Source organism: Novosphingobium sp. CECT 9465 (genome assembly GCF_920987055.1).
In the GTDB taxonomy this organism is placed as follows: Bacteria; Pseudomonadota; Alphaproteobacteria; order Sphingomonadales; family Sphingomonadaceae; genus Novosphingobium.
On sequence record NZ_CAKLBX010000002.1, the window covers coordinates 112,748 to 168,583 of the forward strand.

Consider the following 55,836-nt stretch of genomic DNA (forward strand, 5'->3'; position numbering starts at 1 on the left):
TGCCGCAGGCACAGCCCATGCCCGCATCGCGGTGCCAGTTAAGGCGATGCTCCCGGGCCGGGGCGATGCTCTCGAGACAATTGCGCTACGAGGTGCAAAGCCTGCGCGTGCTCAGGGGCTGTTGGCGGCCGCCGAGAGCGCACCGCAATTCATGGCGATTGCCCATGGCATCTTGGATGACGGTCAGCCGGGTTCCGTGGGCGCTGAGGTTGCCATGGCGTCCAATCTTCCAAAGACCCCAGCGCCGATCCAGCAGGCCCCAGCCCAGCAAGCGGCTTCTCAGCCTGCCAACCCGATCGCTGAGATCGAGGCGAAGGTCTCCGAGCGCCTCGCATCACAGCAGCGATTGCCGAGGCGCGAGGCCGCCTCATTCCCTGCAACGCCCCCTGCAACGCCGGAGTAACGCGCCATGCTGCAGGCCTTCACCAACATCATCGATCTGGTAACCGGCGACGCTCGCAAGCCTGAGCAGAACGCCCGGCCTGCCAGCGTGCCAATGCTCTCCCATTTCCTCGGGTATCGCTCGTTCGATGAGGAGAAGCGTATCTTTCATCAGGTCCGCTCGAAGGGTTTCATCATCGAGCTCGCGCCGCTTGTCGGTGCAAACGACCGGGTCAATGATGTGATCGGGTCGCTGTTCTCCGACATTCTTCTGCCCGGCACCAAGTTCTCGGTCACGAACTATTCGAGCCCGCGCGTTGCTGAGAAACTGCAGACCTGGGCGTTGCCGCGCTACAAGGCTTCGGGGGTTTTCCAGACGCTCGCCCGTCACCGCGTCGACAAGTTGCGCAATGGAGCATGGTCCACTCTTGCGAGCGATGGCCCGTTCTTTGTGCGGAGCTTTCGCGTGCTGCTCGCGGTCGGGATAAGTGACGGTTCGGGCCTTTCGACCGATGACCTCCTGACCATGCGCGAGGGGATCATTTCCGCGCTCGATTCCATCGATGTCCCGGTCAAGGAATTCGCTCCGACCGACCTGATCCGCTTCTTCGACGAGATCCTCGCCCCGTCCACTGGCGCTGGCGATGAAGTGCCGGGATACAACCGGTTCGATCCCATCAATGAGCAATGCATCAGGCGCGATCTCGTCACCCATGTTGGGCGTGACCGCCTCGTACTTGAGGCACAGTCGTTGCGGCCAACGGGCTCATCAGTCGATGGCGTGCCCGAGTTAAAGGACTTCGTGCCTGAGCGCTTCGATGTGCGCACCATGGCGGTGCGCAATTTTCCGGATCGCTGGGCGCCCTGGGATAGCCAGAAGGTGATTGGGGACATCTTCAACCCCAAGCTCTCGCTGCCTTGTCCTGTCTTGCAGACGGCTTGTGGGGTGATCCCCAATCAGGAGTCTTCTGAAGCGAAGGCCGGCTACAAGTTCGTGCGCACCAGCTCGCTTGCGGAAGGCAAGGGCGTGAAGCTTGTGCCCAAGCTGCGCACCGAAGCGGCTGAGTGGCAGTTCGTGGCCGACCGGGTCAAGCAGGGCGAGAAGCTCGTGTCCTGCTACTATGCTGTCACAATCATCGCGCCGAAGGGCCGGGGCGAGCCGTGCGAGCGCACGCTGAAGGCTCTCTACAAGGCGAGCGGGTGGGATCTGATTGACGAGACCCATATCCAGCTTCCCGCCTTCATGGCGCACTTTCCGCTGCTGCTGGCTGACGGGCTCGACAGCGACCTCAAGCGGATGAAGCGCATGCGCACCATGCGCTCGGCGAACCTTGCTGCGATTGCGCCGATCCAGGGCGAATACATCGGCGGCAACATCCCGCACCTGCTCTTCATCGGACGCCGGGGTCAGCCGCAATTCTGGTCACCCTTCCAGAACAGTGCCGGCAACCACAATGTGGCAATCTCGGGCAAGTCCGGTTCAGGCAAGTCGGTGCTGCTGCAGGACCTCACGGCAAGCTTTGCAGGGGTTGGGGCCAAGACCATCGTGATCGATGACGGCCGCAGCTTCGAGCATATGGCCAAGGCGCTGGGCGGGACGTTCACCGAGTTCAAGCTGTCGTCGGGCATTTCGATCAACCCGTTTCGCATGATCGACGAGGCCCTTGCCGAAGGTGACGACGACTATTTGGTCGACTGCCTTGCGATGCTCAAATCCATCGTGTCGCAGATGGCGCGCAATGAGACCCGGCTCAATGACACCGAACGCGGGCTTATCGACCAGGCGGTCAATCTTGTTTGGGACACCCATGGGCGGGACGGCACAATCGATCACGTGATGCAGGCCCTCAAGGGCCACGAGCATCCCTTCGCTTATGATCTGGCGACCTCGCTGCTGCCGTTCGCCGCCAAGGGAACCTACGGGAAGTTCTTCCTTGGCGATGCCAACCTTGACCTGTCGGCCGATCTTACCGTGTTCGAGCTCTCGGACCTGGCGACCCGGGTGGAGCTGCGCGGCGTCGTGTTGACCTCGATCATGTTCATTGCCTCGCAGGTCATGCGCCGGATGGACCGCGCGATCCCGAAACCGCTGATCATCGATGAGGCCTGGCAGATGCTGAAGGGCGGGGCGATGGCCGACTTCGTCGAGACCTATTCGCGCACCTGCCGCAAATATGGCGGCGCGCTGATCACCGCGACGCAGTCGATCCACGATTACTACAAATCCGAAGGCTCACGGGCCGCCCTCGAAAACTCCGACTGGTTCCTCATCCTCCAGCAGAAGGGCGAGACTATCTCGGATTTCCGCAATTCGGATCGGTTCGAGATGGACAACATGACCGAGGCTTTGCTGCGGTCACTGAAGCGCAATGGCACCGACTATTCGGACATCTTCATCCGGGGTCCAGAGACCGAATGCGTCGCTCGGCTCGTCCTCGACCGGTTCTCAGGCACGCTCTATTCGTCGAGCCCGCATGTCTTCGCCCAGATCGAGGACTATGTGCATCGTGGCTACCGGATGCCCGAAGCGATCGAGGCAGTGGCTTTCCCTGAAGATCATCGAGAGCCTGAAGAAGTTCCGATGAGGGAGGCTGCGGAATGAGCACGCCTTCTCGTCCTTTGGTTCGTTCCTGGGCCCGTCGCTCGGCCGCAGCGCGCCGCAAGCAGGCCGCTCAAGACCTTCTCGCTATTGCCCTCCGGCTCATCGGATGGCTTGCCACCAGCGCGCTAGCGACCCTCGGTATCGCCACGCTGTTCTTCCTTGTCCTTGGCGGCTTCACTCTCGATGGCCTGATGCTTCATCTGGATAATCTCGCGTCGCGCTTCGTTGCAGCAGACGCTTCGAGACGCGGCCAGTTCGCGGCCATCAGCTTCGGCGTCATGCTCACGGGCTTTGTGCTGATCGCCTTCTTCCGCCGCGCGAGCCTGATTTCAGCCTTTTCTGTTGCCGGAGATGACCAATGACGGACCTTTTCGACCATATGGCGGCGCCTGCCACACCCGCGTCTGCAAAGGCCTCACAGGTCAGACCTCGCAGTCGCTTTGCCGCGCTGTCGGCTCGCGAAATCCTCCTGTTCGCGGGCGCGGCGACAACCTTTGTCTGGGGGGCCTGGGTGACCAAGAGCGTTGCCGCACAGGGGTCAGGGCAGCAAGAATTTGTCCAGCTTCAGCTGCAGGGCATCATTGGGGAGTATCTCCAGGCACAGGCACGCTCGAACGCTGACGAGCAGACCGCAGCACGGCAAACCGCTGTTTTCATGGCTGCGCTGGATGAGACGGTCTCCGGCCTGTCGAAGTCCGGGAAAGTCGTGCTCGTTCATGAGGCGATTGTGGGCGGCGAAGTTCCCGACGTCACGCAGAGCGTGAAGACTGCCGTTTACGCAAAGGTTCCGCGTCCCCAACCGGCGCAGGCGCTCGGCGCTGCTCCTCAGGGGCAGGCGGCCCGCGTTGAACAAGAGATGCAGGCCTTTATGGCTGCCAATCAGGGACGTCAGCGCGATGGCAAACCCTGATCCGCTCCTTCGTTCGGCTCAGCGCAAGGGGTTCGCTCGGCTTTTGTCGGACGGCGAGCCTCCGGTTACGACAGGTGGGACCAGACGCCTTTCGACCGGTGGCAGGCTTGTGGCGATCGCTGGTGTCTGTCTCGTTGCAGGCGCCCTCAGCGCAGCTTCGAAGTGGAGCGAGAACCACGCGCTGATGATCAACGTGACGGACTCGCTCCCGAACTGGGCGTTCGTGGTCGAGGCCAGGCGTTTTCCGGTGCGCGGGGACTATGTGGTTTTCCATCCCGGTCATGATCCCATTACGGTGAAGTATTTTGGGGCGAAGCCGGCGGCTTTCACCAAGATCGCTCTTGGTCTGCCAGGCGACACGGTGACGCGCATCGGCAATGATGTGCACGTCAACGGCAAGCGCGTGGCGACCATCAAACCGATGACAAAGCGCGGCGACCGTCTTGTCGCCGGCCCGCTCGGGGTTGTGCCGGAAGGCTGCATTTTTGCAGGAACTCCGCACAAGGACGGGTTCGACAGCCGCTATGCGCATATCGGCTTTGTGTGCCGCGACCGGCTTGTCGGCACCGGGCAGCCAATCCTGTGAGGGTCGCTTTCTCCTTCCTCGTTGCTGGCGGACTTGCGGTGTCAGCGACGGCTTCGAGCGGCGGGGCAGTGTCGGGGCAAAGCGTCGACCACGGGCAGATGGGCCAGACATGGTCCATTTCTGAGCCAGATCTCCTGAGCGTTATCAAGGCGCGGCTCGACCATGCGGCTGCGACCGGAAAACTCGATCAGATGAATCGCCAGTTCGCCGAGAAGGTGAAGGCGAGGGTGATGCGCCCGGTCCCGGTCTCCGGGATTTCGCTTGCGGAAGAGACCCGGAGTTGGGAGTTCGATCCGTCGATCCGGATCGACAAGGACATCCGTGATCACAAGGGCAACCTGATTGCTGTGGCGGGTCAGCGCGTCAATCCTCTTGCCGCCGCTGCGCTTAGCAAGAAACTTCTCTTTGTTGATGGTGATGACCCGGCAGAAGTCGAATGGGCGATGAAGCACGGGGGCGATGCGCGCGCCAAGATCATCTTCGTTGATGGCTCTCCCTTCGAGCTCATGAAGGTTCACCAGCGCCGGTTCTACTTTGATCAGGACGGCCGTCTTACCAGCTATTTCGGGATACGCCGGACCCCGGCGCTGGTCGAGCAGCGCGGCGACGTCCTCATAGTCACTGAGCAAGCCATTGCGCGCAAGGGGAGGGGGGCATGAACTCCTGGCGCAATCTGGTTCCGGCACCCCTTGCTGCCCCCGAAACGCGCGCGCTCAAGGCGGCACGTTTGCGCACGATGACAGGGCTCTTTCTGGTCGCTGCCCTCGTCGTCTCGTTCGGGGCACTTCGGGCGCTAACCGGCATCTTTGCTCTCGCATTGTTCGCAGGCGCTACGACCTTCGCTCTGGTTCAGGGGGTCCTTTGGGTCCGGGCCAAAAACGCGGCGGATGATGCCTGGCTGATGAGGGAGAGAGACGATGCGCTCTAGGCTCCTTGCGCTCCTCCTGGGCTTTGCGTCCCTGTTGATGGCGGCAACCGTGCTGGCCCCCCCGGTTCTGGCTCAGGGTCTTCCGAGCGGGCCTGGTCGGTGCTCAGGCAGTTTCGTCAATCCGGTGACCGATGTGTGCTGGGGCTGCATGTTCCCCTTGTCGCTGGGCTCGCTCAAGATTTGGCCATCATCGCGTGCTGACACCGACAATCCGGACCTTCCGATCTGCGCCTGCGGCACGCCTGTGCCGCGCATCGGCCTGGCGATCGGTTTCTGGGAGCCGGTCCGGCTGATTGATGTCTCGACCAAGCCGTGGTGCTTTCCGAACCTTGGCGGCATCAAGCTCGACCCCGGCTTTCCGATCGGTAACGGTTATGCCTCCGACGGCGCGCAGCTAGGGGGCCAGTCCCAGCGCACGGCCAAATACCACGTGCACTATTACATCTACCCGCTTCTATACTGGCTCGAAGTGGTGACCGATTTCCTGTGTCTCGAGGCGAGCTCGTTCGACGTTGCCTATATGAGCGAGATCGATCCGCTTTGGCAGGACGACGAGCTGGCATCTCTCCTCAATCCCGAGGCCGCCCTTTTCACCTCAGTCATCGCGCAGGCCGCCTGCTCAGCCGATTGCATCTCGGCCAGCGCAAGATTGCCAATGGACGAGCTGTTCTGGTGCTCTGGTTGCCAGGGTTCGATGTATCCGATGAACGGCAATGTTGGTGCCAATATCGGCATCAAGCAGTCAGCGCGGCTCGCGGCCGAGCGCATGGTCTACAAGCTCCACCGTCAGGGGCTCGCCTGGGGCACCAGTGGATCGAAAGCGCTGTGTTCCAAGTACATCATGCCGATTCTCAAGAAGAGCCAGTACCGGATGCAGCAGGTAAATCCGACGCCCATGGTGAGTGGCCGCGAAGCCTGTTCTCCGATTGGAGCGACCACGATCTTGCCCAAATCTGGGCAGGTCTATCCCGTCAAAGGCGAGGATGTCGGCTTCCTCCTCTGGCGCAAACGCAATTGTTGCATGCTGTGAGGTCGCGCCAATGAACCGCAGAGGACTCTTCCCCGCTCTCGCCGCCAGCCTGCTGCTTGGTGTGACCGCCGTCGTTGCTCAGAATTTGACCGACTTCGACCCGAAAGCGATCGAGGCGCGGGCCGATACATTCAAGGCCGACGCCCAAGCACTCTTCGACTACGCTACCGCCAACGCGCAAACCCAAGCCGAAGAGGCGCAGACGGTTGTCGCGCAAGGCTATGAGGCAGCCGGCGGCCTCGATGTGTCGCAGATCGCCGGGAAAGATGGCCCGGTCGACTTCGACGAGATGGTGGCTGGCGCCAGGGCCGGCATGGCCCGCCCCAAGGGTGCGCCGCTATTTGTGGCATTCGCCAGCCTGTCGATGCCCGAAGAGGCGCTTGCACAGATGATCGCCGACACGACCAGAGCAGGCGGCGTTGTCGTTTTCCGCGGCTTCTCCACCGGAAATCCGCAGACCTTCATCACCGGTATCCGCAAGGTTGTCGACCAGTCTGGCGCAAGCAATGTGGCAATCGATCCCCGGTTGTTTCGATCCTTCGGCGTCGACCGAGTTCCCACCTATGTGGCTCTCGCGACCGATTTCGAGCCCTGCGATCAGCTCGATTGTGTGACCGCGCCGCCGCCGCATGATCGCATCTCAGGCAATACCAGTGTGGCTTATGTGCTTGAGACCTTCGCCGGGGCGGGCGGGCCGGGCGCGCCGGTTGCCCGTCTCGCTCTTGCCAATCTGAGGGGGAAAAGGTGAATGGCCTGCGCATCCTTGCGGTCTCCCTTGCGCTTGCGGCTTGCGGTCATCTTGCGCACGCTCAGATGGCAGCCAGTGATGCGAGGGTAGAAGGCGAAGCAATCGCAAAGGGTGTCCGTGACACAACGTCATCGGGCATTCTTGGCAATGGTTCGGCGGCAAACGTGCCCGGCTTCCAGGGCACTGATGTTCCATCGCGCGACTATGTCGACGATCCTGTCGGGCTGACGGCGGCGGGAGAAGCGCAGCGGTATCGCGATGAGTACCGCGTGATCGTTGATCCCTACAGGACCCGGTTCGATTCCGACACTGTCGACCTGTCTGCCGGTCGCCTGATTGAAGCTGACCCCGACGCCTATCTAGGCGCTGGTGGTGGGCCCGGAGGAGCCGCGGGGGCCTGCAACCCCTTGCCTCCGGGAGGGACGGGCACCACGACTTATCTCGAAAGCTGCAATGCCGGCTCGCAGCCCTTTGCGGAGGCGCGCAGCTGTAATGCGTCGTTGCAGATCCAGACCGAGGGACGACGCACCTGGGAGTATTCTTGCGAAACCGAAGAGTTTGCTGATCGCAATGAGATGTGTCCGATACTTGCCCAAGCGCAGGGCTCCAGCTCATGCACGCTCGAGCGCAGCGTTCGGGTAGGGCAGAGATGCCTGCAGTGGGTGGAAGAGGAATTTGGTCGCAGGTGGTGTGCTGAGCCAGGCGAGCCAATCTTCCGCCAGGTCTGGCAATGCCCCTCTCGGCTAAGCGGCGTACCGGGCGGGATTGAACGCAACACCTCGCGGATCGTCGGCGAGACCGTCGACGAGGCCGCCTGCCAGAGCGCCACGAATGGTGCCACCTGCACGCTTGCAAGCGAGGTCTGCACTGCGCCCGGAGAGACGCGGGTCATCAATGGTCTTTCGGTGGCGCGCAGCTGCTGGGAGTGGCAGCGTACCTATCAGTGTGAAGGGGTGGCTCCAGCCAATGACTGTGGTGCCCTTGAGGCGCGTGGCGATTGCAGGTTCAGCCATGACGAGTGCCTGAGCTTTGACGCAGATGGTGTGACCTGCAACGTCCATGATCGCTGGTATCAGTGCGCCATTCCCGGCGCGGGATCGCAGCCGCCACCAGCCTATGTCTGTGCAGGGGATCTCTATTGCATCAATGGGGAATGCACTCAGGTCGAGCGCGAGGCATCACCTGAGTTCAAGGACGCCATGGTCGCCATGAACGTCATGGGCGAGCTACGGGACGGGTTTGATCCTGATCGGCTGAAGATCTTCAGCGGCGAGCATTTGCGCTGCACCCGCAAGGTCTTTGGCCTTTCGAACTGCTGCAGCGGCAAGGGCGTGCCGCTTCTCACGCCGTTCCTGTGTGACCGCGAGGACCGTGAGGTCGACAAGCGGGATGATGAGGGTCTGTGCCGCTTTATCGGGACCTATTGTTCAGCCCGCGTGCTCGGCGTCTGCGTGACCCGCAAGCAGTCATACTGCTGCTACGGCAGTAAGCTCGTCCGGATTCTGAATGAGCAAGGCAAGGCGCAGCTTGGGATGCGGTGGGGGACGCCGCAGCGCCCTGACTGCGAGGGCTTCCTGATCGCCCAGTTCCAGCAGCTTGACTTGAGCCGCATGGATTTCCGGGAAGTTTATGCCGAGTTCGTTGATGCGGCAAAGCTGCCTGACGAGATCGATATGTCGATCCAGATCCAGCAGAAAATCCAAAGCTACTACAACACGAACGGTGGGACCTGACCCATGAGCAGTGCTGAAATTCTTGCCTTCCCGCATAGCGAGCCGTTTCCGCCCGCGCAGGTGCTCGATCTCGCAGTCAGCGTCGCCATCGGTCGTGATCTGGCGCGCAGCGAGACCGAGATGTTCGCACTCATCAAAGACTGGTTCTTGCGGCCTGCGACGGTCGGTGAGCTCGCAGCATCGATCAAGCGTCTTCTTGATCGCGGCTCCATCACTCGGATGAGTGATGGTGATTTCGACTTTTGCCTCACGCCAGCAGGTGTGGAGGCGGCCACCACCCTGTCGGGGGGAATGATCCGGATGATCGACCGGGGCCGCGGTTATTTCAAGACTGCCTTCCTCTTGCAGATGCTCGACCTTGAAAAAGGAAAATGCCCATGACGAGATTAGCGCTCCTGAGCCTTGCATCAGCCCTCGGGGCGGCGGCTGTCCCCTTGCTCGCCCAGCCACCGGCAGATGCCAATCGCGATGTGTTCTACTGCGACGAGCGCAAGCTTGGGAGCTGGTTTTACTGCAACTCGGAGGAAGCCAAGCGCAAGGCACGCGAGCAGGCAAGGCCCGCATCGCCAGCCATTCCTGCGACCGAGCGCATGGCTCAGATTACGGCGAAGCTCGATGAGCTCAAAGCACGGGCCATTCTCGAGCCAACATCAGAAAACATCGTCAGCTATATCCGGTTCCAGCGCGAGCAGCTCGACCGCGCTTCGACATTCGCGGATGTGTGGGGGCGCTCGATCTGGCAGAACCCCGATCTCGACTATACGCTCGAACGGCCTGTTTCGACTCTCGCAAAGCAGACTTGGGCAGAGGATCGCAAGGCCCAGCGTGAAGGCTCGATGGCGGCGCTCACCGAGCGCTACGGGGTCTTCTATTTCTACTCCTCGTCCTGCTCGGCTTGCCGAACCTTTTCGCCGGTAATGCGGGCACTGTCCGACACATACGGGCTAGAGGTGCTCGCGGTCTCGATGGATGGCGGGCCCAACGAAGCGTTCCCCAATTATGTCGTCGATAGCGGCCAATACCAGCGCATGGGCCTTCAGGGCGGCGCTGTTCCAGCCCTGGTCCTTTTCGACACCCAGACACGCAAGCCGATTCCGATCGGCTACGGCGTGATGGCGGCCGACGATGTGATGCAGCGCATTTTCTACCTCACCCAGATTGAGCCCGGGAGTGACTACTGATGGCCCGCCAGACCAAACGCGGCGTTGCCGCCCGCCTCTTCCGCTCGTCGGGGACGGCACTTGCCGTATTTGCCGCAGCGAGTTTCGCTGCAGCCCCCGTCAGTGCCAACGTCGGCTCGGAGCTCAATAACTTCTTCGACGATATGGGCGCCGCTGCCAATGCCACCGGCCCCGTCGCCTATCAGGGCCAGTCGGCAGGCTATTACTCGGGCGGCAACATCTGGACCCGCTTTCCGCAAAAGAACGTGACCCCGGTCAATCTCCAGTTGCCCGGGGTCAAGGCCGGATGCGGGGGCATCGACGTCTTCTCTGGCAGCTTCTCCTTCATCAACACCGATGAGATCGTGGCGATGCTCAAAGCGACTGCCAACAACGCGCTGGGCTTTGCCTTCCAGCTCGCGATCAAGTCGATCAGCCCGCAGATCGCCTCGACCATCGAGGAGATGGCACAGAAGGTTCAGCAGATGAACCAATTCAACATGAACAGCTGCGAAGTGGCGCAGAACCTCGTCGGCGGCTTGTGGGGCAAGTCCGATCGGATGTCCTCGGAGATTTGCAAGTCGGTCGGCAACAGCCAGGGGTTGTTCTCCGATTGGGCCAAGAGCCGCCATGAATGCGGGACAGGGGGGCAGCGTGCCTCGACGATCGCGGCCAACAGCGATCCCGACATTCCTGCACAGAGTTACAACTTCACGTGGGAGATGCTCAAGCAAAGCTACCCCAGTTTCTCGACCGAGTTTCGTGAGTACCTCATGACTTTCGTCGGAACGGTGATCTTCTACCAGGATGGGGATGCCAGCGGCAAACGCGGGTTCCAGTTCGTGGGGCAGGGCGACCGCGCCCTTTTGACTGCGCTTCTGGACGGTACCAGCTCGGTCACGATGCTGAATTGCGATACCAACGACAAGTGCCTCAACCCGACCACGCAGGCCATGTCGATTTCGGCATCGCAGGCGTTGAAACCTAGGGTCCGGGCGATGATCGAGAGCATGAACGCGAAGGTTCGCAGCAATGCCGCGCTCACCAGTGACGAGATCGGCTTGCTCGGGGCGACCACGATTCCGCTCTACAAGATCATGACGGTCAACGCTGCCGCAACCCTCGGCGGCATGACCAGCAACGACATGAATGACCTCGCCGAAATCGTGGCTATGGATCTCCTCGATGCGCTTGCGCAGCAATACTATGGCTATGCCTCGCGCGGGGTAGGGACCTTCCAGAACGCCAATGAGGAAGCTCTTTCGCAGTGGCGCGATCAGATCAATTCGGTGCGTGAGGTCCTCGACACATACTCGCAAGGCATGAAGCTGCGCCTCGACCGGACTCAGCATGTAGTTCAGCGCGCGGTGTTCCTTGAGGGCACGCTCAGGAACAATCTGTCGCCGCAGATGTCGGCCGCGTTGTCATTCAGCACGTCGCTTTCGCGTCAGGGCATCCAGTAAGGACCGCGTGCCATGATGGAGATCTTCACGATCGGCGGGGGCGAATACATCGTCAATGTCTTCAACGCGGTATCCGCTTGGACAGGGGGAGGGGGTTTTCGCTCGCTGCTGCGCGTCGTGATGGTCATGGGCTTGATCTACACGCTGATGGTGGTGGCGTTCAGCCTCAACTGGCGTGCCTGGTTCAACTGGTTTCTGGGGGCGACGCTCATGTATGGCGCCCTCATCGTGCCCACGATGACGGTGAGGGTCACCGACCGCCTCAATCCATCCCTGGCACCCGCAACGGTCGCAAACGTCCCTCTGGGGCTGGCAATGATAGCCTCGGTCAGTTCGACTGCTGGTGATTGGCTCACGCGCACGGCTGAGACGGTTTTTGTGATGCCGGGTTCGCTGCAGATGTCGAGCAACGGCATGATCTACGGCGCGCGCCTATGGGACCGCACTCAGGACTTCCGGATCCGCGATCCCCGCATCAGCGCCAATCTTGAAGAGTACATGAAGCAGTGCCTTTTCTACGATATCCTGCTCGGCTTCAAATCCTTCGACACCATCGCTAATTCCAACGATATTCTGACGGAGATGGGGCCGGGCTCGCCTGCGCGAGGGATGAAGTTCATCCCCGAAAGCGGCTCTCCCACAATCGTCACGTGTCAGGCGGGTTATACGGCGATCGGCACCGGCGTTACGACCTATTCCGACACGGCACTCGAAGAGGAAGGTCGCAAGATTTTCCCAGGGTTAACCCCAGCGCTGGCGCGCTCGAAGCTGATTGCGGACCTTCCGATTGTCGCCAACCATTTCCATGGCAGTTCGCAGACCGCACAGCAGATTTTTCAACAGCGCTCGCTCGTCAACGCCTTTCTGCAGGCGCGCGCCAACCTTGGCGCGGCAGATGGTGACACCTTTGCTGTCCTGCGTGCAGAGGAGCAGGCGCGCAACACCTATACGTCGATAGCGGAGCAGGCCATGACTTGGGTCCCGCTCCTCAACATCGTGCTGACGGTCGTCTTCTACGCGATGTTCCCAGTGATTTTCCCGCTCTTCCTCATCCCGCGCAGTGGCACGCCTGCGTTGAAGGGATACTTTACCGGCTTCTTCTACCTGGCCGCCTGGGGACCGCTTTACGTGGTCCTGCACATGTTTATCATGGACCGGACGGCTGATGCGATGAACGCGACCTCGCCGGGCGGGGTGACGATGGCCGGGATGGCAGGCATCGATGCCGTCAACACGGATACGGCAACGATTGCAGGCTTCCTGATGATGTCGATCCCGTTTCTGGCGGCAGGCATGGCCAAGGGCGCGATGGCGGTTTCGTCTCAGGCAACGTCGATGTTGGCGCCTGCCCAGTCTGCGGCCGAGGCTGCAGCGGTGGAGCGCACGACCGGGAATTATGCCTACGGCAACGAGAGCTATATGAATCTCTCGAGCTCCAACCGGCAGTCTGACCAGTGGAACACGGCGCCGTCTTTCTCGGGAGGCGCGCCGATCATGTCGAGCGTAGGTGCGAATGCCGCGATCACCCGAACAACATCAGATGGGTCTACGGTTTACGATACCTCACCTGCGATCAGCCGCCTCGCGTTTGCATCTTCTGTCAGCCAATTCGCGAATGCTGAGCGCCAGCAGACGTTGTCCGAACTGGAAACTGCACGCAATACGCTGAGCGAAGAGCGTTCCCGCGCGCTATCATTGGCTGATCGAACGTCGAGCCGGCAAACAACCGGCACCCGCAATTCCAGCGGTTCCGAGAGTTCTGCAGGGTTCCGGTCGGGCGAGAACCTGCAGCGGTTTGACAACCAGTCGCTTGATGCACGCGACACGGTCTCGGAGAGCGACCGTGTGAACTCCTCGCAGGGAGCCCAGCAAAGCAATACGGATCGTCTCGAAACAACTAGGGGCGGCTCGCTGAGCGTTGGTGGTTCAGCAGGACGCGGCGGGAAGCGCGCTGCGAATGGTGAAGGCGGCAGTGGCGCCAATGGTGCGATTGGTGGTAGTGTTCAAGCTGGCATTACTGGCGCTCGTGCGCGGCTAGATACGGTCACCCGAGGAACTGAAGCCAATCAGAGCCAGGGCTTCGACTCATCGACATCTGACAATCGTTCGAATGGGTCCAACGCAACGCAGGACAGCGGCAGCTATGTGCAGAGTGGCAGCTTCAGCCGGAGTGAAGGCTATTCGGAGGCGGCCTTTTCTCGCGAACAGGCGCTTGAGGACGTTCGGCGGATTGATAAGCGCATTGCGGCGATCGACGAGGTCTCGAAATCCCTCAGTAGCAACACTTCGAGCAGGGATGGCTATGGGTCCAATCTCTCCTTTGACCTAAGCCAGATTATCGCAAGCCGGTATCAGGAAAAGGCGGCTGAACTGGGGCTGACGGCACCGAGTCTGGCACGCACAGATCTCAGCCCCCAGGAGCAGGCGACTGCTGAAGTGGTCGCGCGGGCCATCATCGCCGACTACTATGATCAGCGCGTGGCGCCATTCAATGATCTGATCCCGCAGCCTGGTTCGCTCGTTGGCAATGTCTCGGGCCCGGGCGCATTCACGGAGACAGACTTACGCGGACAGGGACCTCGCCGTTCAGTCGGATCGCCGCGCAATCTTGTCGAGGGGTCGTCAGACAGCGCGATCAGCGATCGAATCGATGAAGGCGGTCAGTCTCTCGGACAGCGTTATGAGACCAATGTCACTCGATCCGGCCAGCGCCGTCAGGATTTTCAGCAGGATCGAAAAGGTGAGGGTGCCGCCGACGATCGCTTCAATGAGCGCTTCTATGACAAGGATCAGCGTTGATTGTCTGAGCGCTCGATCATCCCAATAGGCTACCAGCTGAGAATAGCGACTACGAGAAAGGCAATCGACAGCACGAGGGCAAGGAGTGAGCCCGTACCCGTGTGTGTTCCGCTGTAGGTCAGATCTTTTGTGTCGTCCTCAAGACTGCCGTAGGTTCGTCCAAGGTCACTAACCGATGCTCCTCGGGAGGTATCGCCGGTCATCACAGCATAGGTAATCGGATCCATGCTCGATTTGTGGCTGAAATCGTCCATCGGCATTCTCCTAGCCTTTCCGTAGCGTTTTTACGCCAAAAAGACAATCATAGGTTCAGCGCTGCGAGGGGTTAGGAGGCGATTGCCGATTCGATTTGTATCAGCGATTGCGTGGGGTGCCGGAATCATACCAGAAGGGGAGCGGTTACGCTGAATTCAAGCGAGCCGTTGAGAGCATGTTATCGAAGACTGACGCGACATATCTCGATCTTCGAGAGCGCATTCTATTTGGCGAGCTCAAGGCTGGAGCGCCGTACTCTGCCCAAGACATGGCTGCGTACTACGGGCTTCATATCAATATGGCGCGCAGGCTGCTGGTCGCCTTGAAGGTCGGCGGCTATCTTACCCGCTCGGGCACTTCCTATGTCATCTCAACATTCTCGCAGAGCCAAGTTGAGGAATGGCGCCTTTCGCTAGGCGCAATCGTCGAGATCGGGGCAGTCCGGTTGGCGCAGTCTGGGGGCGGAACCCTGGGCCCACTCGCGGCATTCATCGACGAACGCATTCGAAACGTCCCTGTGAAACACGAGGACTTTTTTCTCGGTGCAATGGGGCTCACGCATATCGTCCTGGGTGGCAAGGAAAGCACCCTTGCCAACCTTGTCTCGCAGTTCATCCCCCAGGCGTTTTTCCGCCTCCTTTGGATGGCAGACTCTTATTCTGTCCGCACAGGATTTCTGGTGGAGGCTAGCGACCGGTTTCTGGATGCAGCCAGGACAGGCGACATTGCCGGCGTTCGCGCGGCTAGCCGGATCTTCTTCGATGGCATCGCCCCTTCGCTGCAAACGCTCATCGAAAAGATGGGCGAGGGCATCTATCCCGTCAACGACCGCCAGGATGGATTCCAGACTATCGAGGACAACATCGCGGGCTATCCAACCTATGCAGGCAGTTCCCGCACATTCACGCCGATTATAGAGCCTCTGGAAGAGGTCGGTCAGGTAACGCTGCCCCTTTGCTGAGTGAGGCGTCCTACGCGTTCACGGGCTCTCTCGGGTGGAGGCGCATGGCGACCGCTTCGGCTGCGCAGTCCCGCGGTTCGGTCGTCCCGATGAGGTCCACAATAACATTAGCTGAACGTTTCATGCCCTCGAGGTCGGCAGCCTCAAGTCGAGCCGCAACTGCATAGGCGACCGCCACACTGGCATGTTTGACGTAATCTTCCATGAGGCGAAGCTCGCCGGTGGCGCTGACGATCGCCAGCATCATCCTGTTGTGAGCCAGGCTCGTCGCAATCGTGTCCCCGCCATCCGCTTCTTCGAGGAAGTTCTCAACCAAGGCGCGGATAGCAGGTAGTGCCGGCGCGCAGTCCATGGACGACAGTCTGATGATTGCCGCGGCTTCGATTGCCGCTAGCTCGGCTATCTTATCATCGAGTTCCTTGCCGCTTGGCTGGTACCATTTGAAACGGGCCCAGTCCGTTTTGATGAAACCGGTGCTCCGCAGTTCCGCAAATGCGGCGGCACCCCAGTCTGCGTCCATTCCCACGATCGCGGCAAGTGCGGCTGGGTCAGTGCCCTCATATCCGAACTTGGAACTGATGCTGCAGCGCCGAATTTGCTCCATGCACGCGTCAGGGCTAATCGCCATACGCTTGGCAGCTTCCTGGTAGAGCTCAATCCGTTTCGCCATGCCGTAATAGTAGCATGACAGCAATTCTCATCAATCGGCCTTTGGCCAATCGCCGCCGTGTACCTCACGCTCGTATTTCGAAATACGCTTCCATGCGATGGCGACTTCGTCAAACCCGTCGTCCGAGAACAACCGCTCGCAGAGGCGGTCGATTTCGTGCGGGTCGTCGGGCAAACTCTCGTCCTCACGGTACTTGGCCACCGCGTCCATTACTTTCAGGGCGTCGTCGTAGTTTGCCATTTGGTTCTCGTTTCGACCGCTTGTTCGGTCGCATTGCTACAGGCCCAGTGTCAAGACCGTATCAATGGGTACCAAGCGTCTTTGAGCCTTTGAATTCAAGCGATTTTGCCACATCGGCTGATCGTCCTCTGGCGCGTAGAGGGAGGGTTATGAGACGTGAGACGACCCTTCTGGTTATCGCATTGAATCAAGCATTTGCGTCTGTGCGACATCGGCGAGGTTCGATCTCCCCGTACATCTCCGCGTATGCTTTGCCAAAAAGATCCAAACTGAGTTCGGAAGGAGGGCTCATAGAGCCGAAAGCCCTTCGATAATCGTATACACCAGCGTATCGAAAGCCGATGGCAGGCAGGTCGATGACCTGCAGTGCGATTGCTGATCGCCGCAAGCTTTGGCCGCTACAGACCTACGCCGGCCTGAACTGGACCCACAATGGCAATGACTATCGCCGAATTTTGTCGCACACCCTCGAACAGCGTGACGCGCGAGCGCATCTTCTTCCACAAGCTGTATTTCGACCTCAAGCTAGCCGCCGCGCGCCGCGGCTATGCGCTCACCCTGTTCGAGCGCGAGGTGGATCGAGATTCCTATGATGTGATGCTGGACGATGGCGACACCCAGCGGCGGGTCCAGCTCAAGACGGTGCTGAAGACGGCGAAGACCGCATCCTGGGCCAGCACCAAGCGGTTCATGCGCCTTGAGGAAGTCTATGGCGACAAGCTCGGCCTCGCGCCTGGTGATTGCGGCGTCGGCGGCGGCTTCGTGCTCATCGAGATCGACGACACCGATGACGAGGGAAACGTCAGCTATCTCTACACCGACTATTACGTGATCCAGGCGCTGGCCGATCACCTCGTCAAGGAGAAGGCCTCGCGCCGTGCCTACAAGGCGTTCGGCCAGCCCGCAAAGGACCGGGCCGACTTCGCGGGCGACATCATGAAGGACCTGCACGGCGGCAGCTCGCGCGATCCGGTCAGCCTGTGCCGCAAGCACTTCCTCCGCGCGCGGGGCCCGGACCAGCTTCTTGCCCTGCTCGGACTGCACGCGATCGGCGACGTGCATGTTCCCTGCGACCGCGTGATGATGGCCGTTCAGAAGGGTTTCGCGGTCGACGATGCTGGCGTGCCACTTTCCCATGTCACCGCCGAAGCCCGGGCACTCGCCGAGCTGGCCGGGGAAGAGCTGCTCTCGCTTGTCGACGAACCCCTGCTGGTCAACTTCACGCGCTGAAAGGCTAGGGCTACGCCCGCACGGCTTCGCGGACACGCGCCGTCCTCACATCAAGCCTTTTTTCGGGTGCCAGGTTCGAATACCCGTCAGCTTCTGCGGCGGTGACCAGGCCAGCAGGGCGAGACCGTCGCGGAACAGCGCATAGTCGTAGTCCTCGCGCGTGCGTCGGCCGACTGGTTCCGCGCCGCCAGCGGCAAAGCCCGCAAGATCGTTCACCGGCAGTTCCAGGATTTCCGGTCGTTTCCGCGGACCGAAGCGAATCATGCCGGTCAATGCGTCGAGAAACGCGGTGCCGGCTTTCTCCTCGATGACAAACATATAGAGCGGCGGCAGGCCGCTCGCCCAGCGCCGCTCCAAGCGGTGACGCCAGAACGGATGGTCATGGAGATCGTCGAACGACAGATAGGGGGATCGATACGGCGCCAGCGCGTCGGTCGAGGCAAGGAACGACCGGCCCGCATAATCGAACGTGAGGAAGGTCACCGGCTCGGCGTCTTCCGGGAAATCGCGGTCCCCATTGAGCCAGTCGATCCAGCCGGCGACCGGCAGCGCATCCATGAGGATGAAGTTCTAGCGGTGCGTCGCCAGTGCCATCGCCGCTGGCACGGGGTTCGACGCTCCTGACGCCGTCATCGGCGCGGCGATCTTTCCTGACTTGGGTTTGGATCGCAGCGTTTGCGACAGCCGCAGGAAGGCACCGGGCATCCCAGGACGCGCGCCGAACGCGATCGAGTAGCCGTGGATGACTTGGCCGTGAGGTGAGGCCGCGCCGATATAGGGGCGGACCTAACGCAGATATTTGCGCTGCGCCTCCGACGCCATCTTGGCGTCGCTGGCATTCGCGGCGAACGAACCGCGCGCCTCGGCCAGCACGACACCGTGACCGAGCGCGGTGCCACCATAATAGAGGAAATCGGCATGTGGCTCAAGCGATGACGAAAGACAGGCTGCATTGTCGCGCCAGCCATAGCCGAGCGCGTTCATATAGAGATCGATGATGCCTGCGCCCACCCGCGAGGCGAAATGGGTGCGTTCGTTATCGGCCAAGCAGGAAATCAGGTCCGACAGTTCGAAACCGGGGCCGTCGGCAAGCAGAACCTGCGCCTCGCTCAGCGCGCTGTCCTTCATGTGCGCGAGCAAGGCCGGTGGCGCGTTGCGAAGAGTCGCGGTGCGCGCGGTCGCTGCGGCCAGGGCGGTTGGTCCGAATCGGATCTGCGGTACCAGCACCGGCGCGGTGAAGGCCGGGGCCACCATTGCGCTCTTGTGGAGATGGCGGCGCTGACCGGTCAGCGCCACCGTCTTGTCGGCTGCCCAGAGTGCGAGCTTGCTCAAAGATCGTACCAGTCGAAGCACCCCGTTGCCGCGATGAAGCGCGCAAGGATACGATCCGAGGCGAACACTAGATCACGGTCACGGAAGCTCTGGGGCGACTTCTCGCCGTGGAAGAGATTGCATCGAACCTCGTAAATGGTCCGCAGCAGCTGCTCCCAGTTTGGATGGCTGCCGGCGACCCAGCCGGCGGGCTGTTGCTTGACATTCTCCGCAGCGCAGAGCGCCAGCAGCGCCGCGCGGTCGTGCTGGCGAAACGCGTCATAGCCGAGCTTCGCCCGTACGCTGCGCACGTTGAGCACAGGCCACAGGGCGGTGAACTCGGTGACCATCTGCCCGAAATCGGGATCGCCGGCCATGAGCTGATCGAAAGCGTCGATCAGCCGCGGCGCAGCCACGAACGCATCGATCATCTCCCGGTCGGTGCCTTTCAGGGTCACCGCAGACATCCAGCCGTTGAAGGCCATCCACCGGTACATAAATGCCATGAAGGAAGGGGGCTGCCTTTGCGCGTTGGCGAGCAGTTCAATTGCCACATCGCGTATTGCCGGATCGAGGCGGTGGAAGTTGCTGAAGTTGAGCATCTCTTATTCCTTCACTTCCACTTGCTAGCCGTACGACGAAGCTCCCTCTGGAGCGCAATCTCGGCCGAAACTGGTCGCCTGCTTGAGCGGCTCGATGATATTGTCGGTGCCATCGCATGGCTCGCCCGGCGCGGGACCGGAGCAAGGTGCTGCTGGTGTGAACGTGGCGCTTGCCACCACTGGTCTCACCGTCAATCGCGGGAGAGCGCCGATAGCCAATGCCAAGTGAAAATTTACTTCAGCCAATGGCCAAAATCGTCGGAGACGCCCGCCGCATGCCAAGGGCTTTTCCAGATCTCGTAGTATCGAATGTCGTTCGACGACGGCTTTGGCGAGCATTCGGTGATGTATACGACGCACGGCATTGCAACCGCATCGCCGATGAGTAGCGCCTCGCCCTGCTCGAGTGCGGGCAACCCTGCGGTCAAATTGCCGAGCGTGTCGGGCAACAAGCGCCTCACATAGGCTTGGTCTTCCGGGTTCGTCAGGCGCATCGCAAGGAAATTGCTGCACTGTGAAAAGATCGTCTCCGAGATCTCCGATGGGCGTTGGCTTGAGATCATGAGGCTGACCCCGTATTTTCGCCCCTCCTTGGCAATTCGCTCGATCGAGTTCAGCGAAGCTTTAAAACGCGCGAGATCGCTGCGCGGCGCATATTTGTGGGCCTCCTCGTAGACGAGCAGGAACGGCGTCTCGCATTGGCCGGTCTGGCGCCGCGCGTGGTACGAAAAATCGAATAGGAGCCGCGTCACCAGCGATACTGTTATGCTGAGGACCTCAAACGGTATGCCGCTCAAATCAAGGATGGTGACGTTGGAGTTTGTGGTCTTTTCATAGCCGGTTATCTGACGGATGACGTCTTCGAGCGTCGCGTCCGCAGCCTTTGGACCGAACATGAAATTGAGCCGCGAATTGTTAATCTTCGCTGATATCCGCCGGACGAACTTGTCGATCGTGCCATCGGCATAGGGACCGTTGTTAATCTTGCCTGTGGCTTTGAAAGCGAAGTCCACCGGTTGAGTACAATAGGCGGTCAAACGCTCGCGATCGTCGGCATAGGTTACCGAATTCCCGTCCTTGGTCTTGATCGTGAGCGGATCGTTTGCATCCTTGGTCTCCCGCGAGAGATTGGCGAAACAAGTTTGTAGTTGGGCAATGTCGTACTTCAGGGGACTATCGAAATTGACTTTGGCGACCCCCGGATTGGCCATCTCCTTGCAATGGGTGATGATCGTCCTGAGCAACGCTTCCTGATTGTAATTGTTGCTGTCGCCCGACTCGAGGAACATGTCGCCCATCTCGCCGTCGTTAAGCAGCCAATACGGGAGCACGATGTCGTCGGCGGATAGTAGCTTGGCCGCGGGAAAGGCGGATGCATATTCTCCGTGGATGTCGAAAATGACGATGTGCGAATTGTTGAGCCCGGCGTATCCGTGCGACTTCGCGGCCGTTGCCTCCTGCAGAATTCTGGACACGCTGGACGACTTTCCCGACCCTGTCGCGCCCACTACGGCGATGTGCTTATTGAAGAAACGGTCGCCGTGGACGGGAACCTTCACATCCCGTTGCCGTGTGAGCGAGGAGAAACAGCACCGTTGCTGTTCCTCGAAAGCATTGGCGTAGATCGCAGCAATTTCTTCGCGAGTCGCAGGTACGACCCGCTTGGGCGGAATTGCAAGTTCGTCGCCGCCGCGCCGGAAGATGTTTCCCTTGAGCGTTCCAAGTGGATAAGCATCGATCATGTAGACGCGCTCGTGGTCATCGCCCTTCGCCCGCATCTCGATTGAAAAGCTTTCGATGATGCAGATCAGCGATACATTATCGTTGTCGGAAATCTTTAGAAATGATCCGACGCGCAGCGACTGCCCGGCGATCTCGAAGGACATGAGGTTATTGACGGCAATACGCACCTTGTTCGGAAAAACCGAGACAACCTCGGCATTGATCTCGGTCTCTTCCATCCCAAGCGCTCCCTATACGATTTTCATGGCCATCGCAGCACTGCGCACGGGCACAGAAATCTGCCGAAACTTCGCATCGATCGCCTGCGGTTTGCCGGCATGAAGCTGGACAACGAGTTTGCGGCGCACTGATGCATCGAGCGCGGCGGCTAACTGGGCGCTGTCACCGACGATGCGGGCCGCGATTGGCTCAAGCGCCGTCTGAGCGAGCAGAAGCTGCTGTGTAGTGAATGGCGCCCCAAAAAAGGCATAGCCGTCTGTGATCCGGTAACTTTCGCCGATCAGCTGGCTCTTTAGCTCAACGAGATCTGCGGGGTCGATACCGGGAAAAAAGAAGAAAGGCGCGTAGCGTTCTTTCGCCGGTTTGGACTTCGAGCTGTGACTGCTCCATCCGTCGATGATGTGGCGCACTAGGGTGACCAGCATATCCAAGGTTTCGGTGTCGGGCAGGTCGATGATGAAGAAGCGGTCATGATTCTCGACGTTAAGACGGGCAAAATGTGCTTCGCGGATCAACTTGCAGTAGGCCGCTTCGCTTTCCCTTCGGAGCGCCCAGGCCGAATAAACTGCGACATTGGGCTGGATCTGCTGGAGGAAATCCTTGCGCGTCGTAGTCCGCGCGGCTTTCGACGAAGCGCTCGAGAGCGAAGCCATTGCTGAGAACGCCGACGGATAACTGTATAATTTGGCTTCGTCCTCAGCCACGTCGAGCGCGGCGCGCAGCGCTTCGATGACACGTCCTCGGTGCAGGTCGAACGGTTCGCTAAGAACGACCGTAAACCGGTCGCAAAACACGGTCAGATCCTCGTCCGACGCTCCCAGACTGGTTTGTAGATTGATCGTAGTTTTGACGCGATTCCTAGTCGTGGGATCGACGGTATACTGGGCGCGGACGAGCACGCGCTGCAAATCGGCAAGTTCATAGGATGTCGCTACGCCAGCCGAGTCTTTGAAGTAGCCGTAGAGGACATATTTTTTCCGGAGGCGAACGTCCGCGGGATAGCGGAGGAAACCCGTAATCATCGGCAAAATCGCGTCGCGCAAAGTCGAATCCGTGAGCTTTTGCGCTTCGTAGTACTTGACCTGTCCATGCGTCTGGGCCTCGTCCGCAAGAACGTCGAAGTCTTCGACCCCCTCCACGGTGATCGACTCGGACTCCGTCGCGCCAAGCACGGCGAGAATGCTCGCGTCGAACTGATACATGTAGCCGCGGATCGTTGCCGTCGCTTCGCGCTGCGCTTCCTGAACTTCCGCCTGGTCCATACCGCAGTCTCGGTTAGTGAGAGCCGTTTGGTCGGACCATGGCGGACTGCGCCTTAACCACGGGTCCCTGCTGAGCCTGCATAGACAGGCCTGCAACAACTGACGAAGCGACCAACACTACCCACATTTTTTCATCCGACCCTCTCGCTTGTTAGCCAAGGACGATCAATCATGACTCTAGAAAAATCAATAGTTTTCTAAAGTTAGTTGCAAGGCGGCGCCCAACTGGATGATGATGCAAGGCGGTGACCATAGCCAACACAAATCTGGCTGATCGCGCAGGGATATGGAAGGGGGCGAGAATTAACATGAGGCTTATTCATTCGGCGGATTGGCAATTGGGCAAGCCCTTCGGGCGGTTCGAACCCGATGTTCGCGCGGCACTTTACGAAGCTCGCTTCGACGCCATCGACACGCTCGGCCGGCTCGCCAGTGAGCATGGCGCCAGACATGTGCTGGTAGCGGGTGACGTCTTCGATACCGACGGGCCCGACGATCGCACAATGGTTCAGGCGGTTTCTCGAATGAGCCGCCATTCCTGCCGTTGGTGGTTGCTGCCGGGGAACCACGACTATGCGCGAAGTGGAGGGCTGTGGGACCGTGTCCGGAGCAGTGTCGGTCCCACCATCAATGTCCTAACGGAAGCAGAGCCCGTCGAGATGGAGGATGATATTTGGCTCCTGCCCGCGCCTTTGACATATCGGCACAATCTCGAGGACCCGACAGAAGCCTTTGGCGCTATGGAGACCCCCTGCGCACGGCTTCGGATTGGTCTTGCTCATGGCTCCATCCGGGATTTCGGATCGCGCGGGGAATCCAAGAACCAGATTGCTCCCGACCGTGCGACACGCTCGCGGCTCGATTACCTCGCCCTTGGGGACTGGCATGGCGCGTTGCAGGTCGATGCCCACACCTGGTACTCCGGCACTCCCGAAACAGACAGCTTCCAGCGCGACGAGCCCGGCCAAGCGCTTCTTGTCGAGCTTGACCAAGGCAGCACACCCGTCGTCAAGCCTATTCGTACCGGCCGGTTTCAGTGGCTCATGCGGTCCTGGACCGTAAACGATCATGCTTCATTTGAGGCGGAATGCAGCCAATTGCTTGAAACCATCGATGCGCCATCGACGTTGCTACAGCTCTCGCTTGCGGGGATTACGAGTCTGGGTGATCGGGTCGCGATGCTTCAGTCGTTGGAGACCGACATCATTCACCGCCTGCGCTTCCTCGATGTCCGGAGCGATGACCTTGTGGGCCGGCCCAGTGAGGAGGATCTCGCCGGACTGGCGGTCGAGGGCATTCTTGGTGTTGCGGCGGCCCGGCTCAATGAGCAGGCCGCGATTGGAGGAACCGAATCGGTTCTCGCCAAGCGCGCGCTCGAACGCCTCTTTGTCGAATACAGCCGGGGAGGGCAGCCATGAGCCTTGTGATCCGTCGCATCGCCATCGAGAACTTCAGGAAGTTCCGTGATCCGTTCACGATCGACAATCTGACCGATGGCCTCAACATCATCATCGAGCCGAACGAGACGGGCAAGTCGACCCTGATGGAGGCGCTGCGCGCGGCGTTTTTCGTGCGCCACAACACGCAGAACCAGCTCGCCAAGTCCTACGCACCGCGCGGAGATTCGGTTGCGCCACGGGTCGAGATCGATTTCCTCATCGACGGCGCAGAGTGGTCGCTCCGAAAGAGGTTTCTCAAATCAGCATCAATTGACGTTGAGGGGCCGCAGGGCAGGGCGCAGGGCGATGAAGCTGAAGCCCTGCTCAACACGCTGCTTGGCTCAGTGCGCGATACCAGCAGGGCAGGGGATGTTTCCACCTATGGAGCGCTCGGCCTTTTGTGGGTGGCGCAAATGGACGCGCTCGAGATCCGTGCGCCGGGTGCCATCGTGCGCGACACGATTACCGCTTCGCTTGAAGCGGAAGTCGGATCGATCATGGGCGGCGAGGCCTACCGCAAGGTGCGAGAGCGCGTCGATGCGCAATACGAGCTCTACTGGACCCCAACGGGTGTGAAGAAGGGTCGTCAGGTCGAGGCGCTCCGTCGCTTGGAGGTCGCTGTGGCGGCCTCTGCCGAGGCTGATGACAAAGTCGCGCAGCTTGAGAAGAGCTTCGGCGAACTTGATGTTTGCCGCCAGCGCTTGTCTGTTTTGCAGCGCGAAATGGCTGATCAGACCGATAGCCAGACACGCGCTGAACTTGTCTCATCGCTTGAGGTGGCGCGGATGGCTGCGCAGCTTCTGGCAACCCGGCAGGCAGAAAACGAGGTGGCAGCCGGGCGGCTCGCCAAACTCGAAGATATTCAGGGGCGGCATGAAGCCGCAGTGCTGGCGCGCGACAAGGCGGCGAGGGCTCTTCAGGATGCGCGTGACCTCCGAGCAACGTCTAGCGAGCGCGTTAAAGCCTCTCAGAGCAAGGTTGGCGATGCGCGTTTGGCGTTGCTTGAGGTGCAAGCGGCACATCAGCGGGCGGCTGATGCGTATGAAGAGGGGTTGGAGGCCCACAAAGAACAGCAGCTGCAGGATGCAACGGCAGAAGCGCGTCAGCGATATCGCGAGCTGATCGGCCTCGAAGCAGAACTCGAGGCGATGAAGCGCGTCGAGCTCGGTGCGATCCCCAACGACAAGCTGGCCGCACTCGAGGGCAATGAGCGTGCTGTCGTCGAAGCGCGCGCCCGGGTCGATGCCGGCGCCGCGCATGTCACGCTGAGCGGAGATGCCGAAGGCGTCATGATCGATGGCGAGCCCATGGCACTTGGCACCCGAGCGCTGACACAAATGACGCGTATTCAGCTTGGCAGCGCCGAGCTTGCTATCACACCGCCAGCGTCAGCCGCCAGCGCCGAAGAGCTGCTGGCCGAGGCAGTCAGCAAACAGGAGGGTGCGCTCTTCGCTCTCGGCGTTGCCGATCTCGCGGCTGCGCGCGAACGAACAATTGCCGCGCGCGAGGCATCAGCTGAGATACGGACGCTCACGGCCCAAATTGCGGCAGCTTCGCCTGCAGACGACCGCATTGGCCTTGCCGCCGGGGCAGACGCGCTGAAGCTCTTTGTCTCCTCGCTGCCGGAGCCCGCAGCCGGGGTTCATCATGTCGCCGTAGACCTCAACGTGCTTAAGCAGCAGCTTGAGATCGATGCCACGGCGCTGGCGCGGGCTGAAGGCGTGGTTCAGAGCGCAATCGAAGATTTGCGCAAATGCGAGGCGGAGGAAGCGCCTCACGCGACTGCCGAGGCGCTGGCCCAGAATGATCTGACTACCGCGCAGAGCGTCATTGCCAGCATTGAGGCCCATCCCGATTGGGAGGGGCTTGCCGAAGCGATATCCAGTGCGCGCCAGCGCGCCGCCGAAGCTGCAATCCAGCTTGATGCCGCGTCACGCAACGCAACCGCGCACGATGTGGCGGACATCAACCGCAAGATTGCGACGATTGATGCGCGCGCGAGCGCCGCTGCGGGTCAGAAGACAGACCTTGAGAAGGACATTGCCCGGCTCGAAGCTACAATCGAGAGTGAAGGAGGGCGCGGGCTTGCTGAGCAGGCTGCCGCAGCTCGTGACGAACTTGATGCCTCCCGGGCAGCGCTTCAGCGGGTGACCGATGATGCCAACACCGTCATGCTTCTGCGCAACACGCTAGAGGCTGCCCGCAACGAGACCTCAGCGCGATTTGTTGGACCTGTCGCCCGCCGCGCCAAGGGCTATATTGAGCGTCTTCTACCAGGCTGCGAGCTCGCCTTCTCTGACAGCATGGCGCTCGAGAGCGTTATACGCGCCGGAAAGGAGGAGCAGTCGGACAGCCTTTCCCGCGGTACGCAGGAACAGCTTGCGATCCTGACCCCGATTGCGTTTGCCGACATGCTCCGCGACCAGGGCAAGCCGATTTCTCTGATCCTCGACGATCCGCTCGTCTATTCCGATGACGCCAGGCTCGACACAATGATCGACATCCTGACCGAAGCAGCCTCGCAGATGCAGGTTATTCTCCTCACCTGCCGTGACCGGGCATTCCGACACGTGGACGGCAATCGTGTGCGGCTTGGGTGATTTGAGCTGCGAAGCGTTCGCCAATGGTCGAGGTCGGCGCACGCCGATCACCAGACAAACTTTTCTGACGGACAGCCTCCCATAGGGCCGTCGTTTCAATCCAGCACGTCCGCCTTATCCACCGCGTTAGGCTAGCGGAACAAATGCAACACCCAACGATAAAGTCCAGAGAGCGCATCAGTTAATGCCAAAGCCAGCGTGCCGAGTAGCATAGCGCCGAGCATGAACCCCTCGGCCAAAAGCCACCTATCTTGCTTCTCCTTTGGCCCCATCTTGTGTTCCATCACGGGCACCGATGGTCTTGCCAGAAGCGGTCCCAGCGCGCTGCCCAACCGCCTCGCACCATAGCGCAGCTGATATCGCCGGACCGTGGCGAGACGCACCAAGCGCCAGTACGATCCCCGCCAGCGCCGCCGGTAGAAGTGCAGCGCATGCTAGGCCCAGAAACCAGAATATGTCCATGAGGGCCAACGCCTGTTCTGGTGCCCAGCAAATTCACCAACGCATCGCGTGAAACGATGGGGTTGCTGTCAGGGCATGGGTGGCCGGGCGAGCAGGATCCGTCGAGCTCCCGGGCGGCGATCCCAGACAGCCGCAGCCTCGGGCCCTCCGCACACCAAACCGGGCCATCACCATCCCAGACGTGGGTGGGCGTGCAGGTGAAGGTTTGCTCTGCCGGGACAGCTGCCACCTGTAGGGCGAGGAGAAAAGAGCTCAACATTATTGGCGGGTCCTACCTCGCTGAGCGCAATGGGCTGAAAGCTGTTTTGTAACCATGGCTTAGTCACCCAAACAGCAGTCTACGATCATTGCCCGTCGGATCAACAAACCTCAATGCCAAACCGCACCGACTGATATTCCACCGACAGGACGCCAACAGAGAAAGAAAGGCCCCTGCGAGGGGCAGTTTCGGGATGGCGTGAGATGACACCCGGAGACGGGCCCGAGGTCATCAGAGGTAAAGATGGGGCCCTTTCCTCGGGCGTCGCGGCCGATGGTCAATAGGATCTAATTTTGCACGTCCTGGTCAGGCTCCGCCAGATCGGTTAGCTCTCACCTATGGCGGAAGGTTGGACCGAATTCGAAATTGACGCGGTTGTCGCCGACTATTTCGGAATGCTTGCCGACGAACTCGCAGGCCGTTCGTTCATTAAGCTTGCGCTCTATCGCAGCCTTGCTGAAAAAATCCCGAGAAACATCAAATCTATCGAGCGCAAGCACCAGAACATCAGCGCGATCATGATTGGTTTTGGTCAACCATGGGTCACAGGCCTCAAGCCGGCTAAGCATTATCAGAATGCGTTGGCAGACGGAGTCTTGCGGTGGCTGGACCAACGACCGGATTGGCTTGAGCCGAGAATTCAGGCGGATGAAGGCAATCCGGTTCGTAAAGTGTCGTCGCTACTGATTGGACCTCCACCCACGCATCAGAATGAACCGCCCTTGATAGATCCGGCTTTGATGGCCGCCATCGGCAAGAAATATGATGTGGCTGAACGCGATGCGAGAAACCGCCGACTGGGCAAGGCTGGTGAAGAGTTGGTCCTGCATCACGAGCGCCAATCGCTTTTGCGAGCCGGCCGAGAGGAGCTTGCCCATAAGGTGCGTTGGACATCCGTACAGGACGGCGATGGCTATGGCTTCGACATTGCCAGTTTCGAGCCCGATGGCCGCGAACGGCTCATTGAGGTGAAGACGACCAATGGCTGGGAACGCACACCTTTTCACATCAGCAAGAATGAAGTTACGGTTGCTGAAACCCGGGATGATGATTGGCACCTCGTCAGGGTCTGGAACTTCGCGCGCCAACCAAGAGCATTTACCCTTCGGCCCCCGCTTTCGGCGCACGTCGAACTGACACCGACGAGCTTTCTCGCGGCGCTAAGATAGTGCAAGGCTCGGCGATGACCCCATCTACGGTTATGCCCCGAGGCGTCCTCGCTCCTGAATCAACCAATCGAAGGTCTCTTCGGCATTCCAACTGGGAAGACTCCCAGATTGTGTCAAAGCTCTGATCGCATGCTGTCTGGCTTGGGCTACGGGCATGTTTCGACCGTCAGTGAAGTGCGCTAATTGGAGTGATGCTTCAACAGCGTGGCTCCGGTGCGCCCAGAAATCTTCAGCGCCGCTTGACCATGCGCGGCTCAAATCGATTGCATCCCGTAAATGCTCGTCGCTCACGTTGTGTCGCATATGCGGCTTTGCTTCTCCAACCAAGGACCGCAAAATCTCGGGCGATAGGCAGTGCTCGCCGCTTCGTCCGTCCGCTCGGAGCTTGGCGGCGTCGGTGAGCAAAAGTCGGCAATCCTGGCAAACGGTAGCCTTGGAGCACGACCGGAAGATCGGAATTTCGGTCCTATGGACCGAACGAAATGCCAAGGAGCGTTCATCTGTCTCTTCTTGGAAGTCGAATATCTCGTGAATCTGCCCCGTCCATTTTCCTTTGCCTGATAAACGCATGATCTCACGTTTCGAGCGCGCACAACAAGCGCAGCGCCAATCGAAAGAGGCTTTGCTCCAAGGACCCGGCTTTTGCATCGCACGATTATGGTCTTGGAACTCTTGATTGGTTGGAACTCGAATGTGTGCTGCCGCACCGTTTTTCTTTTTAGACTTGTGGCCATCACCCGCACAGGATCTTGCCCGAAACGCTTCCCATAAAGGCGGCAGTTGACCTCTCGCTCCAGCCTGTTGTTTCGCGAGACTTAGAAACATTCGTGCGTCTTGATCACCAGCGATTTTGTATGGATCGCTTTGCTGCTCGCGATCATGCAACCCTTGTCGCAATCGCGACCCGATCATTTCCACAAACTGAAGCCGGTTCTGAAAGTCTGCATCGGCCTTCGCCCAGACTTTAATGCCCCTGTCCAGACTACGTTCATGCGGTTCATTTGGCCGGGCAACAATGAAGGCGCCAATTTCGCTTGGGCTGAAACTGAAGTCGCGATGGACGCGGCCTCCAAGATCCTTCTTCATTGCTGCATCGGCCGCGTTGCAATCCATGCAAACTAAGGTCTCAGCAAAGCGCTCGGCAAGGGGCAGGACCGCACCACAGGCACGCTTTCGCTGAGCAGAGAGGGTGTCCGGAATGCCCTGAAACGCGGTTTCCCGCAGGATCTTGGATGCCCAGTCTCCTAGATGGTCGTGATGACGCTCAAGCTGGCAGAGTATAATCCCACTGTCGGTCTTCCTCGCAATATCGATCTTCTGCCTCTCACATGCCGGGCATCGCCATGCTAGGGAAGTCATGGCCCATGCCTCATTCAAATGCATGAGCTCCGTCTCAAAGCGCTGCTTCAAATAGCTTGATAACGCGCTCCAGCGGCCATCGCGAAATCTGGCCAATGGGTGCTCACGCACCTCGTAGTCATTCATCGTGGCGAAATCAGGAACGTGAACTGTGATCTCGGGCATGCCTCTTCGTGATCGGAATCGCCGTCCAGATCAATGGTCGGACGCCAACTATAGGAACGCCGTTCCCCGCAATCTCTTGCGCGCCCAAGCGCCTGAGAGAGAACTGCGTTCGACTGCTGTACCGCGGCCCTATCCTATTCGCCATGGCTCACGCCGCGTATCGCCCGTCGTTGAGCCGCCTTGCCATCCCGATGCCGGCGAGCGCGTCCAGCACCGGGCGGACGGTGGCGGCGCGTTTGCCCTTAAACGCTCGGGCGACGTCTTGCGGGGCGAGCGGAGTCGCGGCGGCGGTGAGGATGGATTGGACCGCGCTGACCTGTTCGGGGAGCGAGCCGGGCCAGGGGATGACGTTGTCGGGCAGCGCGCCGTCGGTTTCGCCGAGGTCGAGCGTCTGGGTGACGGGGGCCTTGTAGTCGGGTGCCTGATATTCGGGGCGCAGCCAGCGGATCAAGCCGCGGGCTTCCTCGGCGGCGCGCTCCTTGTTGAGGGCGACGAGGCGCGTGAGAATTTCCTCGTCGGGCAGGTCAGCGGGCCAGCCATAGGCTTCTGCGACCAGCGCATCGATGGCGTCATGGTGCTGGCGGATCAGGGTGACGAGCCCGCGATCATGCATATCGCGCTCGGCATCGGTCAGCGCGCGGCCTTCCCGCAGGGCTTCGAGTACATTGTAGAGCTTGGTGAGGGTCAGGTCCTCATGGCTTTCGAGCACCCGCTTGCGCAACGCGTCGAACGCCTCGGCCTCGATTCGGATCTTGCCCTTCACCACATCGGAAACATCTGCGGGAAATGGGAAAGGTTCGAAGCAAGTGGTATTGTTGTAAACCGGGTCGTTGCCTACGCCTTGTCGGCCACCTGCGGCGTCAGACCAAACGACATGTATGCGACTTGAAAGCACGCCGAGATAGAAGGCATCGTCGATTGCGACCCCACGGATCTTCTGATCGGGCAGAACGGTCGGCGATAGAAATGTGAACCACCGGTGTTTCGAGGTTTCAGTCGTCGCAATGTAGCGTGATTGCCCTTTCAGCGCAGCACGCATACCCGGCCGCGGCTTAGCGAAGAGCCACCATTCCGCTGCATATTGCTGGGAGTCTGCAGTGCCACCTGACCGTGCATCTCGACCATCTTTGACGCGATTCAGCACAAACTGAAAGAGTGGGGGTGAGGCCTCGCGGGCCTGAGCTTCATTTAGGCCGAAGTAGTCAACGATGAAACCGGGAGCCTTGTTGTCGGTCAGCTCATTGCCGACGAGATATGTACGAACGACCGACGGGAGATCGGAAAGATCGTGACCGCATTCCTTCAGCTCCTCAGCGGAAATCCGAAACCCGGTTCCCGACGGGATCACGCCCATAAACGAGACCGTATCGTTGCTCTTCAGCGGCCCACAATCAGTGATGTTGGCCCCGATGGTCAGGTTGCTGTGGATTTGACCGAGCTGTGAAACCAGCTCCACTACGTTCGGCTGACCCTTGACCTTTCGCTCCGATTGGATGGTTTCAAGGAAGCCCATCCGCCCGGTTTTCGCTGCTGCGGTCATCGAAATTCGTACTTGTGCGGTCGTTTCATCATCCATCCACGGATGATCGGGAATGGCAAAACTAAGCTTTAGAGCAGGCCGGGTCTTCAGCCATTTCTCGATGACGGCGCGATTGGTGACCTGCTTAATGCTATTGGTCGAGACCAGCCCAAATGCTCTCAATTGCCCCGACTGTGTTAGTTCTGCGCAGCGGTCCCACCAGTACATCACCAGATCGACACTTTTCGGCACCTTCGGCCAAGCGGCCCGCAAGGCCTTTGCGTAGTTTTCTCCAAGCCGCTTTCTCATCCGCTTATTGCCAATGAACGGCGGATTACCGACGATGAAATCCGCCTTGGGCCACTTCGCGGCGCGTGGCTTTATGTAGCGGAAGACTTCGACCCGCGCAGTCTCGTCAGGCACCTTCTTGCCCGTAACGGGATGCACTTTCATCGTCTCGCCGTCCCAGCGGGAGACGGGGTCCCCGTTCTCGTCCAGCTCCGCAAGCTTCTTGTCCCACTCGATCAGGGCGTCGCGGTTTTCGATGGTCTTGACGTCGCGCAGGATCGGCTCGGGCGGGGTGCGATCCGCGCCGTTCACGCGGAAGTGCCACTGCAGATAGCCGATCCACAGCACCAGCTGCGCAATTGCGGCCGCGCGTGGGTTGATCTCGATGCCGAGGAAGTTCTCGGGCGTAATGGTGTGGCCGGTGAGCTCTGCGACATACTGGTCGTCGCCCAGTTCGACCAGCAGATCGAGCACCTCGCCCTCCAGCTCCTTCATGCGCGCCATCGCGACATAGAGGAAGTTGCCGGTGCCACAGGCGGGATCGAGAACCTTGGTCTGGGCAAGCCGGGAATGGAACGCCTCGACGAAGGCCTTCGCCTCGTCCGCCTTGCCCTCTTCGATCAGGGTGGCAGCCGCGCCGCGCACACCGTCCCAATCGGCGCGCAGCGGTTCCATGATGGTCGGGCCGATCAGCCGCTCGACATAGGCGCGCGGCGTGTAATGGGCGCCGAGCTTGGCCCGCTCCTTGGGGTTGAGCGCGCGTTCGAGCAGGGTACCGAAGATCGCGGGTTCAACCTCGGTCCAGACATGTTCGGCGGCCTGGATCAGCACCTCAAGCTCCTCCGCATCTAGGGGCAGGGCGGTGCGCTCCTTGAAGAGGTAGCCGTTGAACTTCCTGAGCGGCACGCCGAGCGCAGGCGAGAACTCGCCCTTGTCCATCGCCACCCAAAGCGCGGAAAGCTGGTGTTCGAGATGCTCCGGATGGGCGCGCTGGTTCTTGAGGAGCTGGGTGAAGCTGCCCTCGGGGATCAGCTTGCTGTCCTCGGCGAACATCGTGAACAACACGCGCATGAGGAAGCCGCTGGTAGTCTCGGCATCATAGCCGCGCTTTTCGAGGCGGCGGGCGACGGTGGCGAGCAGATCGGCGATGTCGCGGGTAACGCGGGCGGCGCGGGCGGTGGGATCGAGGCTCTTGGGATCGGTCCAGATGGCGCGCAGGCGGTCGCGCACATCCTCGTCGCGCAGGTCCTCCAGCATGATCCGGTAGCGCGCGCGGTCGGGGAACTGGGCGTAGGCTTTGCCGGTACCGGTGAAGTCGGCGTAGACTTCGATGCAATATCCGATGTCGGCGACGAGCAGGAACGGCGGCCATCCATGATCGATGGGGAGCGCCTTGGCGTAGCGTTCGGCCTGACCCTTGGCCTGAACCATTGCCTTGGCCCACCCCGGCGTGCCGCGCCGGGCGGTGCCACGGGCGACGCGGGTTTTGGCGGTCTGGCCGAAGATGTCGAGATCGTCCTCGCCCTTGTCGGCCGCCGCCCGGTCAGCCTCGCTGCCCTGCTTGGCCTCGAGGATGAAGCAGCCACGCTTGTAGCAGTCGATCCGGCCGAAACTGGAGGTGCCGTCGCCATTGTCCTGAAAGACGCGCCGCTCGAAGACGTAGTCGTTGGCGGTGTCGTCAGCCTTCGCGCCGCGCGGGGGATCGACGCCGAGCAGCCGGGCCAGGCCGTTGATGAAGGACTGGGTATTTGCAAGTTCGCTACCGCCGGTCCCGCGCCATTCGGCTATAAAGGTCTCGATATCAGAAGGTTCGGCCATATGGCACGTTGTAGAGCACAGCTTATCCCTTTGGGCAATGAGTGTGGCTTGGCTTGGACCGCGTTCAGCGAGCGACGGTCGATCAGCTGGTTTACAAAATTGCCTCTGGTTGACAGATTCTATAAAATGCCCATAAAGTGGGATTGCATCTGCAAGTGGGGCACATCCGTGGCAAAAATCTATCCTTGGGAATACCATCCGGACCTTACAGACGACCGCCTTAAGGCGGTTGCTGCTATGCTCGTCGATGGGCGCCATGCCGCGCTCGACCGCTACGATGCAGAGGCTGGCGACAATGGTTGGACCCACGGGTGCCGGGCGTTCCAGTTTTGTCGCCATCGGGTAGTCCACGCGATCGATAGCGGCGATTATCCGTGGCTGACCGCGATCGATCGGTCGCTCCAACTCATCTTCAAGATCGGCGAGGTGCCGGTGCGGATCTACAAGGGTGAGGCGGAAGACCCGACTGATCGGACTTTGAAGCAAAGCTTCGGTGAGAAGAGCCAGCTTGAAATGCTTTTCCCGGAGCACGATGAGGGTCGCGATCTAGCATATCGGTTTGCGGTTGAGACCGACATCGACGGCAGCGTGCTCGCGGTGAAGTTTGTCGGTCTACGCGGTGACGCAGCAGTGCTGATCTGGGAGGTGCCTCTCGAGGGGGTTTCTACCTTTACAGGGACGGTCGGCCGTGCGGCGACGGAGAGTGTCGAGTTGGCCGCTCCAAGTGTTGGGTTGCGCACTGAAGATGGCAGCGCAGATGGCAGCACCGGCGTTTGACGCCGATAGGTTGAAACGGACTATTTCTATGGTCGAACCGCACGTTTTCGACGGTGACCGCTTACGGCTAGCGCGCGTAGCGAAGGGGTACACATTGGATGACCTCGGTGGGCGTGTCAGCGCGACCCGGCAGTATCTCAACCAACTAGAGCAAGGTACCAAGCTCCCAAGCGAAGAAATGATCGAGGCGCTTGCCGCCGCATTGGGAGTAACATCGCATTTTTTCTCCTTGAGTGCACGCGGCGGCGTTTCTGTTGAGCAGTGCCATTTCCGAAAGCAAAGGACTACGCCCGTGTCGGTTGTTAGTCAGGTGCTGGCGCGGGGGACGTTGCTGGATGGATTCGTCAGTCGCCTCGATCAAGCCCTCGAGCTGCCCGAAGTTTCGTTTCCCGACATACCAGTGACATGCACCAGTGACATCGAGATCGCGGCCAAACAGGCACGTGAACAATGGCAGCTCGGGACCGGCCCGATTTCGAGTATGATGCGGGTCGTGGAGAATGCCGGAGCCGTTGTGAGCTTTTTCGCGGGCGTGTCGGAACGTGTCGATGCTCTTTCTATAGATCGTCCCCGCCCGCTGATTATTCGGAGTGAAGCCAAGCCTGCCGCGTGTCGCTTACGCTTCGATTTAGCCCATGAATGCGGTCATTTGGTAATGCACAAGGGCATCGTGACCGGAGACAAGGCGACGGAAGATCAGGCCAATCGCTTTGCCAGTGCCTTCCTTTTACCGCGCTCTGCTTTCATCCACGAGTTCCCTCGCAGCCGCATGCTGAATTGGACTGCAATTTTCGAAATGAAACTTCGTTGGAAGGTGTCAGCATCGGCGATCCTTCGAAGGGCTTATGATCTGAAGATCTTGTCTGCCGATCAATATCGCACCGGATGCATTCACCTAAGCAAGACTGGCCAGCGCAAGTTCGAACGATTCGACGACGAAATTGCCCCTGAAATGCCTGAGCTATTGCCGTCGGCATTGGTCGCACTGGAGCAGGCATATCCAGGAGCCGTGCGACGTATTGCTGACGATGCTGGCATCGAAGGCGACATGTTTGAATGCGTTGCCGGGCTTGGATTGCCGGAAAGACCGGACCACGATTTAACGAATATTATTCCTATTTCGGGACGCTAAGCTCCGTCTGAGGTTTTGCGACAGGTCACGGCCTCAAGTCTCGCCGAGATCGACCACAGCATCAGTGTCCAACAGCACGGCAGATGATGCAGGGTGCGGCGAGCCGATGATAACGCTTATTGATTTGTTGGGATATTCGGCCTATTTCACCCTCAATCGAACCCGCCCGGCCTCTGTCCGCAAGGATATGCACACTGGGCGGGTCTTTTGTTTTCAGGCCCTTGTCGCTAAGCATTGGCGGGCATGACGCGCGTTTTCAGCAAGCCCTCGCTCAGTCTCGATCAGCAGATCGCCCACCTGCGCGACAATGGTATGGCCATCCCTGATGAGGGGCGGGCCCGGTATTGGCTGACCCACGTCAGCTACTATCGGCTGAGTGCCTATTGGCTCTATCTCGAGCGCCCGAAGGATGAACCGGGACCGCGCTTCAATCCGGGCACCGACTTCGAGACAGTGACTGCGCTCTATGATTTTGACCGGGTCCTTCGGCGCCTTGTCATGCGCGGAACCGAGCACGTCGAGGTAGCTCTGCGCGGCAGTTGGGCCTACCAACTTGCGTCGCTCGATCATGGGCACAGCTACCTCGACGCGGGGCTCTATTCCGAGCGCAAGCAGTTCCACGACAATCTTGCGAAGCTGGCAAAGGACGTGGGGGAGTCCAACGAAACCTACATCGATCACTATCGGAAGACTTATCGCGCCCCGGCGCTGCCGCCAGTGTGGATGGTCGCCGAGATGATGTCGTTCGGTCAGCTGTCTCGATGGTATTCGAGCCTCGCGGACCGATCGCTCCGCAACCGGATCGCAGTTCCCCTCGGGCTGACCGAGACGGTTCTGGTGCCTTTCGTCCGCCACCTCGTCGATGTCCGCAACATCTGCGCACATCATGGGCGGCTCTGGAACCGGGGTTTTTTGATTTGCCCGCGTCTGCCCAGCAAACCGAGAGATCTGCAGCTTTCGCTGGACCACTCGGCCGGTGAGCGACCGCCGGCGAAGCTCTACAACACGATCACCATGATCAATGGGGTGATGGGAACCGTAGCCCCTGAGTCTCAGTGGGCATGCGACGTGAAGGCGCACATCCTGACCCATCCGACCGGCGATCTGGCCGCAATGGGTTTCCCGGAAGATTGGGAAGAGAAGCCATTATGGCGATGATCAGTTTCGTCGGTTAGCCCACCCATCTGCTGCAAGCACGATCAGTCAACGGCTATGAAGCCGCTTCGCCCCGCCGGATCGTCCGATACACCGTCGGCCGAGAGACCTTGAACAGCTTGCCGAGGTCGCTGATCGAGTATTCGCCGGTGGCGTGCATCTTGAGCAGTTCGCGCTGCTGGAGGTCGGACAGCTTGGGCGGCTTGCCGCGCAGCTTGCCCTTGTCCCGGGCGATCTTCATCCCCTCGCGGGTGCGCAGGCGAATGAGGTCGCTTTCGAACTCGGCGAAGGTGGCAAGGATATTGAAGAACATCCGCCCCATCGGATCATTGGGATCGTAGACCTGCTTGCCAAGCGCAAGGCTGACGCCGCGCTTCTCCAGCTCATCGGCGATGGCCCGCGCGTCCGGCACAGAACGGGCGAGGCGATCCAGCTTCGGCACGACCAGCGTCTCGCCGGCGCGGACTGCGGCCAGTGCCTGAGCGAGACCGGGGCGATCGCGGTTGCGGCCGGTCAGGCCGTGGTCGGTGTAGATGCGGTCCTCGGGCACTCCGAGTTCGATCAGCGCGCGGCGCTGCGCGGTGAGATCCTGCTTGTCGGTCGAGCAGCGGGCATATCCGATGAGGGTCTTGGTCATTTGTAACGGATGAGGCCCCTGTGTGAGAAAATAAAGCGTACCACCTTAATGAGAGAGCAGGCAAGCCGGATTTGCGGAGGGCAGGGGGGTCTGACCTCTGGCGCCTGGAAAGTGTCCGGTGAACGATCCGCTGCGGTCGCACGAGCTTCTCTCATTTCCGATGTATCGGCTTGTGCTTGATACAGGGTTCCGAAGAGTGTACTGACCCATCGACTATACAGTGAGGTGCCTTATGTGAACGTGCAACGAGGAAAACTTGTTTCGGGGGGAAGGCTGCAATTGCCGGTCGAGATCCGGCGTGCGCTCTCTCTATCCGATGGTGACACCGTGCTCCTCGAAGTGGTCAATGGCGAGATCCACGTGCGACCCTATCGCGACGCTGTGGCTCGCGTTCAGGCAAAGTTGCGCAAGTACGTCGAGCCAGGTCGCAGCTTATCCGACGAATTGATGGCTGAGCGCCGGACTGCCGCAGAAAATGAGTGATTCGCGCTACATGCTGGATGCTTCGGCCGTGCTCGCGATGATGCTCGGCGAGGACGGCGGCGATCAGGTCAGAGAGCGGCTTGCTGCCAGCCAGATCAGCGCCGTGAACCTTTCTGAGGTTGTTGCCAAACTCCAAGAAAGCGGCGTGCCCGATGAGGTCATTACGTCCAGTCTTGCGGAACTGAAATTCGACGTGCTCGCGTTCGATCAGAGTCAGGCAGTACGTGCCGGACTGTTGCGTACGGCAACGCGAAGCATCGGGTTGTCATTGGGGGATCGAGCGTGTCTTGGCGCAGCCGAGTCGTGCAATGCCGTTGCGGTGACCACCGATCGAGCATGGAGTAAACTCGAGGTCAATGTCGCCATCGAAGTTCTTCGCTAAGTTCCGCCGTCGACCCAAACTTAGTCGTTCATGAAGGCTAAGTTGTAGGTCCGCCTTCGCCCGAAACTGCCATCCGGTCGATCAGAGATCCCCGGCGCACTCTCGCGCCAGTTTGATGAATGCCTTAAATGCGGCAGATGGATTGCGCCGGCTGGGATAATAAAGGGCGAGAGGCGACAGCGGTGGCGTCCAATCTGCCAGAACCCGTATCAAACGCCCCGAAGCAAGATCGTCCCGAACATCGGATTCCATGAAGAAGCCAATCCCAATGCTGTCCAATATGGCCATGCGGGAAAGACTCGCTTCGTCGAGGGTGATGGGGCCATCGACATCAACCTGAACGGGCTGCCCATTCTTCTCGAAATGCCACCGGTAGAGCGCGCCATTGGGTAGCCTGACGCGAAGGCATCGGTGGGCATGCAGATCCGTCGGAACTTGCGGTTCGCCATATTTCTCGAGATAGTCCGGTGTGGCTACGACTGCGAAATGTCTGGGACTGCCCAGAGAAACAGCGATCATATCACCGGGAACGAGGTCGGCAGACCGGACGCCGAGATCGAAGCCCTCGTCAACGACATCAACTAGTCGTCCCTCCGTGACCAGATCAATGTGAACCTGAGGATAGAGCTGTGGACCGGCGTGCAAAAGGGACCCCGTTAGCGGGGTGATCGGCGTCTAAAAGGGACCCCTCATTCTGATGGTGTAGCAGGCTGCCTGGTTTTCCAGGTGGCGAGATCGGGATGTTGGTGGTGGAGACAGTTGTTCGGATTCGGCGCGAGCACGCCAGTGGGAAGGCGATCAAGGCGATAGCGCGGGATCTGCGGCTGTCGCGCAAGGTGGTGCGCAAGGCGATCCGGGCGCCGGAGGGGGCATTCGATTACCACCGCACGGTTCAGCCGCTGCCTCGGCTTGGGCCGTTCCAGGAGCGGCTCGATACGCTGCTGACGGAGAATGAGGCCCGGCATCGGCGCGATCGGCTGCGGATGACGCGGATTCATGACTTGTTGTGCCGGGAAGGCTTCGAGGGATCCTACGACGCGGTCCGGCGCTACGCCCGGCGCTGGACGGAAGCGCGGCGCAAAGATGCTGGCGCCAATGGCAATGGGGGCACCCCGGCCTTCATCCCGCTGCTGTTCCAGCCTGGCGAGGCCTATCAGTTCGACTGGAGCCACGAGGACGTGGAGATCGCCGGCAAGCCGATGCGGGTGAAGGTGGCCCACATGCGGCTGTGCGCGTCTCGGGCGGTCTACGTCCGGGCTTACCCGCGCGAGACGCAGGAGATGGTGTTCGATGCCCATGCCCGGGGATTTGCCTTCTTCGGCGGCGTTCCGCTGCGTGGAATCTACGACAATATGAAGACCGCGGTGACCTCAGTCTTCGTCGGCAAGGAGCGTGTGTTCAACCGCCGCTTTCTGGTCATGGCCGATCATTACATGGTCGAGCCCACGGCCTGCTCGCCGGCGGCGGGATGGGAGAAGGGTCAGGTCGAGAACCAGGTCCAGACCATCCGGGGCCGTTTCTTCCAGCCTCGCCTGCGCTTTGCCAGCATCGAGGAGCTCAACGGATGGCTGGAAGCCGAGTGCCTGCGCTGGGCCGCATTGCATCCGCATCCCGAGCAGAAGGAACTGACCGTTGCCGAGGCGCTCGATCTCGAACGGCCGGCATTGCAGCCGATGCTGGCGCCTTTCGATGGCTTCCACGAGACCGCCCATGCCGTGACTGGCACCTGCCTTATCAGCTTCGACCGCAACCGCTATTCTGTAATGGCCAAGGCCGCGCGGCGTGCCGTCCAGGTCCGTGCCTATGCCGATCGGATTGTCGTCCGCCTCGGCGATGAGGTTATCGCCGAGCATGCCCGGTACTTTGGCCGTGACCGGACGATCTACGATCCCTGGCATTATCTCCCCGTCCTCGCCAACAAGCCCGGCGCCTGGCGCAACGGCGCCCCCTTCCATGGCTGGAACCTGCCGCCGGCACTGACGCGGCTGCGCCGCAAGCTGGGGAGCGGTGACGAGGCCGACCGGCGCTTCGTGCGCGTCCTGGCCGCTGTACTGACCGATGGCCTGGAAGCGGTCGAGGCTGCGATCCGTGAGGCGCTCGATGCCGGTGCCGCCAGCGACGAGGTGATCCTCAACATCCTGGCGCGATACCGCGAGCCAGCAACCGACCGGCCCCTCGACTTGGTCGTCGACCTCAAGCTCAACCATCCGCCGATCGCGGACTGCGCCCGCTACGACACAGTGCGAGGCCTCGATGCAGCGGCATGAGATGATCGAGGCGATGCGCGGGCTTGGCCTCAGGGGTATGGCCGGCGCGTTCGACGAGGCCGTCACTACGGGGCTGCAACGCAAGCGCACGACCCACGAGATCCTGACCGACCTGCTGCGTGCCGAAGCTGCGCATCGGCATGCTGCATCGATCCGCTACCGCATGACCGCAGCCAAGCTGCCGGTGGTCAAGGATCTCGATGCCTTCGTGTTCGAGGGCACCCCGATCAACGAGGGCTTGGTCCGCTCCCTCCACTCTGGCTCATTCATCCCAGCGCATCGCAACATCGTGCTCATCGGTGGCACGGGCACCGGCAAGACTCACCTCGCCACCGCGATCACCGCCAGCGTCGTTCGTGCCGGCGCCCGCGGGCGCTACTTCAACACGGTCGACCTCGTCACCCGGCTCGAGGAGGAGGCCCGTATCGGCAAGGCCGGCGCCATGGCCGCCCAGCTCAGTCGGCTCGACGTCGTGGTCCTCGACGAACTGGGCTACCTGCCGTTCGCCCGCTCAGGCGGACAACTGCTGTTCCACCTGATCAGCAAGCTCTACGAGAAGACCTCGGTCATCATCACCACCAACCTGGCCTTCGGCGAATGGCCTACCGTCTTCGGCGATCCCAAGATGACCACCGCGCTGCTCGACCGCATCACGCATCATTGCGATATCGTCGAGACCGGCAACGACAGCTGGCGCTTCAAACACCGCAGCTGACCACCTCGAAAATCGCCTTCGCGCTGCTGCCGCCTCCGGTCGGGCTACGCCCTCCCTACGCCGCCAGCAGCGCGAAAACTGCGCCCAGCTTCAATCGATCAACGCGACGCCGAGGGGGTCCCTTTTGCGCGCCGATAGGGGGGCCCGATTGGACGCCGATTGACAGGATAGAGCCGCAGGAACTGTAGGATGAGCGGCGTCATGATCTCGCGAGCGGCCGTTGGAAAAGCGTTGATGCGCAAGGTTCCAGAAGGCACTTCCTGCTGCGATCGCACAGTCTCCATTGCCTCGTGAATGTCCTGCAGCGCAGGCCCTACCCGGTCGACGAAGCTTCGGCCCGCATCCGTAAGTGAGACGCTTCGGGTGGTACGGTTGAATAGGCGCACGCCAAGCTGGCGCTCGAGCTTGGCAATGGCATTGCTCAGTGCGGTGGTAGACACGCCCAGATGAGTTGCCGCGGCACGGAATGACCCCTTGCGCATGATGGCAATCACTGCGTCGAGTTCGATCAGGCTATGTCTCTTCATCGTTCCGCCAATCGCAATGTTTCATCCCGCTTTATCCCGATTATCGCGCCGCCGCTAAGCGCTAAATTAGCCCCATCGTCGAACCAAAGATGGATGACCGCACCGGCCATCCGGTTTCTGACAGGATGGAGGAAATTATGGCCATCAATCTGCCTGAGGCTATCGTCGGCTACTTTGCTGCCGACGAGACGAAGAACCCTCAGAGCGTTGCACAGTGTTTCACCGAAACCGCTGTCGTGACGGACGAAGGGCAAACCCATAGCGGGCGGGATGCGATCGCGGCTTGGAAGGCCTCCTCCTCGGTGAAATACAGCTATTCGGTCGAGCCGATCTCCATCGCACCAGACGGCGACCGCCTGATTGTGACCAGCCATCTGGAAGGCGACTTCCCCGGCAGCCCAATCGACCTGCGGTACATCTTCGCACTGGATGGCGAGAAGATCGCGGCGCTGGAGATCGTCCTGTGAGTTCGTTTCTCACTCTGCAGGGCAAGCGAGCCCTGATCACCTCGGGCACCCGTGGTGCGGGGGCGGCGACGGTCAGTCTATTTCGTGAGCTTGGGGCCCAGATACTGACCACTGCGCGAACCCAGCCAGATGGTATTTCGAACAAAGAGTTTGTCGCCGCTGATCTGACTACTCTCGAGGGTTGCGCGGTAGTGGCGGCAGCGGTTCAGGAGCGCATGGCCGGGGTGGACGTGATTGTCCATATGCTGGGCGGCTCGTCGTCTCCTGCAGGAGGCTTTGCCGCTCTTGGCGATGCGGACTGGCAGAGGGAGCTCAACCTCAATCTCATGCCTGCTATCCGGCTTGATCGGGAGCTCGTGCCAGACATGCTCTCACGCGGAAGCGGCGTCGTAATCCATGTGACCTCCATTCAGCGCGAACTGCCCCTGCCGGAAGCGACCACCGCCTACGCTGCTGCCAAAGCGGCACTATCGACCTACAGCAAGGCGCTTTCAAAAGAGACCTCGCCCAATGGCGTTCGGGTGGTGCGCGTGTCGCCCGGCTGGATCGAGACCGAAGCTTCGATCGAACTGGCCACCCGGCTCGCGGCCGAGCATGGCGGCGACATCGAGCGCGGCAAGAAGATGATCATGGATTCTCTTGGAGGCATCCCGATCGGTCGGCCGGCGAAGCCGGATGAAGTCGCCAGTCTGATCGCGTTCCTCGCTTCCGATCGCGCCGGGTCAATTACCGGCACCGAATATGTCATCGACGGCGGAACCGTGCCGACGGCCTGATCGGCCGTCTTAAACTGCACGATTTAGCCAGACCGCAAACATCGCAATCATTCATTGAAGGAGACTATCATGGACCGAGTGCTCCCATTCATGGTCCTGTCCGCTGCAGCCGTAATGGCCGTCACCTCGCCAGCCATTGCGCAACCCACCGGTTCAACTGATAGCGCTGCTGTCAGAAATGTCGTGCTGGTGCATGGCGCGTTTGCCGATGGGTCAGGTTGGCGCAGAGTACATCAGAACCTCACCGCACGTGGGTATCGCGTTACCATTGTCCAGAACCCGCTGACCTCTCTCGCCGATGACGTTGCGGCCACGCGGCGCGTACTGGACCGGCAAGACGGTCCCGTCATTCTGGTGGGTCACAGTTGGGGTGGGACGGTGATCACCGAAGCTGGCGTTCACGCCAAGGTCCGGGGCTTGGTCTACGTTTCGGCCCTTTCACCGGATGCGGGCGAAACCACCGCCCAGCAATATGAGGGATATATGACGCCCCCGGAGTTCGTGATCGAGGCCGGGCAGGACGGATTTGGGTTCATCAAAGGCGACAGCTTCTTTGCCGGCTTTGCCGCCGACGCATCGCGGGAAGACGCAGATTTCCTCAATGCTGCGCAGGTACCGATCAACATGGCTAGCTTTTCGGTCAGGTTGGAAAATGCAGCATGGCGGATGAAGCCGAGCTGGGCAGTGATCGCGACCCAAGACAAAGCCTTTGATCAGCGGATGCTCCACGACATGGCTAAGCGCATTGGTGCCAAGGTGACCACAGTTGCCGCCAGCCATGCCGTCTATTTCACGCAGCCTGGGCTTGTTTCGGACGTGATCGACGAAGCTGCCCGGCAGTCAGCCACTATCGCGCGATAAGCGCTTACGCTGGCCGCTGCCACAGCGAGCCGGCACATCTCATAGAAAGTTCGGATAATGACATACTCCCTCTCCGGTGACACCGGGGACTTTGATCGGCGCGTTCGCGAGAATCAGGCTCAGCGAAGGGCAACACTCAAGTCTGTCTATGACATCATCGTGTGCGGTGCCGGCTCCTCGGGGTCAGTCATCGCGCGGCGACTAGCTGAGAACCCCGACTGTCACGTGCTGCTGATCGAAGCTGGTGCCAACGATGACGAAGAGGCGGTCATGGATCCGGCGGCTTGGCCGACGAACCTTGGTAGCCGCCGAGACTGGGGTTTCACTGCCGAGCCCAATCCGCATCTGGACGGGCGATCTTTGTCCATGTCGATGGGCAAAGGGCTGGGTGGTGGTTCCAGTGTGAACGTCATGGTCTGGGCAAGAGGCCACCGGAGCGACTGGGACTATTTCGCCGAGAAAACGGGCGATGCGGGTTGGGGGCACCATGCTGTTCTCGATATCTATCGCCGCATCGAGAACTGGCGAGGTGTCCCCGATCCTCAATATCGCGGTACATCTGGGCCTGTCTGGGTTCAGCCCCCCAAGGATCCCAGCCCCATCGCTGGCGCTCTGCTGAATGCTGCCGAAGCAATCGGCATTCCGAAATTCGACAGTCCCAATGGTAGTATGATGGAGAGCGCGGGCGGCGTTGCCTATTCCGACATGCTGGTACGTGAGGGACGACGCCATTCGCTCTACAGAGCTTATGTTCACCCCTGGGCCGACCGCCCAAACCTGACCATCCTGACCGAGACATCCGTTCGGCGGATTCTATTTGACGGCATCCGGGCAACTGGCGTCGAGATCGAGCGATCGGGGGAGATCCTTCAGATCACGGCCGGGACGGAAGTCGTGCTTTCGACCGGCGCGATCAATACGCCTAAATTGCTCATGCTGTCCGGTTTAGGGGATCGATCCGAGCTGGAGCGTCATGGCATTCCGCTACTGCGGCACTTGCCGGGTGTCGGCCAGAACCTGCAGGACCATGTCTCATTCGGATGTACGTGGGAATATCGTGAGCCGATGCCGCCGCAAAACAGCGGGAGCGAAGCGACTTTGTACTGGAAGAGCCGCTCGGATCTTGACGCACCGGATCTCCTCTTCTGTCAGGTTGAGTTCCCCGTCCCCAGTGAGAGAACTGCCTTGCTTGGTGTTCCGATGCACGGCTGGACCATGTTTGCTGGCTTGGCGCGGCCACACAGTCGTGGCCAAGTGAAATTGCGATCCGCAGACCCAGCAGAGGCGCCAATCATCGAGGCGAACATGATGTCGGACCCTCGGGACATGGAGGCTGCGCACGCCTGCGTTAAGCTCGCTCGTGAACTTGGTAATAACGCGGCGTTCGCTCCATATGTTTGTCGTGAAGCGATCCCTGGCGATCGAAGGAATATTGATGACAGATTCATCCGCGACGCGGCGGTGACCTACTGGCATCAATGCGGGACTGCCAGGATGGGGTTGGACGACATGTCGGTGGTCGATGCCTCACTGGCTGTCCATGGAATTGAGCGTCTCCGCATCGCTGACGGGTCTTGTCTCCCCCGGGTCACAACAGGAAATACGCAGGCCCCATGCACGATCATTGGTGAGCGTGCCGCCGAAATTATGCGGATACAACACGGCATCTGATCCTGTGGCCTGCCCGATCTACCCAGTCTGGTTGAGTAGGGTACCGGAAGCCTCTGTATGTCCGCTCTTGCCTAAAGTCGACGCTCGCTGCAACAGTCAGCAAAGGCAGCTTTGTCCCAATCCAAGCCATTCCCAGCTCGTATTTAAGTGCGCTCGGAGCGCCCCGCCGGGCAGCATTTGATCCCTGCATTAGGAACGCGCCGTTGGCCTCAAGAAGTGTCCGGAGAGCGATCCCTTTCGGACAAGCAGCGGCAAGGTGCCATCGCTGTTACGAGGGGCGGGCGCACTAGCAGCAACGTATCGTTGAGATGCTTTTATACGACTGTGACACGCAGGCCTTTATGTGGCCCATATTATGATTTGTGCCTCAGTTTGCATCTTGTTGAATTTCGGGAGGACGTCGGCTAGAGTATGCTCTTCGGCCAACATAGCAGCAGTCGGAGCGAACATGACAGTCCAAGTCAACATCACGCCCAATGGTCGGATGAGTCTCCCGGCTGACATCCGCAAGCGGCTCGGGCTCGTCGGCGGCGGCGCGGTCTATCTGGATGAGACGCCTGATGGTGTCGTGCTACGAACAGCCGCACAGGCCGTAGCCCGCGCTCAGGCTTTGGCGAAGCAGTACACCGAAGGGAACCCAGACGCGTCGGTCGAGGCTTTCCTGGCCAAGCGCCGCGAGGATAGCGGAGAGTGAGCGAGATCGTACTGGACGCCTCCGCCCTCATTGCAATGCTGAAAGGGGAGAAGGGCGCTAATAAAGTTGCCGCTGCGATAGCAGACGCTCGGATCTGCACGATCAACTATGCCGAGGTGGTCGCCCACTTCATCCATCTCGGTATGCCTGAGCGTGAGGTCGACGCGATGCTTGATCCGCTGCCGATGACGATCGTGCCGACCGACAAGGCGCTGGCCCAAATGGCCGGGCGGCTGCGCGCCGTCACAGCTGGTCACGGGCTATCGCTTGGCGACCGTTTCTGTCTTGCGCTGGCGCAGCGTGACGGTCTTCCGGCATGGACCAGTGATCATAGCTGGAAGGCGGTCGCCGATGCCGTCAAAACCAAGGTCGTGGATATTCGATGATGCTCAGCCGGCGGGGTAGGGCGGTTGCCCTCTCGATGGTGTTGCGCTGCCACAATCCTGCCTGACAGCTTCAACGAGTTTCTCGCCAAAAGCGGAAATTCGCAAATCGACCCCATAGCCGTAATTCAATAACTCGTCCGCAGCCACCAAATGTCATAATCGGACGAGTCATTAAAAGTGGAACCGCAAGATCGGTCGAGCGGCGCATACTGCCACGCGCCTAAATGGTTTCGCCACGATGGAGCGGACAGTGACGACAGCACTTCAAAACTACCATGACAGGATGAAGCGGGCGCTCGATCATATCGATCGGCATCTCGACGATCAGCTTGATCTGGAAGCAGTAAGCGCTGTCGCGGCATTCTCGAAGTTCCATTTCCACCGGCAATTCACGGCGATCTTTGGGCTCTCTGTGCATCGCTACGTTCAGCTTTCTCGAATGAAGCGCGCTTCGTTCCGCTTGGCTTATCGTGACGATCAGACCGTCATACAGATCGCGATGGATGCCGGTTATGACGCACCCGACGCCTTCGCCCGCGCTTTTCGCCAGCGGTTCGGACAATCGCCATCGTCATTCCGGAAATCTCCCGACTGGGAGCCGTGGCTTGCGGCCTTCGGGCCTCTCACCGACGCGAGGAGCAAACTCATGCAACAGACTTTCAATGCAAGCGACGTAACAATTCAAGAGGTATCGCCCATCCCGGTGGCGATCATGGAGCACCGCGGACCACCGGCCAAAGTCGGCGAAACCATCCAGCAGTTCATTGCCTGGCGAAAGGCGAACGGGCTTTCTCCCCGCACGAGCGAGACATTCAACGTCTTCCATTGCGACCCGAGAACCACCGACCCGAGCGATTATCGGCTAGACTTGTGTGCTGGAACAGAACGGACCTTCGATGCAGATGATCAAGGTGTGGTCTCCGGTATCATTCCGGGCGGCCGGTGCGCAGTCTTGCGAATAGTGGGTAATACCGACGATCTGGAACCCGCCGCGCTCTATCTCTACCGCGACTGGCTTCCCAAAAGCGGCGAGGAAGCGCGAGATTTCCCGCTTTACTGCCAGCGCGTCTCATTCTTCCCCGAAGTGCCTGAACATGAGGCAGTGGCGGACCTGTTTTTGCCGCTAAAATAACTTTTGACGATGGCCGCTTGTCCACTTGCCCCCTGCCAGAAGCGGACAAGCGGCTCCCCACCCACGACCGGCCAAAACTCAGGTCGAGGCGCGATCCCGAAAGCCGCATGGCGGCTTTGCCTCGATCCTGAAAAACTCCTGCCATTCAGCAAGCGACCCCGAAGCAGACCTTGAATACTGCCGTCCCGCGAAAGGCTCGGGACGGCGGTCTTCGAAAAAAGCCCTGATGCACATTCCCGCGAAAGGAGCGCCTGGCTGACAATCAGGCCGGGCCTTTGCCGAGCGCCTCCATGACTAGCGCTGCCGTGCGTGCCGCCGAGGCCGGATTTTGTCCCGTGACCAGCATCCCGTCGCGCACGGCGAATGGGGCGAAATCGGGTGCGCTCTCATGAAGCGCACCAAGCTCCCTCAGGCGCCCCTCGAGCAGGAAGGGCACCGCCCGATCAAGGCCGACGGCTCGCTCTTCGCTGTCGGTGAACGCAGTGACACGGCGTCCCGCCACAAAAGGCGTCCCGTCGGGCTGCAGGGCCGAAACGAGACCGGCCGGGCCGTGGCATACGGCGGCAACTACTTTGCCAGAGCGATCAAAGCGTTCAACTAGCCGTGCGAGCGCCTCGCTTGCGGGATAGTCAAACATGGTCCCGTGCCCGCCCGGCAGAAACAGCGCATCGTAGCTGTCCGCGTCAAGCACCGTGAAGGGGGGCGTGGCAGCGACATCTGCCTTGAGAGCGGCATCGGAGAGATAGCGCTCGACCGAAGCGTCGTTCTGGCCGGCGGGCCCGACGCTGCGCGCATCAATCGGGACTGGGCCGCCGGCCATCGAGGCGATCGTCACCTCGGCGCCGGCATCCCGGAAGGCGTAATAGGGGGTGGTCAACTCCTCGAGCCAGAGGCCGGTCGGCTCGTCGCCCGGCGTCATGCGATCGGCGGAGGTGGTGATCATCAGGATCTTCGGCATGGACGCATTTCCTTTTTGTGAAAACAGTTTCCCGACGCTGCCGGGCGCCCGCGTAGAGGCGAGGCTCCCGAGCAGAGCGAGGCCTTGCAGGACGTGACGGCGGCTGCGCATCGGCGGTGCTCCTTGGCTTGCGCGGGAAAGATAGATGGCCGAGGAGATCACACAATCGAAGCTCTCTAGCGATCTTCCATAAGAATTCTTATATCCAAACGATGTCACTTCTTCTCCTTCGCAGTTTCGTCGAGGTCTATCGCCACTGCTCGCTGAGCGATGCAGCCCGGAGCCTCGGCCTGACCCAGCCTGCGGTCTCGCAGCACATCGCCGCGCTCGAGGTGCAGGTCGGCCTGCCGCTGTTCGCCCGGCACTCGCGCGGGGTACGTCCGACTGCGATCGCCGACGATCTCGCCGCCACGATCGGCACCAGCCTCGATACAGCGGAAAGCGCGCTAGCGCAGGTTCGGGCGCGATCCCATCTCGTGACCGGGACGGTACACATCGCGGCCCCGGCGGATATGCTGGCCGATTACGTTCTGCCGCGTCTCGCTCCGTTGCTCGATGCCGGGCTTGACCTGCGCCTGCATGTCGGCGGCCGATCGGCGCTCTACGCGCTGCTGCTCGAGGACCGCGTGCACCTCGGCCTCACCGCCTCGCGGCCCGAGAACCCGCGGCTCGATTGCGTCACTGTAGGCGGAGAGGTGCCGATCGCGGTTGCGGGGCGGGAGATGGCGCGGAGGATCGCGGTATTGCCGCTGGCTGAGGCGCTCCAACGCGAGCCCCATCTTGCCTATGACCTCGAACGGCCGCTTATGCGATCATGGCTCGAGACGAATCGGATTGTGCTGAACAGGTTGCCGGTGCTGACGGCGCCCGATCTCAGGGCCCTGAGGAATGCGGTGGCTGCGGGCTTGGGGTGGAGCGTGCTGCCCGATTACCTTGCGCGCTCCGCCGTCGAAAGGGGAGAACTGGTGCGGATCGAGACGCCTCACGACGCCCCGCGCAATGACTTCAATCTCGTATGGGCTCGCAATTCGCTTCGTCACCCTCGTGTTGCGCGCGCGCGCGAGCTGCTGCACGCGGCCCTTTCGGAGTAACCATCGGAGTGACGGTAAGCGATCAGTTTGTCACCAATTTGAACGCGTGGCGAGCACAAGCCGCCATTCGCCTATCCACCCATCGACGGTCATAAGCGGCGCCCCGGCTCGATCCCAAAAGCGGCTTAGCGGCTTTGTCTCGCTTCTGAAAAATTCCTGCCGTTCGGCAATCGACCCCGATGCGGACGCCTAGGCGGCCTTGGTTCCAGCAGAATCTGGCTCCCATAGCCGGGAGAAAACCTGACGGTAGTGCCACACCAAGATTACGTACCAAATCGGCCAGATGCTTCCCCAGACATAGCTGTGGGTCAGGAACCAATGAAAGCCGGCAATCACGAAAATCGGGGCTCCGAGAAGGATCAGACCGATTGGCGCTGACCGGTTGAAAAGCATAGCTGCTCCACCGATCAGAAACGTGACAATAAGGGCAGGGTTCATGAAGCCGGATGCGTTCAGAGCCTGAGTAAAACGGTTAGCTTCGGGATCAACTTCCACTGGATGCTGGCCGCCCGATAGCAGCACAATCGCAATCGTAGAAAGAATGAAAAACAGCCCGAATAGTACTCGGAATACTGCGATGCCGATCTGTCGATATCTCATGGTCCAGAGGCTACGGACGCGCCTCCCGAAGGTCAACCTACATGCAGTTTGCTGACTGGCGGGTTTCCACCCATGAGCAGTCATGCGCCGGGGCAGTGCGCGATCCCGAAATCTGCCGGACAGCTTCAGACAGTTTCTCGCCGGGAGCCGAATTTCTCAACGCGACCTCAATGTCGCCGTTCTCACTTTTATTGCAATGACGATGGAGAAAATGAGCCGAACGGACGTTGCTGTGCGGGATCGACGGAGATAGGGGTGGCATGTCGATCAGTCATTGGCTTATCGTTGCAATCGTCCTTCTGGTGCTCTTCGGGTGAGGCCGAACCTCCGAGACGATGGCTGAGTTCGGCAAAGGCATCCGCAGCTTCAGATGCGGAATGAGCGAAGAAGATCAGACCGGCCAACGCGCAGACGAACCAGTCCCAAATCCTCAGCTTGATCAACAAATCGAGAAGCCCGGACCTTCCAATCCTTGGCTGGTGATGAAGCGGATCGCTTTACTGCCGGTCCTTGCATCCGAACTGGGCTTGTTTCAGAGGCAATCTCATGGAACTCGTCGCTCTTCTGTCTGACCCGGCCGCTTGGCTCGCCCTGCTGACACTGATTGCACTTGAGGTCGTGCTTGGGGTCGACAATCTCATTTTCATTGCGATCCTGTCAAACAAGCTGCCCGTGCACCAGCAAGAGCGCGCGCGCAGGCTTGGCCTAATGCTCGCGTTGGGGATGCGGATCGGGCTATTGATGCTGATCGGTTGGATCGTGACGCTTCAGCAGCCGCTGTTCGATCTCGGTATCGTAGGACCGCCGGTCGAGGGCACCAACAAGGCAAGCTTTGAGACCGCCTTTTCAGGGCGCGACCTTATCTTGCTGGCGGGCGGACTGTTCCTTCTGTGGAAGGCTACCAAGGAAATCCATCACTCGATGGAGCCGAATGACCCATCCGGCGATTTGCTCGACAAGACACCCGGCGTCGCGGCTGCGGCCACGGCCAGCTTTGGCGCGGTGATCGTGCAGATCATCGCCATCGATCTGGTGTTCTCGGTGGATTCGATCCTTACGGCGGTGGGTATGACCGACGACATCCCAATCATGGTTGCAGCGGTGGTGATCACTGTCGGCATCATGCTGTTCGCCGCCACGCCGTTGGCGCGCTTCATCGAGACAAATCCGACGCTGGTTATGCTGGCGCTCGCTTTCCTCGTGATGATCGGGCTGGTGCTGATTGCCGACGGCTTCGGTTTCCACGTGCCCAAGGGCTATATCTACGCGGCGATGGGCTTTTCGGTGGGGGTCGAACTGCTCAACATCGTGCAGCGCAACAGGCGCCGCCGGATTGCAGGGCTCGGCTAGAACCACGCCGAGACGCCGGCATAGCTCTGCGCGCCCGCGCGGACGTCGAATGAACCACTTGGCGAAGCGGATTTTGGTTCGCCATCAGAGCGTAATGCCGTTAGTGGGCCGTCCCTCCTGTTCTGGCGCAAACATTGACCACCAAATATCTTACCGGGCTGCTCGCAAAGGATCTCTCGCACGCAGGTCCCGCTACGCGGACCATGGGCGAAAAGGTGTTCCAGCTGGGCTTTGCTTTGGTGCAATGGCCCTGGCTGCTCAAAAGCCTTTATGGCGGAACCAAGGCGCAAAAGGCAGCCTTGCTGCAGCGCGTTGGGCTGGATAGCGATGCTTTGCCGCATCTGGGGAGCTGGAAAGCCGATACCTATCTGCTGCACCGGATCGTTGACGAAATCGAAGCCCGCCAGCCACAGGTTGTGGTGGAATTGGGTTCGGGGGCAACCTCGCTGGTCATCGCCAAGGCATTGTCGCTGCATGGAGGCGGCGCTCTGTATAGCTACGACCAGCACGAACCATTTGTGCGGCAAATGGGAGAATGGTTGACGGAGCACGAATTGGCGGCGCGGTTCCATCATGCCCCGCTCGGGCAGCGTGATCCGGCATGGCCGGGGCTCTGGTATGAGCTGCCCGAGATACCCGCGACAATCGATATGCTGATTATCGACGGCCCGCCGTGGGCGGTGCATCCCTTTGCCAGAGGGATGGCGGAGCGCCTGTTCGAACGAGTTGCGCCAAGGGGCGTCATTTTACTCGACGATGCGGCGCGGCCGGGTGAGCGGATCGTAGCGCGGCGATGGCGCAGGAAGTGGAGAGATTTAGACTTCACCTTCGAAGGTGGAGGAACCAAGGGGCTATTGATCGGACGAAAGGGGCGTTGATGGCTATCATTGCAGCACGCGACTATCGCGAGGGCCGAGTCGTCGGCGAGCCGCTTGCGCAGGGTAAAGTGGACGGCCACGAACGACAATCTCCCGACGCGTTCGCGTGGGTCGGCCTGCTCGACCCTACCTCTGAAGAAATGTCCGCCTGTGCCAAGCGTTTTGGCCTCCATCCGCTTGCCGTGGAGGACGCGCTCCACGCGCATCAGCTTCCCAAGCTGGAAATCTATGGCGACCAGCTCTTTGTCGTTGCGCGCACTGCCAAGATGGAGGCCGGGCACATCAGCTATGGTGAGACCGCCTTGTTCGTCGGGCGCAACCATATCGTCACCGTCCGGCACGGGTCCGACCAGGGCCACTCGGCACTACGAGAGAAACTCGAGACACGGCCTGCGCTGCTGGCGCACGGAGTGGACTATGTCCTCCATGCTCTGCTCGATATGATTGCCGACAACTACTTTCCGGTCATCGATGCGGCGGGCGAGATCGTCCAGCGGCTCGAACAGAGTGCGCTCGATTCCACACTTACCCGCGCCGAGATGCGCGAACTCTTCAACCTGCGGCGGGACCTGCTTTTGCTGCAGCGAATGCTGATCCCCATGGAAGAGGTCTGCGCGAAGCTGGCCAGCCTCGATTTGCCCAATATCGACCCCGAAGTGCGCCCCTATTTCCGCGACGTGCTCGACCACGTCCGGCGTGTTTCATCGCTGGCGGCGCTGCACCGCGAAATGCTGAATTCGGTGATGGAGACAAGCGCGTTGATCGTAGCCCAGCGCCAGGGCGAGATTACCCGCAAGCTGGCCGCTTGGGCGGCGATCCTCGCAGTTCCGACTGCGATCGCTGGAATTTATGGGATGAACTTCGAGAACATGCCCGAATTGCGAATGGAATATGCCTATTTCGGTGTGCTGGGGACTATCGCGTTCATATGTGTGATGCTTTTCCTGCGCTTTAGGAAATTGGGCTGGCTATAACTCGTCTAGAAATACGCCCATGCCCGCTGTCAATGGGAGATGCCTGCCAATTGGGCGATGCCGCGGTCCGCGAAGCGCTGGGTGTTCGACAAGGTCAGGGCGGGCAAAGCAGATTTTCGCCTTTCTACCCATCCCCGGACATGAGCGGGACTGGTGCGCGATCCCCAAAGCGGCACCGCAGCTTTACCCCGTTCGCGAAAATGCCTGCCCTTCGGCGAGCGACCCCATAGACGTCATGCGGGCGCCGAGTGCGCCGTTGCCATCATCGGCGGATCGTCAGGCCCAGCGTCACAGACGAGGCGGCGGTACCGTCGATGCGGTGGCCTGCCAGCAGGTCCACGTCGATCCGTCCCCGGTCGGTCACCCAGCGCAGCCCCGCCTGACCGCCCGGCGCCCCACGATCTGTGCCGAATACCTCTCCCATCAGAACAACGTCGGGCACGAGCTCAAACTCGGCCTGAGCGCCCCAGAACAGTGCGTTGCGATCCGCTTCGCCGGGCGCGTTGATCCAGCCCAGATTGCCATGAAGCACAAGCCGTTCATTGACCCTCGCGGAAACCGGGACTGTCATACCCATGCTCTCGATCCGGTTGTCACGCGGGTTCCATGTGGCCGTCGCCGAGACCGCCACGCCAACGGGTGCCTCTTCGAACGAACGCAGGTTGAGCTTCAGTGCCGGTGCGATCCTGGTGGCGACATCATCGCCAAAGGTGCGCTGCACGGCACCAGCGATTTCAAGGCGCGGCAGGCCTTTGAGCGTGCAGGCGGGACTAGCGATCGCAAGGCCGCCCCCCTCGCTAGGCAAGTTCAACCAGCTTTCGACATGGCAAACCCCGGCAGGCAAGGTCGCATCGTCATCGACAATGTGTGCGCCTCCACCCGCACGAGCCGGGTCAGCCAGCCAAAGCGCAAAGCTGGCGGCGGCAAGCCGCAGCACACAGGCAGGCCCTCGAAGCATCGCCTCTCACAGCCACCCGCGCCGCTTGAAATAGAGGTAGGGCAGCAACATCGAGATCACCATCAGCCCCAGCGCGAAAGGGTAACCATAGGGCCATTGCAGCTCGGGCATGAATTCAAAGTTCATCCCGTAAATCGAGGCCACCAGCGTTGGCGGCAGGAACACCACGGCCGCAACCGAGAAGATCTTGATGATTCCGTTCTGTTCAATGCTGATCATGCCGAGCGTAGCATCAAGCAGAAAGTTGATCTTCTGTGAAAGGAATGCATCGTGATCGGACAAGGAACGAACATCACGTGCAACAGTCTTTAGCCGCTCGCGCAGTTCCTTGCGGCTCTTGCGCTGGAGCAGCAGGGTTGTCGCAAAGGTCGCCAGGCGTTCGAGCGACACGAGGCTGTCACGAATATTGGAAAGCTCATTGGCCTGCCTGCCGAGGTCGGACAGCACCTTGCCGAAATCGGTCTGGGACCGGGCCTTGATGTCGGTCTTGGCAAAGACGGTCTTGGCCACCGTCTCGATTTCCCGGCCATAGCGTTCGAGCACGTCAGCGAGACGATCGACAATCGCTTCGAGCAATTGCACGAACACATCTTCGCCATCGATTGCACCGGCAAGTCCGCGATCGGCGCGCTGGCTCATCAGGGCAAAGACCCGCGGCTCGTGATGGCGCAAAGTCACCAGTGATGTTGGAGTGAGAACGAATGTGACCGGAGCCATCTCGGGCTCGTCGCCATCACCGAACGCGGGCAGGATCGCGGTCATAAAGGCAGTCGAACCCTCGATGTAGAGGCGTGAGGAGATCTCAATCTCCTCCATCTCCTCGCGATCAGGGATTTCAACGCCCAGCCAGCTATTGACCTGCTCTTCGTCCTCGGGAGTGGGACGCAACAGATCGATCCAAATCGCGTTGGTAGATTGGGCAAGTGGCTGGGTAACAAACTGAAGTCTGCCGTCACATGTATCATAGATGCGCATCATCGGTCTGCCGGTTTGTAGCGGTCGGAATTGATTGTGAAGCCCTATAGGCAGGCCAAATCATCGATCCAAGGCGCCG

The 55,836-nt window shown here is 60.3% G+C and carries 55 protein-coding genes and 2 pseudogenes (1 of these 57 running past the window's edge); 39 read left to right on the forward strand and 18 right to left on the reverse strand.

Annotation, left to right across the window (positions count from 1 at the left end; all coding sequences use genetic code 11):
• From LUA85_RS18820 to LUA85_RS18885, 14 genes are all read left to right on the forward strand, one after another.
• Positions 1 to 403 carry the 3' portion of a hypothetical protein gene (locus tag LUA85_RS18820; RefSeq protein ID WP_231472000.1) on the forward strand. It extends 320 nt beyond the left edge of the window, so the window shows 403 of its 723 coding nt (coding positions 321-723); its start codon lies off the left edge, out of view; its stop codon occupies positions 401 to 403.
• A 6-nt stretch (positions 404 to 409) separates the two neighbouring features.
• Entirely contained in the window at positions 410 to 2,983 is a 2,574-nt protein-coding gene (traC, locus tag LUA85_RS18825; protein WP_231472001.1) for a type IV secretion system protein TraC, read from the forward strand.
• Positions 2,980 to 3,345 carry a hypothetical protein gene (locus LUA85_RS18830; protein WP_231472002.1) on the forward strand — a complete coding sequence of 122 codons (366 nt, stop codon included), beginning with the start codon at positions 2,980 to 2,982 and terminating at the stop codon, positions 3,343 to 3,345. The genes traC and LUA85_RS18830 overlap by 4 nt, the downstream gene beginning before the upstream one ends.
• Positions 3,342 to 3,893 carry a TrbI F-type domain-containing protein gene (locus LUA85_RS18835; RefSeq protein WP_069052120.1) on the forward strand — a complete coding sequence of 184 codons (552 nt, stop codon included), beginning with the start codon at positions 3,342 to 3,344 and terminating at the stop codon, positions 3,891 to 3,893. The genes LUA85_RS18830 and LUA85_RS18835 overlap by 4 nt, the downstream gene beginning before the upstream one ends.
• Positions 3,894 to 4,002: 109 nt before the next feature.
• On the forward strand, positions 4,003 to 4,479 hold the full coding sequence (locus tag LUA85_RS18840; RefSeq protein WP_371823736.1) for a S26 family signal peptidase: 477 nt from the start codon (positions 4,003 to 4,005) through the stop codon (positions 4,477 to 4,479).
• Positions 4,480 to 4,517: 38 nt separating this feature from the next.
• A complete protein-coding gene (gene traW, locus LUA85_RS18845) occupies positions 4,518 to 5,138 on the forward strand; it encodes a type-F conjugative transfer system protein TraW (protein WP_231472004.1) in 621 nt (206 codons plus the stop codon).
• On the forward strand, positions 5,135 to 5,407 hold the full coding sequence (locus tag LUA85_RS18850) for a hypothetical protein (protein ID WP_231472005.1): 273 nt from the start codon (positions 5,135 to 5,137) through the stop codon (positions 5,405 to 5,407). Before traW ends, LUA85_RS18850 begins: the two co-directional genes overlap by 4 nt.
• Positions 5,408 to 5,444: 37 nt before the next feature.
• Positions 5,445 to 6,437 (forward strand): conjugal transfer pilus assembly protein TraU, encoded by a 993-nt coding sequence (gene traU / locus LUA85_RS18855; protein WP_231472006.1) that lies wholly within the window; start codon positions 5,445 to 5,447, stop codon positions 6,435 to 6,437.
• A gap of 10 nt (positions 6,438 to 6,447) precedes the next feature.
• Positions 6,448 to 7,185 (forward strand): type-F conjugative transfer system pilin assembly protein TrbC, encoded by a 738-nt coding sequence (gene trbC / locus LUA85_RS18860; protein ID WP_231472007.1) that lies wholly within the window; start codon positions 6,448 to 6,450, stop codon positions 7,183 to 7,185.
• Positions 7,182 to 8,918 (forward strand): conjugal transfer protein TraN, encoded by a 1,737-nt coding sequence (locus LUA85_RS18865; RefSeq protein WP_231472008.1) that lies wholly within the window; start codon positions 7,182 to 7,184, stop codon positions 8,916 to 8,918. The genes trbC and LUA85_RS18865 overlap by 4 nt, the downstream gene beginning before the upstream one ends.
• 3 nt (positions 8,919 to 8,921) lie before the next feature.
• Entirely contained in the window at positions 8,922 to 9,299 is a 378-nt protein-coding gene (locus tag LUA85_RS18870; RefSeq protein WP_231472009.1) for a hypothetical protein, read from the forward strand.
• The gene (locus LUA85_RS18875) at positions 9,296 to 10,099 is read left to right on the forward strand and encodes a conjugal transfer protein TraF (protein WP_231472075.1); all 804 of its coding nucleotides are present in this window, start codon (positions 9,296 to 9,298) and stop codon (positions 10,097 to 10,099) included. The genes LUA85_RS18870 and LUA85_RS18875 overlap by 4 nt, the downstream gene beginning before the upstream one ends.
• Entirely contained in the window at positions 10,099 to 11,541 is a 1,443-nt protein-coding gene (locus tag LUA85_RS18880; protein ID WP_231472010.1) for a conjugal transfer protein TraH, read from the forward strand. Before LUA85_RS18875 ends, LUA85_RS18880 begins: the two co-directional genes overlap by 1 nt.
• A 12-nt stretch (positions 11,542 to 11,553) precedes the next feature.
• The gene (locus LUA85_RS18885) at positions 11,554 to 14,340 is read left to right on the forward strand and encodes a conjugal transfer protein TraG N-terminal domain-containing protein (RefSeq protein WP_231472011.1); all 2,787 of its coding nucleotides are present in this window, start codon (positions 11,554 to 11,556) and stop codon (positions 14,338 to 14,340) included.
• A gap of 29 nt (positions 14,341 to 14,369) precedes the next feature.
• On the opposite strand, the gene LUA85_RS18890 is transcribed toward LUA85_RS18885, so the two are convergent.
• A complete protein-coding gene (locus LUA85_RS18890; RefSeq protein ID WP_150126413.1) occupies positions 14,370 to 14,594 on the reverse strand; it encodes a hypothetical protein in 225 nt (74 codons plus the stop codon).
• Between the two features lie 176 nt (positions 14,595 to 14,770).
• On the opposite strand from LUA85_RS18890, the gene LUA85_RS18895 reads away from it, so the two are divergent.
• Positions 14,771 to 15,556 carry a hypothetical protein gene (locus LUA85_RS18895; RefSeq protein WP_231472012.1) on the forward strand — a complete coding sequence of 262 codons (786 nt, stop codon included), beginning with the start codon at positions 14,771 to 14,773 and terminating at the stop codon, positions 15,554 to 15,556.
• 10 nt (positions 15,557 to 15,566) lie between these two features.
• Here the strand turns inward: LUA85_RS18895 and LUA85_RS18900 are convergent, their stop codons facing one another.
• The gene (locus LUA85_RS18900) at positions 15,567 to 16,226 is read right to left on the reverse strand and encodes a hypothetical protein (RefSeq protein WP_231472013.1); all 660 of its coding nucleotides are present in this window, start codon (positions 16,224 to 16,226) and stop codon (positions 15,567 to 15,569) included.
• 30 nt (positions 16,227 to 16,256) lie between these two features.
• On the reverse strand, positions 16,257 to 16,466 hold the full coding sequence (locus tag LUA85_RS18905; RefSeq protein WP_054590569.1) for a hypothetical protein: 210 nt from the start codon (positions 16,464 to 16,466) through the stop codon (positions 16,257 to 16,259).
• Positions 16,467 to 16,904: 438 nt separating this feature from the next.
• On the opposite strand from LUA85_RS18905, the gene LUA85_RS18910 reads away from it, so the two are divergent.
• Positions 16,905 to 17,696, forward strand: a complete 792-nt coding sequence (locus tag LUA85_RS18910) for a hypothetical protein (RefSeq protein WP_231472014.1) — start codon at positions 16,905 to 16,907, stop codon at positions 17,694 to 17,696.
• Positions 17,697 to 17,741: 45 nt separating this feature from the next.
• Here LUA85_RS18910 and LUA85_RS18915 read toward each other — a convergent pair whose 3' ends face one another.
• The 3 genes from LUA85_RS18915 to LUA85_RS18925 all read right to left on the reverse strand — a co-directional run bounded on the left by LUA85_RS18915 (position 17,742) and on the right by LUA85_RS18925 (position 19,609).
• Positions 17,742 to 18,254, reverse strand: a complete 513-nt coding sequence (locus LUA85_RS18915; RefSeq protein ID WP_231472015.1) for a hypothetical protein — start codon at positions 18,252 to 18,254, stop codon at positions 17,742 to 17,744.
• Between the two features lie 228 nt (positions 18,255 to 18,482).
• On the reverse strand, positions 18,483 to 19,028 hold the full coding sequence (locus tag LUA85_RS18920; protein WP_231472016.1) for a hypothetical protein: 546 nt from the start codon (positions 19,026 to 19,028) through the stop codon (positions 18,483 to 18,485).
• The gene (locus tag LUA85_RS18925) at positions 19,025 to 19,609 is read right to left on the reverse strand and encodes a hypothetical protein (RefSeq protein WP_231472017.1); all 585 of its coding nucleotides are present in this window, start codon (positions 19,607 to 19,609) and stop codon (positions 19,025 to 19,027) included. The genes LUA85_RS18920 and LUA85_RS18925 overlap by 4 nt, the downstream gene beginning before the upstream one ends.
• A gap of 94 nt (positions 19,610 to 19,703) precedes the next feature.
• Between LUA85_RS18925 and LUA85_RS21645 the strand changes: the two genes are divergently transcribed.
• Positions 19,704 to 19,838 carry a hypothetical protein gene (locus tag LUA85_RS21645; RefSeq protein ID WP_256448283.1) on the forward strand — a complete coding sequence of 45 codons (135 nt, stop codon included), beginning with the start codon at positions 19,704 to 19,706 and terminating at the stop codon, positions 19,836 to 19,838.
• A 4-nt stretch (positions 19,839 to 19,842) separates the two neighbouring features.
• Here LUA85_RS21645 and LUA85_RS18930 read toward each other — a convergent pair whose 3' ends face one another.
• Both LUA85_RS18930 and LUA85_RS18935 read right to left on the reverse strand, forming a co-directional pair.
• Positions 19,843 to 21,570: an ATP-binding protein gene (locus LUA85_RS18930; RefSeq protein ID WP_231472018.1), complete on the reverse strand. Its 1,728-nt coding sequence runs from the start codon at positions 21,568 to 21,570 to the stop codon at positions 19,843 to 19,845.
• 12 nt (positions 21,571 to 21,582) lie between these two features.
• The gene (locus tag LUA85_RS18935; protein WP_231472019.1) at positions 21,583 to 22,833 is read right to left on the reverse strand and encodes a hypothetical protein; all 1,251 of its coding nucleotides are present in this window, start codon (positions 22,831 to 22,833) and stop codon (positions 21,583 to 21,585) included.
• 308 nt (positions 22,834 to 23,141) lie between these two features.
• Here LUA85_RS18935 and LUA85_RS18940 point away from each other — a divergent pair, with 308 nt between their 5' ends.
• Positions 23,142 to 24,251, forward strand: coding sequence for a DNA repair exonuclease (locus tag LUA85_RS18940; RefSeq protein ID WP_231472020.1), 1,110 nt, complete (start codon positions 23,142 to 23,144; stop codon positions 24,249 to 24,251).
• Positions 24,248 to 26,872, forward strand: a complete 2,625-nt coding sequence (locus LUA85_RS18945) for an AAA family ATPase (protein ID WP_231472021.1) — start codon at positions 24,248 to 24,250, stop codon at positions 26,870 to 26,872. The genes LUA85_RS18940 and LUA85_RS18945 overlap by 4 nt, the downstream gene beginning before the upstream one ends.
• 131 nt (positions 26,873 to 27,003) lie before the next feature.
• Here the strand turns inward: LUA85_RS18945 and LUA85_RS18950 are convergent, their stop codons facing one another.
• Complete coding sequence (locus tag LUA85_RS18950) at positions 27,004 to 27,156, reverse strand: hypothetical protein (RefSeq protein WP_231472022.1); 153 nt, start codon at positions 27,154 to 27,156, stop codon at positions 27,004 to 27,006.
• Positions 27,157 to 27,931: 775 nt separating this feature from the next.
• On the opposite strand from LUA85_RS18950, the gene LUA85_RS18960 reads away from it, so the two are divergent.
• Positions 27,932 to 28,762 (forward strand): DUF3883 domain-containing protein, encoded by an 831-nt coding sequence (locus tag LUA85_RS18960; protein ID WP_231472024.1) that lies wholly within the window; start codon positions 27,932 to 27,934, stop codon positions 28,760 to 28,762.
• 30 nt (positions 28,763 to 28,792) lie between these two features.
• On the opposite strand, the gene LUA85_RS18965 is transcribed toward LUA85_RS18960, so the two are convergent.
• Both LUA85_RS18965 and LUA85_RS18970 read right to left on the reverse strand, forming a co-directional pair.
• Positions 28,793 to 30,286 carry a hypothetical protein gene (locus LUA85_RS18965; RefSeq protein ID WP_231472025.1) on the reverse strand — a complete coding sequence of 498 codons (1,494 nt, stop codon included), beginning with the start codon at positions 30,284 to 30,286 and terminating at the stop codon, positions 28,793 to 28,795.
• Between the two features lie 148 nt (positions 30,287 to 30,434).
• Entirely contained in the window at positions 30,435 to 33,911 is a 3,477-nt protein-coding gene (locus LUA85_RS18970; RefSeq protein WP_231472026.1) for a DNA methyltransferase, read from the reverse strand.
• Positions 33,912 to 34,079: 168 nt separating this feature from the next.
• Between LUA85_RS18970 and LUA85_RS18975 the strand changes: the two genes are divergently transcribed.
• From LUA85_RS18975 to LUA85_RS18985, 3 genes are all read left to right on the forward strand, one after another.
• Positions 34,080 to 34,688, forward strand: a complete 609-nt coding sequence (locus LUA85_RS18975; RefSeq protein WP_231472027.1) for a hypothetical protein — start codon at positions 34,080 to 34,082, stop codon at positions 34,686 to 34,688.
• Positions 34,657 to 35,820 carry an ImmA/IrrE family metallo-endopeptidase gene (locus LUA85_RS18980; RefSeq protein WP_231472028.1) on the forward strand — a complete coding sequence of 388 codons (1,164 nt, stop codon included), beginning with the start codon at positions 34,657 to 34,659 and terminating at the stop codon, positions 35,818 to 35,820. Before LUA85_RS18975 ends, LUA85_RS18980 begins: the two co-directional genes overlap by 32 nt.
• Positions 35,821 to 36,063: 243 nt before the next feature.
• Positions 36,064 to 36,978 (forward strand): Abi family protein, encoded by a 915-nt coding sequence (locus LUA85_RS18985; protein WP_231472029.1) that lies wholly within the window; start codon positions 36,064 to 36,066, stop codon positions 36,976 to 36,978.
• 52 nt (positions 36,979 to 37,030) lie between these two features.
• On the opposite strand, the gene LUA85_RS18990 is transcribed toward LUA85_RS18985, so the two are convergent.
• A complete protein-coding gene (locus LUA85_RS18990) occupies positions 37,031 to 37,612 on the reverse strand; it encodes a recombinase family protein (protein WP_231472030.1) in 582 nt (193 codons plus the stop codon).
• A 225-nt stretch (positions 37,613 to 37,837) separates the two neighbouring features.
• Here LUA85_RS18990 and LUA85_RS18995 point away from each other — a divergent pair, with 225 nt between their 5' ends.
• Positions 37,838 to 38,095, forward strand: a complete 258-nt coding sequence (locus LUA85_RS18995; protein ID WP_231472031.1) for an AbrB/MazE/SpoVT family DNA-binding domain-containing protein — start codon at positions 37,838 to 37,840, stop codon at positions 38,093 to 38,095.
• Positions 38,088 to 38,477, forward strand: a complete 390-nt coding sequence (locus tag LUA85_RS19000) for a type II toxin-antitoxin system VapC family toxin (protein ID WP_231472032.1) — start codon at positions 38,088 to 38,090, stop codon at positions 38,475 to 38,477. The genes LUA85_RS18995 and LUA85_RS19000 overlap by 8 nt, the downstream gene beginning before the upstream one ends.
• Positions 38,478 to 38,558: 81 nt before the next feature.
• Here LUA85_RS19000 and LUA85_RS19005 read toward each other — a convergent pair.
• Positions 38,559 to 39,101: pseudogene (locus LUA85_RS19005) on the reverse strand (LysR substrate-binding domain-containing protein); the annotation flags it as partial.
• Positions 39,102 to 39,217: 116 nt separating this feature from the next.
• Here LUA85_RS19005 and istA point away from each other — a divergent pair.
• Together istA and istB are read left to right on the forward strand one after the other, a co-directional pair.
• Positions 39,218 to 40,744 (forward strand): IS21 family transposase, encoded by a 1,527-nt coding sequence (istA, locus tag LUA85_RS19010; protein WP_231472033.1) that lies wholly within the window; start codon positions 39,218 to 39,220, stop codon positions 40,742 to 40,744.
• On the forward strand, positions 40,731 to 41,459 hold the full coding sequence (gene istB, locus LUA85_RS19015) for an IS21-like element helper ATPase IstB (RefSeq protein ID WP_231472034.1): 729 nt from the start codon (positions 40,731 to 40,733) through the stop codon (positions 41,457 to 41,459). Before istA ends, istB begins: the two co-directional genes overlap by 14 nt.
• Positions 41,460 to 41,623: 164 nt before the next feature.
• Here the strand turns inward: istB and LUA85_RS19020 are convergent.
• A pseudogene (locus tag LUA85_RS19020) lies at positions 41,624 to 41,986 on the reverse strand (LysR family transcriptional regulator); the annotation flags it as partial.
• A gap of 89 nt (positions 41,987 to 42,075) precedes the next feature.
• Here LUA85_RS19020 and LUA85_RS19025 point away from each other — a divergent pair.
• From LUA85_RS19025 to LUA85_RS19055, 7 genes are all read left to right on the forward strand, one after another.
• Positions 42,076 to 42,453 carry a nuclear transport factor 2 family protein gene (locus tag LUA85_RS19025; protein ID WP_231472035.1) on the forward strand — a complete coding sequence of 126 codons (378 nt, stop codon included), beginning with the start codon at positions 42,076 to 42,078 and terminating at the stop codon, positions 42,451 to 42,453.
• Positions 42,450 to 43,229 (forward strand): SDR family oxidoreductase, encoded by a 780-nt coding sequence (locus LUA85_RS19030; RefSeq protein ID WP_231472036.1) that lies wholly within the window; start codon positions 42,450 to 42,452, stop codon positions 43,227 to 43,229. The genes LUA85_RS19025 and LUA85_RS19030 overlap by 4 nt, the downstream gene beginning before the upstream one ends.
• A 69-nt stretch (positions 43,230 to 43,298) precedes the next feature.
• Entirely contained in the window at positions 43,299 to 44,090 is a 792-nt protein-coding gene (locus LUA85_RS19035; RefSeq protein WP_231472037.1) for an alpha/beta fold hydrolase, read from the forward strand.
• 159 nt (positions 44,091 to 44,249) lie between these two features.
• Positions 44,250 to 45,761: a GMC family oxidoreductase gene (locus LUA85_RS19040; protein WP_231472076.1), complete on the forward strand. Its 1,512-nt coding sequence runs from the start codon at positions 44,250 to 44,252 to the stop codon at positions 45,759 to 45,761.
• 448 nt (positions 45,762 to 46,209) lie between these two features.
• A complete protein-coding gene (locus LUA85_RS19045) occupies positions 46,210 to 46,455 on the forward strand; it encodes an AbrB/MazE/SpoVT family DNA-binding domain-containing protein (protein ID WP_231472038.1) in 246 nt (81 codons plus the stop codon).
• Positions 46,452 to 46,841, forward strand: a complete 390-nt coding sequence (locus tag LUA85_RS19050) for a type II toxin-antitoxin system VapC family toxin (protein WP_231472039.1) — start codon at positions 46,452 to 46,454, stop codon at positions 46,839 to 46,841. The genes LUA85_RS19045 and LUA85_RS19050 overlap by 4 nt, the downstream gene beginning before the upstream one ends.
• Positions 46,842 to 47,091: 250 nt before the next feature.
• A complete protein-coding gene (locus LUA85_RS19055) occupies positions 47,092 to 47,973 on the forward strand; it encodes a GyrI-like domain-containing protein (RefSeq protein WP_231472040.1) in 882 nt (293 codons plus the stop codon).
• A gap of 262 nt (positions 47,974 to 48,235) precedes the next feature.
• Here the strand turns inward: LUA85_RS19055 and LUA85_RS19060 are convergent, their stop codons facing one another.
• Positions 48,236 to 48,931, reverse strand: a complete 696-nt coding sequence (locus LUA85_RS19060; RefSeq protein WP_231472041.1) for a type 1 glutamine amidotransferase domain-containing protein — start codon at positions 48,929 to 48,931, stop codon at positions 48,236 to 48,238.
• 212 nt (positions 48,932 to 49,143) lie between these two features.
• Between LUA85_RS19060 and LUA85_RS19065 the strand changes: the two genes are divergently transcribed.
• A complete protein-coding gene (locus LUA85_RS19065) occupies positions 49,144 to 50,022 on the forward strand; it encodes a LysR family transcriptional regulator (protein ID WP_231472042.1) in 879 nt (292 codons plus the stop codon).
• A 189-nt stretch (positions 50,023 to 50,211) separates the two neighbouring features.
• Here LUA85_RS19065 and LUA85_RS19070 read toward each other — a convergent pair whose 3' ends face one another.
• Positions 50,212 to 50,622, reverse strand: coding sequence for a hypothetical protein (locus LUA85_RS19070; RefSeq protein WP_231472043.1), 411 nt, complete (start codon positions 50,620 to 50,622; stop codon positions 50,212 to 50,214).
• Positions 50,623 to 50,957: 335 nt separating this feature from the next.
• Between LUA85_RS19070 and LUA85_RS19075 the strand changes: the two genes are divergently transcribed.
• From LUA85_RS19075 to corA (LUA85_RS19090), 4 genes are all read left to right on the forward strand, one after another.
• Positions 50,958 to 51,194 (forward strand): hypothetical protein, encoded by a 237-nt coding sequence (locus LUA85_RS19075; RefSeq protein ID WP_231472044.1) that lies wholly within the window; start codon positions 50,958 to 50,960, stop codon positions 51,192 to 51,194.
• Positions 51,169 to 51,972 (forward strand): TerC family protein, encoded by an 804-nt coding sequence (locus LUA85_RS19080; RefSeq protein ID WP_231472045.1) that lies wholly within the window; start codon positions 51,169 to 51,171, stop codon positions 51,970 to 51,972. The genes LUA85_RS19075 and LUA85_RS19080 overlap by 26 nt, the downstream gene beginning before the upstream one ends.
• Positions 51,973 to 52,175: 203 nt before the next feature.
• A complete protein-coding gene (locus LUA85_RS19085; RefSeq protein ID WP_231472046.1) occupies positions 52,176 to 52,850 on the forward strand; it encodes a class I SAM-dependent methyltransferase in 675 nt (224 codons plus the stop codon).
• A complete protein-coding gene (gene corA / locus LUA85_RS19090) occupies positions 52,850 to 53,824 on the forward strand; it encodes a magnesium/cobalt transporter CorA (RefSeq protein WP_231472047.1) in 975 nt (324 codons plus the stop codon). The genes LUA85_RS19085 and corA (LUA85_RS19090) overlap by 1 nt, the downstream gene beginning before the upstream one ends.
• 262 nt (positions 53,825 to 54,086) lie before the next feature.
• On the opposite strand, the gene LUA85_RS19095 is transcribed toward corA (LUA85_RS19090), so the two are convergent.
• Together LUA85_RS19095 and corA (LUA85_RS19100) are read right to left on the reverse strand one after the other, a co-directional pair.
• Positions 54,087 to 54,782 (reverse strand): hypothetical protein, encoded by a 696-nt coding sequence (locus LUA85_RS19095; protein WP_231472048.1) that lies wholly within the window; start codon positions 54,780 to 54,782, stop codon positions 54,087 to 54,089.
• A 6-nt stretch (positions 54,783 to 54,788) separates the two neighbouring features.
• The gene (gene corA, locus LUA85_RS19100) at positions 54,789 to 55,760 is read right to left on the reverse strand and encodes a magnesium/cobalt transporter CorA (protein ID WP_371823737.1); all 972 of its coding nucleotides are present in this window, start codon (positions 55,758 to 55,760) and stop codon (positions 54,789 to 54,791) included.
• Positions 55,761 to 55,836: the final 76 nt, after the last annotated feature.

What these genes read in the sequence shown, in the direction of transcription:
- traC (WP_231472001.1), top strand. Translation starts at nt 410, where the DNA reads ATGCTGCAGGCCTTCACCAACATCATCGATCTGGTAACCGGCGACGCT.
- LUA85_RS18830 (WP_231472002.1), top strand. Translation starts at nt 2,980, where the DNA reads ATGAGCACGCCTTCTCGTCCTTTGGTTCGTTCCTGGGCCCGTCGCTCG.
- LUA85_RS18835 (WP_069052120.1), top strand. Translation starts at nt 3,342, where the DNA reads ATGACGGACCTTTTCGACCATATGGCGGCGCCTGCCACACCCGCGTCT.
- LUA85_RS18850 (WP_231472005.1), top strand. Translation starts at nt 5,135, where the DNA reads ATGAACTCCTGGCGCAATCTGGTTCCGGCACCCCTTGCTGCCCCCGAA.
- traU (WP_231472006.1), top strand. Translation starts at nt 5,445, where the DNA reads ATGGCGGCAACCGTGCTGGCCCCCCCGGTTCTGGCTCAGGGTCTTCCG.
- trbC (WP_231472007.1), top strand. Translation starts at nt 6,448, where the DNA reads ATGAACCGCAGAGGACTCTTCCCCGCTCTCGCCGCCAGCCTGCTGCTT.
- LUA85_RS18870 (WP_231472009.1), top strand. Translation starts at nt 8,922, where the DNA reads ATGAGCAGTGCTGAAATTCTTGCCTTCCCGCATAGCGAGCCGTTTCCG.
- LUA85_RS18875 (WP_231472075.1), top strand. Translation starts at nt 9,296, where the DNA reads ATGACGAGATTAGCGCTCCTGAGCCTTGCATCAGCCCTCGGGGCGGCG.
- LUA85_RS18880 (WP_231472010.1), top strand. Translation starts at nt 10,099, where the DNA reads ATGGCCCGCCAGACCAAACGCGGCGTTGCCGCCCGCCTCTTCCGCTCG.
- LUA85_RS18885 (WP_231472011.1), top strand. Translation starts at nt 11,554, where the DNA reads ATGATGGAGATCTTCACGATCGGCGGGGGCGAATACATCGTCAATGTC.
- LUA85_RS18890 (WP_150126413.1), bottom strand. Translation starts at nt 14,594, where the DNA reads ATGGACGATTTCAGCCACAAATCGAGCATGGATCCGATTACCTATGCT.
- LUA85_RS18895 (WP_231472012.1), top strand. Translation starts at nt 14,771, where the DNA reads ATGTTATCGAAGACTGACGCGACATATCTCGATCTTCGAGAGCGCATT.
- LUA85_RS18900 (WP_231472013.1), bottom strand. Translation starts at nt 16,226, where the DNA reads ATGGCGAAACGGATTGAGCTCTACCAGGAAGCTGCCAAGCGTATGGCG.
- LUA85_RS18905 (WP_054590569.1), bottom strand. Translation starts at nt 16,466, where the DNA reads ATGGCAAACTACGACGACGCCCTGAAAGTAATGGACGCGGTGGCCAAG.
- LUA85_RS18910 (WP_231472014.1), top strand. Translation starts at nt 16,905, where the DNA reads ATGACTATCGCCGAATTTTGTCGCACACCCTCGAACAGCGTGACGCGC.
- LUA85_RS18915 (WP_231472015.1), bottom strand. Translation starts at nt 18,254, where the DNA reads ATGGATGCGCTGCCGGTCGCCGGCTGGATCGACTGGCTCAATGGGGAC.
- LUA85_RS18925 (WP_231472017.1), bottom strand. Translation starts at nt 19,609, where the DNA reads ATGCTCAACTTCAGCAACTTCCACCGCCTCGATCCGGCAATACGCGAT.
- LUA85_RS21645 (WP_256448283.1), top strand. Translation starts at nt 19,704, where the DNA reads ATGATATTGTCGGTGCCATCGCATGGCTCGCCCGGCGCGGGACCGGAG.
- LUA85_RS18930 (WP_231472018.1), bottom strand. Translation starts at nt 21,570, where the DNA reads ATGGAAGAGACCGAGATCAATGCCGAGGTTGTCTCGGTTTTTCCGAAC.
- LUA85_RS18935 (WP_231472019.1), bottom strand. Translation starts at nt 22,833, where the DNA reads ATGGACCAGGCGGAAGTTCAGGAAGCGCAGCGCGAAGCGACGGCAACG.
- LUA85_RS18940 (WP_231472020.1), top strand. Translation starts at nt 23,142, where the DNA reads ATGAGGCTTATTCATTCGGCGGATTGGCAATTGGGCAAGCCCTTCGGG.
- LUA85_RS18945 (WP_231472021.1), top strand. Translation starts at nt 24,248, where the DNA reads ATGAGCCTTGTGATCCGTCGCATCGCCATCGAGAACTTCAGGAAGTTC.
- LUA85_RS18950 (WP_231472022.1), bottom strand. Translation starts at nt 27,156, where the DNA reads ATGGAACACAAGATGGGGCCAAAGGAGAAGCAAGATAGGTGGCTTTTG.
- LUA85_RS18960 (WP_231472024.1), top strand. Translation starts at nt 27,932, where the DNA reads ATGGCGGAAGGTTGGACCGAATTCGAAATTGACGCGGTTGTCGCCGAC.
- LUA85_RS18965 (WP_231472025.1), bottom strand. Translation starts at nt 30,286, where the DNA reads ATGCCCGAGATCACAGTTCACGTTCCTGATTTCGCCACGATGAATGAC.
- LUA85_RS18970 (WP_231472026.1), bottom strand. Translation starts at nt 33,911, where the DNA reads ATGGCCGAACCTTCTGATATCGAGACCTTTATAGCCGAATGGCGCGGG.
- LUA85_RS18980 (WP_231472028.1), top strand. Translation starts at nt 34,657, where the DNA reads ATGGCAGCGCAGATGGCAGCACCGGCGTTTGACGCCGATAGGTTGAAA.
- LUA85_RS18985 (WP_231472029.1), top strand. Translation starts at nt 36,064, where the DNA reads ATGACGCGCGTTTTCAGCAAGCCCTCGCTCAGTCTCGATCAGCAGATC.
- LUA85_RS18990 (WP_231472030.1), bottom strand. Translation starts at nt 37,612, where the DNA reads ATGACCAAGACCCTCATCGGATATGCCCGCTGCTCGACCGACAAGCAG.
- LUA85_RS19000 (WP_231472032.1), top strand. Translation starts at nt 38,088, where the DNA reads ATGAGTGATTCGCGCTACATGCTGGATGCTTCGGCCGTGCTCGCGATG.
- istA (WP_231472033.1), top strand. Translation starts at nt 39,218, where the DNA reads ATGTTGGTGGTGGAGACAGTTGTTCGGATTCGGCGCGAGCACGCCAGT.
- istB (WP_231472034.1), top strand. Translation starts at nt 40,731, where the DNA reads ATGCAGCGGCATGAGATGATCGAGGCGATGCGCGGGCTTGGCCTCAGG.
- LUA85_RS19025 (WP_231472035.1), top strand. Translation starts at nt 42,076, where the DNA reads ATGGATGACCGCACCGGCCATCCGGTTTCTGACAGGATGGAGGAAATT.
- LUA85_RS19035 (WP_231472037.1), top strand. Translation starts at nt 43,299, where the DNA reads ATGGACCGAGTGCTCCCATTCATGGTCCTGTCCGCTGCAGCCGTAATG.
- LUA85_RS19045 (WP_231472038.1), top strand. Translation starts at nt 46,210, where the DNA reads ATGACAGTCCAAGTCAACATCACGCCCAATGGTCGGATGAGTCTCCCG.
- LUA85_RS19060 (WP_231472041.1), bottom strand. Translation starts at nt 48,931, where the DNA reads ATGCCGAAGATCCTGATGATCACCACCTCCGCCGATCGCATGACGCCG.
- LUA85_RS19065 (WP_231472042.1), top strand. Translation starts at nt 49,144, where the DNA reads ATGTCACTTCTTCTCCTTCGCAGTTTCGTCGAGGTCTATCGCCACTGC.
- LUA85_RS19070 (WP_231472043.1), bottom strand. Translation starts at nt 50,622, where the DNA reads ATGAGATATCGACAGATCGGCATCGCAGTATTCCGAGTACTATTCGGG.
- LUA85_RS19075 (WP_231472044.1), top strand. Translation starts at nt 50,958, where the DNA reads ATGGCTGAGTTCGGCAAAGGCATCCGCAGCTTCAGATGCGGAATGAGC.
- LUA85_RS19080 (WP_231472045.1), top strand. Translation starts at nt 51,169, where the DNA reads ATGGAACTCGTCGCTCTTCTGTCTGACCCGGCCGCTTGGCTCGCCCTG.
- LUA85_RS19085 (WP_231472046.1), top strand. Translation starts at nt 52,176, where the DNA reads ATGGGCGAAAAGGTGTTCCAGCTGGGCTTTGCTTTGGTGCAATGGCCC.
- corA (WP_231472047.1), top strand. Translation starts at nt 52,850, where the DNA reads ATGGCTATCATTGCAGCACGCGACTATCGCGAGGGCCGAGTCGTCGGC.
- LUA85_RS19095 (WP_231472048.1), bottom strand. Translation starts at nt 54,782, where the DNA reads ATGCTTCGAGGGCCTGCCTGTGTGCTGCGGCTTGCCGCCGCCAGCTTT.
- corA (WP_371823737.1), bottom strand. Translation starts at nt 55,760, where the DNA reads ATGATGCGCATCTATGATACATGTGACGGCAGACTTCAGTTTGTTACC.